Annotated in this window: 55 protein-coding genes and 2 tRNA genes (2 of these 57 running past the window's edge); 34 read left to right on the top strand and 23 right to left on the bottom strand. The window is 64.1% G+C overall.

All coding sequences use genetic code 11. From position 1 onward, the window contains the following. The 5 genes from CH276_RS02310 to CH276_RS02290 all read right to left on the bottom strand — a co-directional run. Positions 1-289 carry the 5' end (the start) of a flippase gene (locus CH276_RS02310; protein ID WP_094631037.1) on the bottom strand. It extends 1,238 nt beyond the left edge of the window, so the window shows 289 of its 1,527 coding nt (coding positions 1-289); it begins with the start codon at positions 287-289; the stop codon falls past the left edge of the window. Further along, positions 289-1,341, bottom strand: a complete 1,053-nt coding sequence (locus tag CH276_RS02305) for a glycosyltransferase family 4 protein (protein WP_032394629.1) — start codon at positions 1,339-1,341, stop codon at positions 289-291. Before CH276_RS02305 ends, CH276_RS02310 begins: the two co-directional genes overlap by 1 nt. Further along, on the bottom strand, positions 1,251-2,624 hold the full coding sequence (locus CH276_RS02300; RefSeq protein ID WP_032394628.1) for an O-antigen ligase family protein: 1,374 nt from the start codon (positions 2,622-2,624) through the stop codon (positions 1,251-1,253). Before CH276_RS02300 ends, CH276_RS02305 begins: the two co-directional genes overlap by 91 nt. A 40-nt stretch (positions 2,625-2,664) precedes the next feature. Then, a complete protein-coding gene (locus CH276_RS02295; protein WP_254924264.1) occupies positions 2,665-4,065 on the bottom strand; it encodes a sugar transferase in 1,401 nt (466 codons plus the stop codon). Positions 4,066-4,294: 229 nt separating this feature from the next. After that, positions 4,295-5,002: a GAF domain-containing protein gene (locus CH276_RS02290; RefSeq protein ID WP_094631038.1), complete on the bottom strand. Its 708-nt coding sequence runs from the start codon at positions 5,000-5,002 to the stop codon at positions 4,295-4,297. A gap of 168 nt (positions 5,003-5,170) precedes the next feature. Between CH276_RS02290 and CH276_RS02285 the strand changes: the two genes are divergently transcribed. Together CH276_RS02285 and CH276_RS02280 are read left to right on the top strand one after the other, a co-directional pair. Beyond that, positions 5,171-6,289 (top strand): endo-1,4-beta-xylanase, encoded by a 1,119-nt coding sequence (locus tag CH276_RS02285; RefSeq protein ID WP_094631039.1) that lies wholly within the window; start codon positions 5,171-5,173, stop codon positions 6,287-6,289. 49 nt (positions 6,290-6,338) lie between these two features. Further along, entirely contained in the window at positions 6,339-7,259 is a 921-nt protein-coding gene (locus CH276_RS02280; protein ID WP_094631040.1) for an alpha/beta hydrolase, read from the top strand. On the opposite strand, the gene CH276_RS02275 is transcribed toward CH276_RS02280, so the two are convergent. Beyond that, positions 7,253-11,386 carry a bifunctional nitrate reductase/sulfite reductase flavoprotein subunit alpha gene (locus CH276_RS02275; protein ID WP_094631041.1) on the bottom strand — a complete coding sequence of 1,378 codons (4,134 nt, stop codon included), beginning with the start codon at positions 11,384-11,386 and terminating at the stop codon, positions 7,253-7,255. The two genes, CH276_RS02280 and CH276_RS02275, sit on opposite strands and share 7 nt — an antisense overlap. Before the next feature lie 258 nt (positions 11,387-11,644). Here CH276_RS02275 and CH276_RS02270 point away from each other — a divergent pair, with 258 nt between their 5' ends. After that, entirely contained in the window at positions 11,645-12,838 is a 1,194-nt protein-coding gene (locus tag CH276_RS02270; RefSeq protein WP_094631112.1) for a L,D-transpeptidase, read from the top strand. A gap of 22 nt (positions 12,839-12,860) precedes the next feature. Here the strand turns inward: CH276_RS02270 and CH276_RS02265 are convergent, their stop codons facing one another. From CH276_RS02265 to orn, 3 genes are all read right to left on the bottom strand, one after another. Continuing rightward, a complete protein-coding gene (locus CH276_RS02265) occupies positions 12,861-13,622 on the bottom strand; it encodes a M23 family metallopeptidase (RefSeq protein ID WP_032394623.1) in 762 nt (253 codons plus the stop codon). 314 nt (positions 13,623-13,936) lie between these two features. Continuing rightward, a tRNA-His gene (locus tag CH276_RS02260) sits at positions 13,937-14,012 on the bottom strand. 77 nt (positions 14,013-14,089) lie between these two features. After that, positions 14,090-14,701, bottom strand: coding sequence for an oligoribonuclease (orn, locus tag CH276_RS02255; protein ID WP_082073953.1), 612 nt, complete (start codon positions 14,699-14,701; stop codon positions 14,090-14,092). Positions 14,702-14,795: 94 nt separating this feature from the next. Between orn and CH276_RS02250 the strand changes: the two genes are divergently transcribed. Further along, positions 14,796-16,520, top strand: coding sequence for a helicase HerA-like domain-containing protein (locus CH276_RS02250; protein WP_032394792.1), 1,725 nt, complete (start codon positions 14,796-14,798; stop codon positions 16,518-16,520). Between the two features lie 2 nt (positions 16,521-16,522). Here CH276_RS02250 and cmrA read toward each other — a convergent pair whose 3' ends face one another. The 3 genes from cmrA to CH276_RS02235 are packed head-to-tail and all read right to left on the bottom strand — an operon-like array spanning position 16,523 to position 19,920. Next, positions 16,523-17,326 (bottom strand): mycolate reductase, encoded by an 804-nt coding sequence (gene cmrA, locus CH276_RS02245; protein WP_094631042.1) that lies wholly within the window; start codon positions 17,324-17,326, stop codon positions 16,523-16,525. Between the two features lie 24 nt (positions 17,327-17,350). Beyond that, on the bottom strand, positions 17,351-19,396 hold the full coding sequence (locus CH276_RS02240) for an NADPH-dependent 2,4-dienoyl-CoA reductase (RefSeq protein WP_176459076.1): 2,046 nt from the start codon (positions 19,394-19,396) through the stop codon (positions 17,351-17,353). Continuing rightward, positions 19,393-19,920, bottom strand: a complete 528-nt coding sequence (locus CH276_RS02235) for a PadR family transcriptional regulator (RefSeq protein WP_094631043.1) — start codon at positions 19,918-19,920, stop codon at positions 19,393-19,395. The genes CH276_RS02240 and CH276_RS02235 overlap by 4 nt, the downstream gene beginning before the upstream one ends. Before the next feature lie 83 nt (positions 19,921-20,003). On the opposite strand from CH276_RS02235, the gene CH276_RS02230 reads away from it, so the two are divergent. Beyond that, on the top strand, positions 20,004-21,326 hold the full coding sequence (locus CH276_RS02230) for an MFS transporter (RefSeq protein ID WP_094631044.1): 1,323 nt from the start codon (positions 20,004-20,006) through the stop codon (positions 21,324-21,326). On the opposite strand, the gene CH276_RS02225 is transcribed toward CH276_RS02230, so the two are convergent. Further along, on the bottom strand, positions 21,317-22,147 hold the full coding sequence (locus CH276_RS02225; protein WP_094631045.1) for an alpha/beta fold hydrolase: 831 nt from the start codon (positions 22,145-22,147) through the stop codon (positions 21,317-21,319). The two genes, CH276_RS02230 and CH276_RS02225, sit on opposite strands and share 10 nt — an antisense overlap. Before the next feature lie 29 nt (positions 22,148-22,176). Continuing rightward, positions 22,177-22,827 carry a TetR family transcriptional regulator gene (locus CH276_RS02220; protein ID WP_254924267.1) on the bottom strand — a complete coding sequence of 217 codons (651 nt, stop codon included), beginning with the start codon at positions 22,825-22,827 and terminating at the stop codon, positions 22,177-22,179. A 171-nt stretch (positions 22,828-22,998) separates the two neighbouring features. Here CH276_RS02220 and CH276_RS02215 point away from each other — a divergent pair, with 171 nt between their 5' ends. The 3 genes from CH276_RS02215 to CH276_RS02205 all read left to right on the top strand — a co-directional run bounded on the left by CH276_RS02215 (position 22,999) and on the right by CH276_RS02205 (position 25,614). After that, on the top strand, positions 22,999-24,111 hold the full coding sequence (locus tag CH276_RS02215) for a ferredoxin reductase (RefSeq protein ID WP_094631046.1): 1,113 nt from the start codon (positions 22,999-23,001) through the stop codon (positions 24,109-24,111). A gap of 61 nt (positions 24,112-24,172) precedes the next feature. Continuing rightward, positions 24,173-25,357: a fatty acid desaturase family protein gene (locus CH276_RS02210; RefSeq protein WP_032394619.1), complete on the top strand. Its 1,185-nt coding sequence runs from the start codon at positions 24,173-24,175 to the stop codon at positions 25,355-25,357. A 23-nt stretch (positions 25,358-25,380) separates the two neighbouring features. Beyond that, positions 25,381-25,614: a hypothetical protein gene (locus tag CH276_RS02205; protein ID WP_094631116.1), complete on the top strand. Its 234-nt coding sequence runs from the start codon at positions 25,381-25,383 to the stop codon at positions 25,612-25,614. A 65-nt stretch (positions 25,615-25,679) separates the two neighbouring features. Here the strand turns inward: CH276_RS02205 and CH276_RS02200 are convergent, their stop codons facing one another. Continuing rightward, the gene (locus tag CH276_RS02200; protein WP_052049350.1) at positions 25,680-26,807 is read right to left on the bottom strand and encodes a methyltransferase; all 1,128 of its coding nucleotides are present in this window, start codon (positions 26,805-26,807) and stop codon (positions 25,680-25,682) included. Further along, positions 26,804-27,946 carry a N(5)-(carboxyethyl)ornithine synthase gene (locus CH276_RS02195; RefSeq protein ID WP_094631047.1) on the bottom strand — a complete coding sequence of 381 codons (1,143 nt, stop codon included), beginning with the start codon at positions 27,944-27,946 and terminating at the stop codon, positions 26,804-26,806. The genes CH276_RS02200 and CH276_RS02195 overlap by 4 nt, the downstream gene beginning before the upstream one ends. 239 nt (positions 27,947-28,185) lie before the next feature. On the opposite strand from CH276_RS02195, the gene CH276_RS02190 reads away from it, so the two are divergent. The 14 genes from CH276_RS02190 (at position 28,186) to CH276_RS02125 (ending at position 35,870) form a co-directional block, all read left to right on the top strand. Beyond that, the gene (locus CH276_RS02190; RefSeq protein ID WP_141214640.1) at positions 28,186-29,301 is read left to right on the top strand and encodes a tyrosine-type recombinase/integrase; all 1,116 of its coding nucleotides are present in this window, start codon (positions 28,186-28,188) and stop codon (positions 29,299-29,301) included. A gap of 338 nt (positions 29,302-29,639) precedes the next feature. Next, a complete protein-coding gene (locus tag CH276_RS02185) occupies positions 29,640-29,804 on the top strand; it encodes a helix-turn-helix domain-containing protein (protein ID WP_080733333.1) in 165 nt (54 codons plus the stop codon). After that, positions 29,804-29,992: a helix-turn-helix domain-containing protein gene (locus CH276_RS02180; RefSeq protein ID WP_094631049.1), complete on the top strand. Its 189-nt coding sequence runs from the start codon at positions 29,804-29,806 to the stop codon at positions 29,990-29,992. The genes CH276_RS02185 and CH276_RS02180 overlap by 1 nt, the downstream gene beginning before the upstream one ends. After that, a complete protein-coding gene (locus CH276_RS02175; RefSeq protein WP_094631050.1) occupies positions 29,989-30,201 on the top strand; it encodes a hypothetical protein in 213 nt (70 codons plus the stop codon). Before CH276_RS02180 ends, CH276_RS02175 begins: the two co-directional genes overlap by 4 nt. Next, positions 30,198-30,485 carry a hypothetical protein gene (locus tag CH276_RS02170; protein ID WP_094631051.1) on the top strand — a complete coding sequence of 96 codons (288 nt, stop codon included), beginning with the start codon at positions 30,198-30,200 and terminating at the stop codon, positions 30,483-30,485. Before CH276_RS02175 ends, CH276_RS02170 begins: the two co-directional genes overlap by 4 nt. Next, positions 30,467-31,195 (top strand): hypothetical protein, encoded by a 729-nt coding sequence (locus CH276_RS28120; protein ID WP_141214639.1) that lies wholly within the window; start codon positions 30,467-30,469, stop codon positions 31,193-31,195. The genes CH276_RS02170 and CH276_RS28120 overlap by 19 nt, the downstream gene beginning before the upstream one ends. A gap of 2 nt (positions 31,196-31,197) precedes the next feature. Beyond that, the gene (locus CH276_RS28115) at positions 31,198-31,524 is read left to right on the top strand and encodes a hypothetical protein (protein ID WP_141214638.1); all 327 of its coding nucleotides are present in this window, start codon (positions 31,198-31,200) and stop codon (positions 31,522-31,524) included. Between the two features lie 335 nt (positions 31,525-31,859). Then, the gene (locus CH276_RS28850) at positions 31,860-31,994 is read left to right on the top strand and encodes a hypothetical protein (RefSeq protein ID WP_254924269.1); all 135 of its coding nucleotides are present in this window, start codon (positions 31,860-31,862) and stop codon (positions 31,992-31,994) included. A gap of 187 nt (positions 31,995-32,181) precedes the next feature. Further along, positions 32,182-32,430, top strand: coding sequence for a hypothetical protein (locus tag CH276_RS02150; RefSeq protein ID WP_094631055.1), 249 nt, complete (start codon positions 32,182-32,184; stop codon positions 32,428-32,430). Further along, a complete protein-coding gene (locus CH276_RS02145) occupies positions 32,427-32,651 on the top strand; it encodes a hypothetical protein (RefSeq protein WP_094631056.1) in 225 nt (74 codons plus the stop codon). Before CH276_RS02150 ends, CH276_RS02145 begins: the two co-directional genes overlap by 4 nt. Before the next feature lie 238 nt (positions 32,652-32,889). Further along, positions 32,890-33,447, top strand: a complete 558-nt coding sequence (locus CH276_RS02140) for an HK97 family phage prohead protease (protein ID WP_094631057.1) — start codon at positions 32,890-32,892, stop codon at positions 33,445-33,447. A 15-nt stretch (positions 33,448-33,462) separates the two neighbouring features. Further along, complete coding sequence (locus CH276_RS02135; protein ID WP_094631058.1) at positions 33,463-34,731, top strand: phage major capsid protein; 1,269 nt, start codon at positions 33,463-33,465, stop codon at positions 34,729-34,731. Then, complete coding sequence (locus CH276_RS02130; RefSeq protein ID WP_094631059.1) at positions 34,731-34,919, top strand: hypothetical protein; 189 nt, start codon at positions 34,731-34,733, stop codon at positions 34,917-34,919. Before CH276_RS02135 ends, CH276_RS02130 begins: the two co-directional genes overlap by 1 nt. Positions 34,920-35,357: 438 nt before the next feature. Then, complete coding sequence (locus CH276_RS02125) at positions 35,358-35,870, top strand: AAA family ATPase (protein ID WP_094631060.1); 513 nt, start codon at positions 35,358-35,360, stop codon at positions 35,868-35,870. On the opposite strand, the gene CH276_RS02120 is transcribed toward CH276_RS02125, so the two are convergent. The 3 genes from CH276_RS02120 to CH276_RS02105 all read right to left on the bottom strand — a co-directional run bounded on the left by CH276_RS02120 (position 35,867) and on the right by CH276_RS02105 (position 37,732). Beyond that, positions 35,867-36,109, bottom strand: coding sequence for a hypothetical protein (locus CH276_RS02120; RefSeq protein ID WP_094631061.1), 243 nt, complete (start codon positions 36,107-36,109; stop codon positions 35,867-35,869). The genes CH276_RS02125 and CH276_RS02120 overlap by 4 nt on opposite strands. A gap of 745 nt (positions 36,110-36,854) precedes the next feature. Next, positions 36,855-37,106, bottom strand: a complete 252-nt coding sequence (locus tag CH276_RS02115; protein WP_094631062.1) for a hypothetical protein — start codon at positions 37,104-37,106, stop codon at positions 36,855-36,857. Between the two features lie 553 nt (positions 37,107-37,659). Then, a tRNA-Arg gene (locus tag CH276_RS02105) sits at positions 37,660-37,732 on the bottom strand. 145 nt (positions 37,733-37,877) lie between these two features. Here CH276_RS02105 and CH276_RS02100 point away from each other — a divergent pair. Both CH276_RS02100 and CH276_RS02095 read left to right on the top strand, forming a co-directional pair. Continuing rightward, entirely contained in the window at positions 37,878-39,035 is a 1,158-nt protein-coding gene (locus CH276_RS02100; protein WP_094631117.1) for an XdhC family protein, read from the top strand. A gap of 44 nt (positions 39,036-39,079) precedes the next feature. Further along, positions 39,080-41,143 carry a cytochrome c oxidase assembly protein gene (locus CH276_RS02095; protein WP_045194568.1) on the top strand — a complete coding sequence of 688 codons (2,064 nt, stop codon included), beginning with the start codon at positions 39,080-39,082 and terminating at the stop codon, positions 41,141-41,143. Positions 41,144-41,155: 12 nt separating this feature from the next. On the opposite strand, the gene CH276_RS02090 is transcribed toward CH276_RS02095, so the two are convergent. Then, on the bottom strand, positions 41,156-41,581 hold the full coding sequence (locus CH276_RS02090; protein ID WP_254924271.1) for a MarR family winged helix-turn-helix transcriptional regulator: 426 nt from the start codon (positions 41,579-41,581) through the stop codon (positions 41,156-41,158). 146 nt (positions 41,582-41,727) lie between these two features. Here CH276_RS02090 and CH276_RS02085 point away from each other — a divergent pair, with 146 nt between their 5' ends. The 8 genes from CH276_RS02085 to CH276_RS02050 all read left to right on the top strand — a co-directional run bounded on the left by CH276_RS02085 (position 41,728) and on the right by CH276_RS02050 (position 53,223). Further along, entirely contained in the window at positions 41,728-43,476 is a 1,749-nt protein-coding gene (locus CH276_RS02085; protein WP_094631064.1) for an ABC transporter ATP-binding protein, read from the top strand. A gap of 10 nt (positions 43,477-43,486) precedes the next feature. Further along, a complete protein-coding gene (locus tag CH276_RS02080) occupies positions 43,487-44,146 on the top strand; it encodes an IMPACT family protein (protein ID WP_254924272.1) in 660 nt (219 codons plus the stop codon). Between the two features lie 165 nt (positions 44,147-44,311). Next, entirely contained in the window at positions 44,312-44,791 is a 480-nt protein-coding gene (locus CH276_RS02075) for a single-stranded DNA-binding protein (protein WP_094631065.1), read from the top strand. 116 nt (positions 44,792-44,907) lie between these two features. Then, positions 44,908-46,587 (top strand): energy-dependent translational throttle protein EttA, encoded by a 1,680-nt coding sequence (ettA, locus tag CH276_RS02070; RefSeq protein ID WP_032394612.1) that lies wholly within the window; start codon positions 44,908-44,910, stop codon positions 46,585-46,587. Position 46,588: 1 nt separating this feature from the next. Continuing rightward, positions 46,589-46,999 carry an acyl-CoA thioesterase gene (locus tag CH276_RS02065; protein WP_045194574.1) on the top strand — a complete coding sequence of 137 codons (411 nt, stop codon included), beginning with the start codon at positions 46,589-46,591 and terminating at the stop codon, positions 46,997-46,999. Between the two features lie 140 nt (positions 47,000-47,139). Continuing rightward, entirely contained in the window at positions 47,140-51,978 is a 4,839-nt protein-coding gene (locus CH276_RS02060) for an NAD-glutamate dehydrogenase (RefSeq protein ID WP_094631066.1), read from the top strand. Positions 51,979-52,076: 98 nt separating this feature from the next. Continuing rightward, positions 52,077-52,541 carry an acyl-CoA thioesterase gene (locus tag CH276_RS02055; protein WP_052049348.1) on the top strand — a complete coding sequence of 155 codons (465 nt, stop codon included), beginning with the start codon at positions 52,077-52,079 and terminating at the stop codon, positions 52,539-52,541. After that, a complete protein-coding gene (locus CH276_RS02050) occupies positions 52,534-53,223 on the top strand; it encodes a hypothetical protein (protein ID WP_045194580.1) in 690 nt (229 codons plus the stop codon). Before CH276_RS02055 ends, CH276_RS02050 begins: the two co-directional genes overlap by 8 nt. Here CH276_RS02050 and CH276_RS02045 read toward each other — a convergent pair. Then, entirely contained in the window at positions 53,220-54,803 is a 1,584-nt protein-coding gene (locus CH276_RS02045) for a glycoside hydrolase family 13 protein (RefSeq protein WP_094631067.1), read from the bottom strand. The genes CH276_RS02050 and CH276_RS02045 overlap by 4 nt on opposite strands. A 212-nt stretch (positions 54,804-55,015) precedes the next feature. Here CH276_RS02045 and CH276_RS02040 point away from each other — a divergent pair, with 212 nt between their 5' ends. Further along, positions 55,016-55,483 (top strand): cupin domain-containing protein, encoded by a 468-nt coding sequence (locus CH276_RS02040; protein WP_032394784.1) that lies wholly within the window; start codon positions 55,016-55,018, stop codon positions 55,481-55,483. An 18-nt stretch (positions 55,484-55,501) separates the two neighbouring features. Here CH276_RS02040 and CH276_RS02035 read toward each other — a convergent pair whose 3' ends face one another. Further along, entirely contained in the window at positions 55,502-55,897 is a 396-nt protein-coding gene (locus tag CH276_RS02035; protein WP_032394607.1) for a globin, read from the bottom strand. Between the two features lie 51 nt (positions 55,898-55,948). Then, positions 55,949-56,908, bottom strand: coding sequence for a mechanosensitive ion channel family protein (locus CH276_RS02030; RefSeq protein WP_045199538.1), 960 nt, complete (start codon positions 56,906-56,908; stop codon positions 55,949-55,951). Between the two features lie 231 nt (positions 56,909-57,139). On the opposite strand from CH276_RS02030, the gene CH276_RS02025 reads away from it, so the two are divergent. After that, a protein-coding gene (locus CH276_RS02025; RefSeq protein ID WP_176459074.1) for an HNH endonuclease crosses the window boundary here: on the top strand, positions 57,140-57,671 show its 5' portion. It continues 131 nt past the right edge of the window; 532 of the gene's 663 nt are visible here — the first part of the coding sequence; it begins with the start codon at positions 57,140-57,142; its stop codon lies beyond the right edge, outside the window.

The raw sequence follows: 57,671 nt of genomic DNA, 5'->3' as shown, positions 1-57,671 counted from the left end.
TTTCCTCGGGATCGTCGTCCATCAACTTCGCCAGCACGACGCGTCCGACACCCAGATCGGTGACGACGGACATCAAGCCGAGCAGCGCGAAGACGAAGCTGAACTGACCCCAATCGTCCGGTCCGAGGGACCGCGCGACCACGACGCTGCCTGCCCATCCCAGGGCTGCGATGATCACTCGGCTGATCAGGACGGCAATCGTGGCCTTGGCAGCGGCCTTCGGATCCGCGGCCACTGCACGGTAGTCGGGAGGTTGCTCGGTGCCGTCGAGTGCGAGGTCCTCGGCCATCAGACCACGCCTGCGGCTCGATATGCGCCGGCGGTGAGCTCTGCCGTTCGACGCCAGCTGATCTCGCGGGTTGCCACGGCTGCCGCGTCGACGAGGGCTGCGCGGGTATCTCCGTCGAAAGCGATGGGTTTCATCGCCTGTACCCAGTCGTCCACGTTCTCCGATTCGACGAGAACGGCACCGTCGCCGACGACATCGGGGAGGGCACCGACGGCACTGGCGACGACCGCGCCGCCCGAGGCCATCGCCTCGACGGGCGGGAGTCCGTAGCCCTCGTACCGAGAGGCGTACGCAGTGATGGTCGCGGCAGCGTAGAGGCCGGGCAGATCCTCGACGTCCACGTACCCGAGCCCCTGTGAATTGCGGGGGGCGTGGGGGCCGGTGGAGCCGGCCCCGGCCAACAGGCACGGTAGTCCGAGACTCTCCGCTGCGTCCGCCACCAGCTGAACGTTCTTGCGAGGCTCCACCGTTCCGACCTGCATGACGAAACGGTCCGGCAAGTCGTACTTGCGTCGAACGGCGTCCACCCGGCCCTCGCTGGGGACGCGAGCCCACGCTGCGGGTGCCAGGCCGACCACCGTGGCGTCGCGCCCGCTGACCGCCTTGATTCGATCGGCGGTGAACTGCGAGACCGCGATGAGCAGATCTGCGCGACGCAGTGCGCGCCGTACCAGTCTCTGCTCACCCAGTGCGCGAAATCGACTGGAAGCCGACGGCATGTCGATGACTGAGAGGTCGTGCACCGTCGCAACGGTGAAGGCCTTGGTGAGGAACGGCAGGTCGACGTCGAGGCCGTGCACCACATCGCAACGACCGACGGGGAGGGCACCGAGCACAGCGCGAGCCGCACCGCTGGTGACCGGCCTCTCCATCGCCGCGACCGAGGGTGGCAGATCGCCGACGGCGTCGCGCTGCACGCACGCGGCGAGATCGGTACCCGGTAGGCAATGTGGGAGCTCGTTCAGGAGTTCGCGAATGTAGGTCTGTACGCCGCTTCCGCCCGGTCGGAGGGCGAGCGCCCCGAAAACGATTCGTGTTGCGCTGCTGCGCATCCCACCACTCCTAACAAGAGCCAGAAATAGACATCGATCGGAAAGATCTCGAAATACGTGGAGACGAGACTGGCGAACATCGCGGCGACGATCGACGCACCGACTCCGAGGGCGAGCGCACCGTCGCTACCCGGTAGTGCCCGGGACAGGCGGGTGCACCACAGCAACGACGTCACCAACAGCGCCACGACGGCCCAGAGGCCGATCGGCCCCAGTTCGAGCAGCGCCTTGACGTAGTAGTTGTCCGGTTGATAGTTGGTCGACAGTCCGGATCGAGTGAACGCCTGACCCTCTGCGGTGGAAATGCGGTCTGCTGCAGACCCACTCGATCCCAGCCCCGTCCCGACTGGATGAACCAGAATGCTGGCGATGATGTTGGCCCAGCCGTCGCCGCGTTGACCCAGGCTGCTCGACGAGAAGAAGACCGACGTGATCTTGGGTACGAAGGGGACCGTGACGGCGACGGCCACTGCCGCCAGCGCGAACGGCGCGGCGAGGTAGCGGAAACGCACGGCGATCAAGTAGACGGCCCCGACGGCGAGTCCGAGGATCGCGCCTCGCACGATCGAGCTGGACATCGCGATCACCATCATCGGAGTCGCGCAGAGGAACAACAGGTTTCGCCGCCGACGCGGATCGGCCAGCGCTACCGCACCTCCGACCAGCAACGCCAACATCACGTACAGGCCGAAGGGGAACGGCAGATTGAACGTGCTGAACGTACGCAGCAGTCCGCCCGATGTTCGGACCTGCGTGCCGTATTCGTACCCCAGCGACACCAGTGCGGCGGGACCGGCCACCAGTTGCGCTATGCCGACCGCCGACGTGAACACGCCCATGCCCATGAGAACGGAGACGAGGTGGTCCCGATCGGTGGCGTCGAACGGTGCGAGCCACATGACGACCACCAGCAGGATGTAGAAGAAGGTGACTTTGATGCCGAACACGCCCACGACTCCGTACGTGGCGAACGCCGACACGCTGCCGAACACGACGAAGACCGCAGCGGCCGGCCACCACGGCACGAACACTCGAGGCGACGAGCCGCGGACGTGCCGTGGTCGACGCAACCACGCGCACAGGACCGTGAAGACGACGAGACCCTCCTTCCAGCCCGATACGATCCCGGGGAGGGGAACGAGAACCAGAAGTCCGTGCAGTGGAACAAGTCCGGCCAGCAGGAGAACCCCGCGCTGTGGCCGACGGTAGATCGCCGAGGCCACCGCACAGCCCAGCGCGAGCACCAGCGCTGCGCCGACACCGAGCGCGACGTACGTGATCACGCGGTGCCCCGAACGCGGTCGTGTTCGGCGTAGACCACGATCAGTCCTCGGCGCGCTTCAGAACGGCGAGAACCGTGAGAAACAGGATCTTGACATCGAGCCACACCGACCAGTTCTCGATGTAGTAGTTGTCCCACTCGGCGCGGTCGGCGATGGACGTCTGTCCGCGAAGGCCGTGCACCTGTGCCCATCCCGTAACACCTGCCTTCACGCGATGCCTCTCTCCGTACCGACGGATCTGCATCTCGAACAGGTCGACGTACTCGGGGCGCTCCGGCCGCGGACCGACCAAACTCATGTCGCCGCGAAGGACGTTGAGCAGCTGCGGAAGTTCGTCCATCGAGGTCTGTCGCATGATCTTTCCCACGCGCGTTCGTCGATCGACACCTTCGACGCCGCCGGGCGCGTCACCGGCCTTCCGCTCGAACTCGGCGTCGGAGGCACGGGGAGGCCGCATGGAACGGAACTTCAGGCAATCGAACGGCAATCCGTCGCGCCCGATTCGCTCCTGCTTGAAGAAGATCGGTCCAGGGGAACTCAGGCGCACGAGCAGCATCAGCGTCAGGAAGACGGGGGAGAGCAGCAGTAGGCCGAACGCGGTCAGAACCCGATCGAGAACTCCCTTGAGTGCGAACTGCCACCCCTTGGGGTTCACGTGCGGTAGCACCATCAACGGCAGACCGCCGATGTGCTCGACGCGGGCGTTGACACCTACTGCGTCGTACAGCCTCGGCACCACCCACACTCGCATGCCGAGTCGATGCGCTGTCCTTATGGCACCGAGGAGCTCCCGATCCTCCGTCGGTGCGAACGCGACGATCAGTTCTTCTGCTGCCGTTCTGCGAGCGATGGTCTCGAAGTTGCTCGGAACTCCGAGGTGAGGCAGATCGGCCGGGTCGCCCGCCGAGGACAGGTCGGCGACCGGTGCCTCGCCCACGTAACCGACCGGAAGCAGACCGTACTCCGGGAATTGCCGTGTCCGTGAAACGAGTTGGTGGGCAATCGGATCGTTGCCCAACACGATGGTCGGTGCGGCGGAGCCGTACCTGGTTCGAATCAACCGCTGCACGACGACACGGATCAAGCGAGCAACGGCGATCGTCGCGGCACTCGCCACCCAGATTCGCAGTACGACGGCACTCGGCCGATAGTCGGTGTCGGCCACGAACATCGAGACCATCAACGCCAGTGATGCGAATGCGACGGCGGTTTCGGCCGGCCCGATCTCGTCGAGGAAGTTGCGCCGGAGTCCGCGGCGATACATCGACTTGGCGGCGAGGATGCCGACGAGGAGCGGCAGGAAAAGCCATGGCAGCCAGCCGGTCTCGGTGAGACTCCCCGAATACCACAGCAGTGCTGCAACCACGGCCACGACAGCAGCGAGGACGTCGACGGCCACGGTGATCGCCGAGTGCCACGGATCGACTCGGAGTCGATCCACGAGTGTTCGAGAGTCTACGACTGTGTCCGCCTCGGCAGCCCGAGAGCTGGTGCGCAATGAATCCAGGGTTTTGGGCACATCTACTTCCGGTGGCTAGTTCGGATCGGTGGTCCCGAATATCCCTTTTAATGTATACCGGGACGAAAGAGGCAACCCGGTCGACTTGTCAAAAAAACTCGAAGTCGGTTGTGGGCCGAAAAATGCTAATACCCGATGGGTATTTCGCCGGTTATTCGAAAATTCGCTCGCGAATGATCCACGCCAAATCCTGCAGTATCTGTACGTGGCCGGTAGTCCATTGACGGGGCTGCTGATCCCATACACAGAGGGTTCCGACTGAATGGCCCTCGTCGTCGGTGAGCGGGACTCCGAGGTAGGACACGAGCAGGTTGCCCTGCACCGACGGGTGATCCTTGAGCATGTCGTTGAGCCGTGCGTCCTCGACGACGAGTGGTTGTCCGAGGTCGATCGCGTAGCGGCAGATCGATCCGTCGAGAGGAACCTCCTGCGCGCCACCGAGTTCCGCAGGCAGCCCGAGAGCGCTCTTGAAGTACTGACGTTTGTCGTCGAGCAGCGAGAACGCAGCCGACGGAACGCTGAGGGCATCGGCCACCATGGCGACGACCCGGTCGTACCCGGCGTCGGAGTCGGTGTCCATCAAGCCCGTTCGGGTCACTGCGGCAAGCCTGTCCGGGTCGTCGATCGGGGTGCCGAACACTCGGGTGGCCTCGATCGGGTCGACACCGTTGTCCACGCCCTCCTGTAGAACTCGAAGCAGCGCACCGACCTCGGAATCGGGATCCTCGGACAGCTCTCGCACGATCTGATCGACCACAGCGCGTCGAATGTATGCCTCGGGGGACAGACCCGACTTCTCCGCTTGTGTGGCCAGCAACTCGTTCAGGCGGTCGTCGAAACCGGGAAATCCTGTTGTCATTGTCCAGATGGTAGTACAGGCCGTGACGTCTCACCGACGCCCGAGTCACTGCATTCCATAATTCGGTTTTCGGCGTGGTTCTGCGGCCGAGGACCGAGACAAACCCAGCTGCGAAGCAATATTGCCGGTATTCGATTTCGAATTCACCGAGGTTGCTAACATCTGCCGATGAAACCGAGTTCACCGCGGCGAGCGGCAACCGCGCTTGTAGTCGTGTTGTTGTCCCTGGCTGCCGGGTCGATGCCGGCGGCCGCATCCGTCCTGCGGGAGCAACAGGTACCGGGGGACAATCCGCCGTGTTCGCGGCAGTCGGATGCCGTTCGGATCGGAGTGTCACCGGGCGCTTCGATAGGTGCGCTGTCTCCGACGGATCTGGATCGAGAACTGACGCTCGCCCGCGACGCGGGGTCCTTCGCGGTTCGTCTCGACATCGATTGGTCTGCCATCGAGTCGACGCGGGGCAGGTTCGACTGGAGCCGAACGGATCGGGTGATCGATGCCGTTGTGGCCCACGGGATGTGCGTGCACGGCATCGTCGCGTACACACCGCGATGGGCACGTGTAGCCGGTGCCGTCAACGATTCGCACTCCCGTCCTGCGAACCCTGCGACCTTCGCTGCGTTCGCCAAGACCGTGGTTCAGCGGTACCAGAGCCGAATCAAGATATGGGAAGTGTGGAACGAGCCGAACATCGTGACGTTCTTCAAGCCCGTTCCCGATGTGGCGGCCTATTCGGCGCTGCTTCGAGCGACCTACACGGCGATCAAGCAAGTACAACCCGATTCCACCGTGCTCGCAGGCGGGATGGCACCCTCCGAGGACAAGGACGGCAACATCGCGGGTACGACGTTCCTGTCGAAGATGTACGCGCAAGGATCCAACAAGTACTTCGACGCCTTCAACGTTCACCCGTACACGTGGCCGTACCTACCCAACGACCCGGACACAGCGTCGTGGAACACCGCCATGAAGATGTGGTCCATGCGAGACACCATGATCGCAGGCGGCGACAGCGGCAAGCAGATCTGGATCACCGAGTTCGGTGCGCCAACCGGGACCGCACCCAACAGTGTCAGCGAGCAGGTGCAAGCGGACAGCATAGGGATCGTTCTCGATGCCGTCCTCGGCAACGACTGGCTCGGACCGGCCTACGTGTACAGCCTGCGCGACGCCGGCACCGACACAGCAGACACCGAGCAGAACTTCGGCTTGGTGCAGCGCGACTGGACGCCCAAGATCGCCTACGGACGCGTCGACGCCTACGCCGCCGAGCACTCCGGACGCTGATCGACCGACTCTCGGCCATTGCTTCGACCTGGTGAGCTATTGTCTGCGCATGAATTCGCAGCCGGGGGGCTCGATCCCAGATCGCATCGATGTCACGTTCGATTCTCACGGTGACGCCTGCGCGGCGTGGCTCTATCTTCCGAGGGACACCGGCCCGGCTCCGGTGATCGTGATGGGGCACGGCCTCGGCGGAACTCGGGAGATGCGGCTCGACGCCTATGCCGAGCGCTTCCGCGCCGCGGGATACGCCTGCCTGGTATTCGACTATCGCTACTTCGGGGCCAGCGGCGGCGAGCCACGACAGCTGCTCGACATCGACGCGCAATTGCAGGACTGGGCCTCGGCTATTGCTCATGCCCGCTCACGTGCAGATGTGGACAACTCCCGAATCGTGTTGTGGGGCTCATCGTTCGGCGGTGGTCACGTCATCGTCGCCGCCGCCCGAGACCAGCAGGTCGCGGCAGTGATCTCGCAGTGTCCGTTCACCGACGGAATTGCCTCGGGACTCGCGTCGAACACCTGGACATCGATGAAGCTGTCCGGCCGGGCACTGGGTGACCTGGCAGGTTCGGTGATCGGTCGACCGCCGCTGATGGTGAACACAGCCGGACGACCCGGGACGACCGCGCTGATGACCTCACCCGACAGCTACGACGGTTACCTGGCACTCGCGCCGGACGCCGACGAGACCTTTCACAATCGAGTCGCAGCGAGAGTTGCGCTGCGTATCGTGCGGCACCGGCCCGGGCGTCGGGCCAAGGACGTTCGGTGCCCCATCCTGTTCGTCGTCTGCGAAACGGACTCGGTTGCGCCGGCGAAGGCCACTCTGCGCTACGCGCGTACGGCACCGCAGGGCGAGATCAAGACCTACGACGCCGGTCACTTCGAGATCTACCTGGGTGAGGCGTTCGAGCGAGTGGTGGCTGATCAGATCGAGTTCCTCACCCGCACGGTTCCATCGACTCAGTAGACGTCGCGTACGTATCGCTTCTCTGCGGCAAGGGCTTTGACGTAGGCCTCGGCACTGCTGGGAGCGAGTTTGCCGTGTTGTGCCACCACGCCCTTCAACGCGGCTTCGACGTCTTTCGCCATTCTGGACGCATCGCCGCACACGTAGAAGTGGGCACCGCGGTGAATCCAGTTCCACAGCTCGGCCCCGTGCTCGCGCATCCGATCCTGGACGTAGACCTTGTCCTTCTGATCGCGCGAGAAGGCGACGTCCAGGCGGTTCAGCGACCCGTCGCTCAGCATCGCAGTCAGTTCGTCGCGATAGTAGAAGTCCGTGTCGGCGTGCTGTTCACCGAAGAACAGCCAGTTGTGGCCGGTGTGCCCGAGTGCGCGACGCTCGTGCAGGAAGGCGCGGAACGGGGCGACGCCGGTACCCGGGCCCACCATGATCATCGGGGTGGTGGGGTCGTCCGGCGGCTTGAAGTGCGAGGTCTTCTGCACGAAGATTCCCACATCGTGGTTCGACGCATGGTCGGCCAGGTAGGTCGAGCACACGCCACGTCGCGGAACTCCGTGCACGTTGTACCGCACCGCCGAGACCGTCACCTGTACCTCGTTGGGGTTCTCCTTCGGACTCGACGAGATCGAGTACAGCCGTGGCTGCAACGGTTTCAGAACTCCCAGCCAGTCGTCCACCGAGGCTCGAACCGGGTGTGCAGCAAGCACGTCGATCGATTGACGACCCCACATCCAGTCGGACAGTGCATGCTTGTTGTCGGGATGCAGCATCGCCTCGAGATCGTCGTCCGCAGTCCGTCGATGGACGAACTTCAGCAGATCCGGTGTTGCACGGGCGATCTCGAGGTGGCGGCTCAGCGCCGTGCGCAGCGACATCGAGCCGTGTCCGGCGAGGTCGACGGCTGCATCGCTGTCCAGGCCGGTGGCGTCGAGCCACTCGTCGACATAGGCATCGCTGTTTCGCGGCCACACTCCGAGCGCGTCGCCTACCTCGTACTCGAGCGTGCCGTCGGGCAGATGGAATCCGAACTGACGGACATCCTTGACCGATCCGCGTGCGGTCAGTACCCGATTTCGTACGAGAGTCGTCACCAGCGGTGACTTCTTGCTGTACCGCTCCGGCTCCGCGCGGGTCTGCGGAACGGTGCGGGCAGACTCCACCCGTGCTTCCTCGATGGTGGTGTCGTCATCGCGCCGAAGCAGATCGACCACCGCATCGAGCCACGCCGCCGCCTCGCTCTCGTAGTCGGGCTCGCAGTCGACGCGCTCGAGCAGTCGCCGGCCACCCAGCTCGGCGAGACGCTCGTCGATCCTGCGTCCGTGGCCGCAGAAGTCCGCATAGCTCGAGTCCCCGAAAGCGAGTACGGCATAACGGATTCCCGGAAGCGTCGCCGCGGACTCGGCGGCGAGGCTGTCCCAGAACGTCGCACCGTTGTCGGGCGCTTCGCCGTCACCGGTGGTACTGCTGACGATCAGCACATCGGCCTCGGCGGGCACACGATCGACGGTGAACGTATCCATCGAGTGTTCGGCTATCGTCAGACCGGCTCCCCGCAGGTGGGCCAGGCAGGACTGGGCGTACTCCTCGGCGGTGCCGGTCTGCGAGGCCCAGAGCAGCAGCACCGGGCGACCGCCTGGATCAGCAGTATCGGCCGATACGCCGGAGACAGCACCGTCGGTGTCGGGCCTACGCGAGAACAGTCCTGCGAGAACGCCGTCGAGCCATGCGTGGGTCTCGGGGGACAGGGGAGTCTGCGACGGCAGGGTGGGCGTTCCGGCGGCGCTGCGGCCCGCCTCACTGCCCAGACCGTCGAGAAGTCCTGCGATGTAACGCTGCTCGATTGTGGTCAGGGGTTCCGAAGGGCGCGCAGGGCGGCCGACGATCGTGGCGAGTGCATCGACCGGATCGTGGGAATGCTCGTCGTCCGCGGGTGAGGGTGATCGGGCTGCAACAACTCTCGTGAGCGTGACAGCGCACGCCTTGAACTCGGGTTGTTGAGAATACGGATCGATGGCGTCGTTGGTGACGGCATTGATGGCGAGATACTCACCGAATTCGTCGTTCCAGTGGAAGGGTGCGAAGCAGCTGCCCGGGAGCACTCGATCGGTGACGACGGCAGGGAGGACGGCTCGGCCTCGGCGGGACGCGACCTCGACGCTGTCGCCGTCGATCAGACCGAGCCGATCGGCGTCGTGTGGGTGCACCTCGACGAAGGGCCCGGAATCGAGTTTGTTCAGTTTTGCGACCTTGCCGGTCTTGGTCATGGTGTGCCATTGGTGCGGCAGGCGCCCGGTGTTGAGCAGAAACGGGTAGTCGTCGTCGGGCATCTCCGCAGGCATCATGCTGGGCCTGGCGAAGAACTGAGCGCGACCGCTCGGGGTGGGGAAGGACAACGCGGGGATCGAACCGTCCTCGGCCACCCGTCGTCGTTGGCTGACCCCGTCGTTGAGGTAACGGATCGGGTGCCGGGTGGTCGACGCGTCGGGCGGACACGGCCACTGGATGGGACTTTCGCGTAGGCGATCGTAGGTGACTCCGCGAATGTCGTAGCCGGTGTTCGGATTCCAGAACTGCTTGATCTCCTCGAACACCTCCTCGGCGCTCGAATACGTGAAGGCATCGGAGTACCCCAGCGCGCACGCCATGTCGGCGATGATCTTCCAGTCCGGCAGCGCACCGCCCGGTGCCTCGAGCGCCGGTTGGAACAGCGTGAGGTTGCGTTCGGAGTTGACCATCACTCCGTGCGCTTCCGTCCACAACGCAGCGGGCAGCATCACATCGGCGTACTCGTTGGTTTCGGTATCGGCGAAGGCATCCTGAGTGATGACCAACTCGGCGCGCTCGAGACCGTCGATCACCGTCGTTCTGTTGGCCACCGAGGCAACCGGATTGGTGCAGATGATCCAGCAGGCCTTGATCTCACCGGCAGCGAGCTTGGCGAACATCTCGATGGTTCCGCCGCCGACATCGGTGCGCAGAGTTCCACGCGGAACGCCCCATCGATCCTCGACGAATTCGCGGTCGCCGTCGTTGACCACCGCTCGCTGTCCCGGCAGCCCCGGGCCCATGTATCCCATTTCCCGTCCGCCCATGGCGTTCGGTTGACCGGTCAGTGAGAACGGGCCGCTACCGGTCCTGCAGATGGCACCGGTCGCCAGATGGAGGTTGCACAGCGCATTGGTGTTCCAGGTTCCGTGCGTCGACTGGTTCAGGCCCATAGTCCAGCAGCTCATCCAGTTCTCTGCGCCGCCGATCATCGCGGCGGCGGCCCGCAGGTCTTGCTCGGCGAGACCGGTTGCGGCGCAAACCTTCTCCGGGGTGTAGTCGCTGAGGAACTCCGGCATGGCGTCCCACCCGTCGGTGAACTCCGCGATGAACTCGGGGTCGATGTCGCCGTTCTCGACGATGAGCGCGAGCAGACCGTTGAGCAGCGCGAGGTCCGAACCCGGTTCGAGTTGCAGGTGCAGGTGGGCCTTGTCCGCGGTGGCGGTGCGACGGGGGTCGACGACGATCAGCTTCGCGCCTGCCTTGACTCGGTCCATCATCCGCAGAAAGAGAATGGGGTGACAGTCGGCCATGTTGGAGCCGATGACGAAGAAGACGTCGGCGTGGTCGAAGTCCTCGTAGGATCCAGGCGGGCCGTCGGCACCGAGCGACTGTTTGTATCCGGTTCCCGCGCTCGCCATGCAGAGTCGGGAATTGGACTCGATCTGGTTGGTGCCGATGAAACCCTTGGCCAATTTGTTCGACAGGTACTGGGCCTCGATCGACATCTGCCCCGAGACGTACAGCGCGAGCGCATCGGGACCGTGTTCGTCGATGATCGCTCGCAGCCGCCGGGCGGTGTCGTTGATCGCCACCGACGTGTCCGTGCTCTCCGGGCGCTCGCCGCGGCTGTGCCGGATCCGAGCCTTCTCGAGCCGTCCGGGTCCGGCGAGCATGTCCGCGGTGGTGGTTCCCTTGGTGCACAGTCGGCCGAAGTTGGCCGGGTGAGACTTGTCGCCGACGGATTTGGTGACGACAGGCCTGGTCGTGGTGGTATCGGAGGTCAGGGATGGGCCGCCGACCTCGAGCACCATGCCGCATCCCACGCCGCAGTACGCGCAGAGTGTCTTCACCGTGGTGACCATGCATTCCACAGTGCCCGGCCCAGGGTGCGCCGTCATTACACCTCAGTTAGCCGGATATGACGTTGTCCTCACCGTGCTCCGCCGAAGGCGGTGATGCGCGCCCGAGGAACGCAGGAAGCGGACGTGAGGTAACACGAACTTCCCGGTCTGCGATTGGTACTCGAACGTTACTCATCGAACGGGCTGTCGAGTGGAGTGTCCGATTCTTCGCTGGCACAATCGTCCCGGTCGGGCACGAAGTGGGAAGTGGTGTGGTTCATGAGGGTGTATTGCGGATTCGTCATCGCCGCGGTGGGAGTGGTTGCTTCGGTGGCAGTCCTGTCGGGATGTAGTTCTGCTTCGGACATCTCCGAACCGTCGGTGCCGATCGATTCCAACCCGATGACCGAGCTGATGAAGCCGAAGCTGACCTCCAGCGTTCTCGACGGTGCCGTCGGATTCTCGCCGGCGGACCCGGTGACCGTCTCGGTCGCCGACGGCAAATTGTCCTCGGTGACCATGCTCAACCCGGAGGGCGAGCCGGTCTCGGGTGCGATCTCGCCCGACGGATTGTCGTGGACCAACACCGAACCGCTCGGCTACGACCGCGAATACCGAGTTCAGGCCGACGCATACGGACTCGGGGGAGCGTCGAGCACCGTATCGAGCTTCACCACCAGCCAACCCGGCAACTTCACCAAGCCCTACGTATTGCCGAACCCCGGCGACGTCGTGGGTATCGGGCAGCCCGTCGCGGTTCAGTTCGACGAACCGATCACCGACAAGATCGCTGCGCAGAACGCGATCACCGTCACCACCACGCCCGCCGTCGAGGGCGCGTTCTACTGGGTCAACAACAAAGAAGTTCGCTGGCGTCCGCAGAACTACTGGGCACCGGGCACCAAGGTCGACGTGGCGGTGAACGTGTACGGGCGCGATCTCGGTGACGACATCTTCGGCCAGGAGAACGCCACGACGTCGTTCACGATCGGTGACGCCGTCATCGCCACCGCCGACGACAACACCAAGCAGGTGACGTTCAACGTCAACGGCCAGGACGTCATCACCATGCCGACGTCGATGGGCAAGGACAGCACCCCCACCGACAACGGGGTCTACATTATCGGCGACCGCTTCGAGCATCTCGTGATGGATTCGTCGACCTACGGCGTGCCGGTGAATTCGTCCAGCGGATACCGCACTCCGGTCGACTGGGCGACGCGAATGTCCTACAGCGGCATCTTCTTCCACTCCGCACCGTGGTCGGTGGGACAGCAGGGTTATTCCAACGCCTCGCACGGGTGCCTGAACCTGAGTCCCACCAACGCGAAGTGGGTCTACGACAACACCAAGCGCGGCGACATCGTCGTCGTGAAGAACACCGTCGGCGGAACGTTGTCGGGTACCGATGGCCTCGGTGACTGGAATATCCCGTGGGACGAGTGGAAAGCCGGGAACGCCACCACCGTCTGATCTCGGACCCGGCCCGGCCGCATCAGCTACGGTCGCGAGTCTGGTACAACGACGGGTCGATACCCAGGGTCTTCAGGTACGCCACCGGTTCGATGCTCGAACCGTTGTTGCGTACCTCGAAGTGCAGATGCGGTCCGGTCGAATTTCCGGTACTGCCGACTGCGCCGAGTACGTCGCCCGGTGCCACTTCGTCTCCGACGGCGACGGCGATGCTGGATTGGTGGCCATAGTAGGTCTCGGTGTTGCCGCTCTTGACTCGGACGAGCTTGCCGTAGCCGTCGCCTGCGTCTCCGGCTTGAACGACGGTTCCACCGGTCACCGCGTGGATGGGCGTTCCGCTGTCTGCGGCGAAGTCCACGCCCTGGTGGTACTGCGCTCCGTTACCGGTCGGGTTGTTACGTCCGCCGTAGCCCGAACTGATGCGGTACTTGCCCGCGTCGATGGGGAGCACCGCCCCGCCGAGCCCCACGGTCGGGGGCGCGGTCGGGAGTTCGATCTCGGGCAGGTCTGCCGTGGACGGTGCGTCGGCGACGTCGGGTGCAGAGAGAACGTCGCTGTCCAGAACGATGGCTGCGACCTGATTGATGAGCACGCCTGTGGCGTCGAGAACGGCAGCGAGAATGGCGGCCCGTTGCTGCGCATCGGGCTGCGGTATGGGGATCTGAGGTAGTTCGATCGTGGGTTGAGCGGTGGCCACCGCCGGGCTGAGCACGCCGGTTGTGCCGATGCACAGTGCTGCCGACAAGATCGAACCCGCTATGACTCTGTGCATTCTGCGACCCACGAAAAGCCTCCTCGTCTGCGTCCTCCGCGCACCGTCGGATGGGTGCGCGCAGGACGTAAGAACATGTTCGGTGACGCTTCGGGGCACGCTGAACTCACGTAGCAAAAAACACATGAATCACATTGGTACTTTTCTTCCCCAAAAGTGCCATTGGTAACCGTACGTCACATTAACCCCACAGGAAACCTGAAAGTTGAATTACAACAACGTAATTCGAGGTCAGGGTGGATGTGGGGGTGACGGGGCGGCCCTCTGGGCTGGGTGATGGACGCACGAAAAAGGCCGGTCTCGCGAGGAGACCGGCCTTGTTCGTATGGGGTGAGTGACGGGACTCGAACCCGCGACACCCAGGATCACAACCTGGTGCTCTACCAGCTGAACTACACCCACCATATGCGCATCAGCAGAACCGTTTCGGGCTCTCCATCAGCAGCGTCGACAATACTAGCGGGTTGAATCCCGGGTTGCTAATCCGCCCCTGCTTGCGTGTCGAGATCGTGAACGACCGCGGCGATATCGCTGGTAGAGGGCCCTGGCTGCGCCACGAATGCCGTGCGGCGGTAGTACTGCAGCTCTTTGATCGACTCCTTGATGTCTGCCAGAGCCCGGTGGGCAAGGCCCTTGGGAGGCTGTCCGTAGTAGATCCGCGGGTACCACCGGCGGGAGAGTTCCTTGATGGAGCTCACGTCGATCATGCGGTAGTGGAGGTAGGTGTCGAGCGCGGTCATGTCGCGGGAGATGAACCCGCGATCGGTCGCGATCGAGTTTCCGGCGAGTGGAACGGTCCCGGCCACCGGGACATGCTCCTTGATATACGCCAGAACGCGCTGCTCGGCTTCCTCCAGCGTCACCGTCGACGCCCGCACCTCGTCGGTCAAGCCCGACTTGGCGTGCATGTCGGTGACGACGGCAGGCATGTTCGCCAACGCGTCGTCGTCGGCGTGGATGACGATGTCGACACCCTCCCCGAGGATGTTGAGCTCACTGTCGGTCACCAGCGCCGCAATTTCGATCAGCTTGTCCTTGCTCAGGTCCAAGCCGGTCATTTCACAATCGATCCACACGAGTTTGTCCTGCACTCGCACCACACTAGTGCGAGCTGCGATGCCACTAGGGTTTGCGGTGGCGATCGAGCCAGATCAGCATCAGCACACGTTCATGGAGGACGCGGACATGACAGTCGACCCGACGCAGCCGGAACCTACGCTCAGCCCGGCAGAGAAGGCGAAGGCAGCCAAAGCCGCAGCCGTCGAAGCAGCACGGGTCGCAGCCGAAGCGCTGGCCGCCGCCGACGCCGCCGAAGCCGAAGCGCTGGCTGCGGAAAAGGGGCAGCCGCAGGCATCGACCGGCAGAGCCGCCGAGATCGCCGCCGGATACGCCTCGGAGGGCGCCGCGTTGGAATTGGGAACCGTGGTGCTGGACGGCGTCACCGATCCGTCTGCCCGCATCCGAATCCCGTTGGCCACGTTGAACAGACACGGCCTCGTGGCCGGAGCCACCGGAACCGGAAAGACCAAGACGTTGCAGGGTATTGCCGAACAGCTGTGCGCCGCAGGCGTCCCCGTGGTCATGGCCGACGTCAAAGGTGACCTGTCGGGCCTGTCGAAGCCAGGAGCGGACAACGAGAAGATTCGCAGCCGAGCAGCGGACACCGGTATTGCGGACTGGGCTCCCACCGGCCATCCGGTGGAGTTTCTCTCGCTCGGCACCGAGGGAATCGGGGTACCGGTCCGCGCCACCATCACCGCCTTCGGGCCGATTCTGCTCAGTAAAGTGTTGGGGCTGAACACCACTCAGGAATCCACCCTGGGCTTGATCTTCCACTGGGCCGATTCTCAGGGGCTCGCCCTGCTCGATCTCAAGGACCTGCGATCGGTGATCATGCACCTGACCAGCGACGAGGGCAAGGCCGACCTGAAAGGCATCGGCGGCGTCTCCTCGGCAACCGCAGGCGTCATTCTGCGCGCGCTGGTCAACCTCGAAGCAGACGGCGGCGACACCTTCTTCGGCGAGCCCGAGCTCGAGACCGAGGACCTGCTGCGAGTCGGGCCGGACGGACGGGGCGTCATCACGCTGTTCGAGCTCGGAGCGCAGGCAGCACGGCCGGTGATGTTCTCCACCTTCCTGATGTGGGTGCTGGCCGACCTGTTCCAGACTCTGCCCGAGGTGGGCGATGTCGACAAACCCAAGCTGGTCTTCATCTTCGACGAGGCGCACCTGCTGTTCGCCGACGCGTCGAAAGCATTTCTGCAGCAGGTGGAGCAGACCGTCAAGCTCATCCGCTCGAAGGGGGTCGGCGTCTTCTTCTGCACGCAGCTACCCACCGACGTCCCCAACGACGTTCTCTCCCAGTTGGGAGCGCGAATTCAGCACGCACTGCGCGCCTTCACACCCGATGATCAGAAGGCGTTGAACAAGACGGTGCGCACGTACCCCAAGACCGACGCCTACGACCTCGAGAAGGCACTGACGTCCTTGGGTACCGGCGAGGCCATCGTGACGGTGCTTTCGGAGAAAGGTGCCCCGACGCCCGTGGCCTGGACCAAGATTCGCCCGCCGCGCTCGTTGATGGACACCATCGGCAACGACGCCATCGCGGCGGCCGCGTCGTCGAGCACACTGTCCGCGAAGTACCGGGAAACGGTCGATCGTGAGTCGGCCTACGAGCGGATGAACGCTCGCGTGGCCAACGCGCCCGCTCCGGCCGAGAAGTTCGACATCCCGCCGCTGCCGGCCGATCTGCCGGATCTACCGCCGAGCGAGCCGGACGGCCCGTCGGCTGCCGAGCGCATCATGGGCAACCCTGCCGTCAAGAGCTTTCTCCGCTCGGCCGCCTCGGCTGCCGGGCGGGAAATTTCGCGCAGCATCTTCGGGACCGGACGTCGCCGCAGGCGCTGAGATCAGTTGCCCAGCTTCTTGTAGAAGCTGCCGATGATCGGAGCGGAGATGCTACGCGGGCTGTACTGCCCGGCCGCCGACATGCCCTTGCTGAGCAGGCCCGGTACGACGCGCATCTTGTTCTTCGCCAGGCCGTCGAGGGACAGCTTCGCGGTGTAGGCGCTGTCGATCCACAGAAAGTCGGGAACCATCTTGTCCACGATCGAGGCCTCGGCCGGATCGGGTGTCTCGGTGCGGACCGGTCCCGGAGCCAGCAGGGTGACGTTGACGCCGGTGCCCGCGAGCTCACCGCGGAGCGATTCGGAGAACGTGTTGACGAAGGCCTTGGTCGCGGCGTACGTCGCATTGTTGGGGATGGCCATGTTGCCTGCCGCCGAACCGGTGATGAGGATTCCACCTGCTCCGCGGCCGATCATGCCGGGCATGACGGCCAACGTGAGGTCGTGTACCGCAACGGCATTGAGCTCGACCTGATCACGCTCGTGCGCTGGATCGAGACCGGCCACCGGTCCGAACGTCGCGATACCCGCGTTGTTGCACAGGATCGAGATCTCGCGCTCGGCCAGCTCGGTGACCAGTTCCTGTCGCTGCTGACGATTCGACAGATCCGACTGACGCACCTCGACGGTCACGCCGTGCTCGGCTGTGAGCTTGGCAGCCAATGCCTCGAGCAGCTCGCCGCGTCGGGCCACCACGATCAGGGAATGTCCACGGGCGGCGAGTTCGGTGGCCAGGGCTTCACCGATTCCGGAGGAGGCTCCGGTGACGACGGCGCGGGCATCTGGACTGGGCTTGGGCAGGCTCACGGTGAGACAGGCTAGCGGAAAAGATCAGATCGTGGCCGCGAGCCGGGTGCCTTGCTCGATGGCCCTCTTGGCGTCGAGCTCCGCTGCGACGTCCGCACCGCCGATGACGTGTGTGGTGGTCCCCGCGGCCTTCAGTTCGTCGACCAGGTCGCGTACCGACTCCTGGCCCGCGCAGATCACGATGGTGTCGACCTCGAGAACGCGCGACCGTTCGTGCTTGTCACCGAAGGAGATGTGCAGCCCCGCGTCGTCGATCTTCTCGTAGTTGACGCCCGAGAGCTGATGCACACCTTTGGCTTTCAGCGCAGCGCGATGGACCCAACCGGTCGTCTTCGCCAGCCCGGCCCCGATGCGTCCCGACTTGCGTTGCAGTAGGTACACCTCACGCGGAGACGGTGCGGGCACCGGAGTCGTCAACGCCCCCGGCGCGGCCTCGGGCTCGGTGACGCCCCATTCCTGCTTCCATTCCTTCAGATCCAACGTGGGGGAGGCGTCGGTGGTGAGGAACTCGGAGATGTCGATACCGATACCGCCGGCACCGATGACCGCGACCCGATCGCCGACGGGCCTGCCGTCGCGCACCAGTTCTGCGTACGACAGCACCGACGGATGCTCGATGCCGGGGATGTTCGGAATCCGGGGAGTGACGCCGGTGGCGAGTACCACCTCGTCGAACTCGCCCGCGACCAGTTCTGCGGCGGTGACCCTGGTGTCGAGGTGCATTGCGACGTCGGCGGAGCGCAGTGCGCTCGAGAAATACCGGATGGTCTCGGCGAATTCCTCCTTGCCGGGAATGAGCCGCGCGATACCGAACTGTCCACCGATCTCGCTTCTGGCCTCGAACAGGCTGACGGCATGTCCGCGTTGCGCGAGATTGAGTGCGGCAGCCAGGCCTGCGGGTCCGGCTCCGACGACCGCGACCTTCTTGGTCTTCTTCGTCGGCAGCAGCTGCAGGTCGATCTCACGTCCGGCACGAGGATTGACCAGGCAGGAGACCTTCTTGTGGACGAACGCGTGGTCGAGGCAGGCCTGATTGCAGGCAATGCAGGTGTTGATCCGGTCCGCCGAGTCGGTCGCGGCCTTCTCGACCCAGAACGGATCTGCGAGCATCGGCCTGGCCATCGCGATCAACTGTGCGTCGCCGCGGGCGAGGATGTTCTCGGCGATCTCGGGCATGTTGATGCGATTGGACGCGGCGACGGGGATGGCCACGTGCTTCTCGAGCTTGCCGGTGATGTCCGCGAATGCAGCCCGCGGTACCGAGGTGACGATGGTCGGCACTCGCGACTCGTGCCAGCCGATGTCGGTGTTGATGATGTTCGCACCCGCGGCTTCGACGTCCTGCGCCAGTGCGACGATGTCGTTCCAACTCTGGCCCTGCTCCACCAGATCGGCCATCGACAGCCGGAACACGATGAGGAAGTCCGGGCCCACGGCCGCCCTCGTCTGCCGCACGATCTCCACGGCCATTCGCCGGCGGTTCTCCGCCGAACCGCCCCACTCGTCTCGTCGCTTGTTGGTGCGCTCGGAGAGGAACTGGTTGATGAAGTAGCCTTCACCGCCCATGATCTCGACACCGTCGTATCCGGCGCTCTGGGCGAGCCGAGCGCAGCGCACGAAGTTGCGGATTTGCCAGCGGACGCCCCGCGAGGTCAGTCGCCTGGGCCGAAAAGGGTTGATGGGGGCCTTGATCGACGACGCCGAGACGCTCAGCGGCTGATAGGAATAGCGCCCGGCATGAAGGATCTGCAGTGCGATCTTGCCGCCCTCGCGGTGCACGGCAGCGGTGATCCGTCGATGTCGGCGGGCTTCGATGCGATTGGTCAGCTTGGCCCCGAACGGCAACAGCCAGCCGGTGCGATTGGGGGCATAACCCCCGGTGATGATGAGTGCGACTCCGCCGCGGGCACGCTCGGCGAAGTAGGCCGCCAATCGGCCGGTGTCGCGGGCGCGATCTTCGAGGCCGGTGTGAATCGATCCCATGATCACGCGGTTCTTCAGCGTGGTTGCGCCGACATCCAACGGCGACAACAGAATCGGATACGGGCCAGCGGTCTGCTCGATCGTCACAGCTTCTCCAATACCTCGGTGCACCACTCGGTGAATCCTTCTTCGACGCGAATTCCGCCGCGCAGCACCAGATATTGATGCAGCGCGGTGCCGGTGAGGGCAGCGGGAGCCGGAAAATCCTGTTTCTCGATCAGTCGATAGACGTCGAGGCGGGTGGCATGTACATCGCGATGGCGGGCGACCTCGACCTTGAGAGCCTCGATGTCGCCGTTGGCCGCACCGCGGATCTTGACGGCCAGCTCCTCGCGTAATTGCGAAGGGTCGGTCGGCGCGGCGATCCAGCGGTCGAGTTCGGCCCGGCCCGCAGCGCTGACGGAGTACACCTTCTTGTCCGGCCTGCCGTCCTGCGCGACCGCCTCGCCGGTGATCCACCCGGCCCCGCCCATTCTCGTCAGAGTCCGATAGATCTGCTGATGCGTTGCGCTCCAGAAGAACCCGATGGACTTGTCGAAGCGACGGGCGAGCTCGTATCCCGAGCCGCTGAGCTCGGTCAGGGAAACCAGGATCGCGTGTTCCAAAGCCACACCCGAGAGTATGTATGCAACGCGGTGCTTATGCAACTAGGTGCACCTGGGCGCGAGTCCGACGCGGACTAGTGTTGCCAAACATGGGAACCCAGCCGGAGGCCGCTGTCGTCGGAGTCGCCACAACGCGCAAGCAGGTCACCGCCTGGGGGTTCTGGGACTGGGGCTCGGCGGCGTTCAACGCCGTTGTTCTCACGTTCGTGTTCTCGGTGTATCTCACCGATGCAGTCGGCGACGACCTACCCGGTTCGATCTCGGCCACCACCTGGTTCAGTTGGACAATTGCCGTGTCCAGCGTTGTGATCGCGCTCCTCGCACCGGTCTGCGGGCAATACTTCGACGCGCGTGGCAAACGCAAGTGGCTGCTCGGAGTGTTGACCACGCTGACGGTCGTCGCCATGGCAGGCCTGTTCTTCGTCCGAGACGACTACCACTATCTCTGGCTGGGCCTGCTGCTGCTCGGTCTCGGGTCCATCATGTTCGAGCTGGCCAGCATCCCCTACAACTCGATGCTGCGGCAGGTCTCCACGCCGGAGAACATCGGCCGGGTATCCGGGTTCGGTTGGTCCATGGGCTATTTCGGCGGAATCGTACTGCTGCTTCTGTGCTACGTCGGCTTCATCGCCGGCGACGGCGACACCCGCGGGGTTCTGGGTCTGAGTACCGACGGTGGACTCAACATCCGACTCGTCGCGCTGCTCGCTGCCGTGTGGTTCGCCGTCTCGGCCGTCCCGGTGATGTTCTCCGTTCCCGAAGTGCCGCGAGCCGTCGCCGATCCGAAGGCCGCCGAAGCCGGGTTCGCGGCCTCGTACCGTGTTCTGTTTCGCGATGTCCGTGAGCTGTGGAGCGCAGACCGGCGCGCCGTGTACTACCTGATCGCCAGTGCACTGTTCCGAGACGGACTTGCAGGTGTCTTCACCTTCGGGGCCGTTCTCGCCGTCAGTGTCTACGGCATCGGTGCGGGTGACGTTCTGCTGTTCGGCGTCGCCGCCAACGTCATCGCAGGCCTCGGTGCCATCGTCGCCGGGCGGTTCGACGACAGAATCGGACCCAAGAAGGTCATCGTCTTCTCGCTCACGTCCATGATCGCGGCCGGAACCGTTCTGCTGTTCGTCTCGGGACCGACGATGTTCTGGATCTTCGGGCTGATCCTGTGCCTGTTCGTCGGACCAGCGCAGTCGTCCGCTCGCACCTTCCTGGCCCGGTTGGCTCCGCCGGGACGAGAAGGTCAGTTCTTCGGACTGTTCGCGACGACGGGTCGTGCCGCGTCGTTCCTCGCACCGTCTCTGTTCGGCCTGTTCGTGTGGATGTTCGACGCCGACCGCGCGGGTATCGCCGGGTTGATCATCGTTCTCGCTGCCGGTCTGCTGGCGTTGCTGAAGGTGCGGGCTCCGGATCAGGTCTGAACGGAGTCGATACGGGCCAGGATCTCGGCCGTGAGTTCCCGTGGGGCTTCCTCCGGGATCCAGTGCGAGATGCCGTCCAGTTCGACGAATCGGTATGGTGCATCGACGAATTCGCCGCAGCGCTCCGCTCCCGCTCGACCGATGGCGGTGTCGCCGTTGCTCCAGACGTATGTGGTGGGCACGGTCACCGGCAGCAGGTTCGCGAACTCTCTGGTCATCGCGGCATACCAACTCGATGCGGCCGTCAGCGCCCCGGGGACGGTGAGATGACGAACGTACTCGTCGTCGAGGCTCTCGGCACCGAACATCGCGCGCAGACGCTGCGCGTCGTTCTCCACCAGAACTCGCTCGGCCTTCTCCGGCTCCCGAAGCAGGCCGAAGTACTTCGACCGCTCCTGCTGATCCGGATCCTCACGGATGGCCCAGTTGAATGCAGCCGAATGCGGGACCGACGCCGTGGTGAGCGTGCGCACGCGGTCCGGATGCTCGGCCGCCACGTGCCAGGCGACCACCGCACCCCAGTCGTGTCCGACCAGATGCGCCGAGGGCACCTCGAGTGCGTCGAGCAGGCCGAGAACGTCGCCGGTGAGACGTTCGATGCGATAGTGCTCGACACCGATCGGGCGGGCACCGGGGGAGTAGCCCCGCTGGTTCGGGGCGATCACACGACAGCCTGCGTCCACCAAGCCTGGCGTCACCGCGGTCCACGACGCGTTGGTCTGCGGAAAGCCGTGCAGTGCAACCACCGGAACACCGTCCGACGGACCCGATATCGCAACGTCGAACACGTACTCGCCGACTCGTACCTCGGTCATGAACATCCCTTCGCGGCCGTCTCGTTCTCGAACGGTCAAGCCCGTCGTGGTTCCCATCGGCTCATTCCGAGCATGATCATGCGGATCTGCTTCTCGGTCCGCTGAATCAGGTCCTTCTCGTTCTGACTACCCGGCCTGTCGATTTCCAACAGTCCGACCACCGCGGTGAGCATCGTCGAGACGAGTAGGTCGGCCGTCATCTCGAGGTCGGCGACGTCCCACTGCTCGAGGCCGGGCATGCGGGAGAGGTCGATGGTCAGCTCGCTGACGAACAGGCGTAGCTCGGTGGCGAAGGCGCGCCGCACCTCGGTGACGCCGCCGTACCGTTCACGACTGAGAAATCGGAACTGATCCTCGTGGGTACGAACCTGGCGGACCAGGATGCCGAAGGATTCGGTGGCGGTCGTGGCGCTCGGGTTGCGTCGAGCGTCGCGCAGCATCTGCCGCAGCATGCGCATGCTGTCCTCGACGAGCGCGACGCCGAGGTCCTCCATGGACGCGAAGTGTCGGTAGAACGCGGTGGGGACGATGCCGGCGGATCGGGCGACCTCACGCAGGCTGACGCTGGCGAAAGAGCGCTCGCGTAGCAGGTCGAGGGTGCCCTCGATCAATGCCTGACGCGTGCGTTCCTTGCGCTCGGCACGGGTCCCCGGTTCTGTCACAACGTCCAGTTTATGGGCGCGCATTCTGTGATCTCCCTTCCGGTTCCTTCCCGACACCCACGGAACGGTCGATTCGCTCTGTAACGGCTGTCACATAAACGTTGACAGGTACCGGTGTCGCTCTGCCACACTCATGTTAGTGCACAATCGTTCACTGAATGGGTCGTAGGTTTCGATCCGGTTAGGGAGGATGGAATGACGCTTCAAGAACGTCCGCCGCGAACCTCGGGTTTGCGCAAGTTCTCGCTTCTTTCCCTGTTCGAGGCCATGGCCACACCCCACGCGCTCGACCGGTACCTCGAACTGGTCGATCCCATGACGACCGTTCGAGACCTGCGCGGTGAGGTCACTGCGATACACCGGTCCACCGAAGAATCGTTGACTCTCACCATCCGCCCCACGCGTCAGTGGAAGGGATTCAAGGCCGGCCAGTTCGTTCAAGTCGGCGTCGTGATCGACGGTGTTCGTCACACCCGCTGCTATTCGCCTGCCTGCTCGCAGTACCGCAAGGACGGCCGGATCGAACTGACGATCAAGGCGCATCCCGAGGGGCTGGTCTCGCAGTACCTGCACAAGAACGCGCACGTCGGTCTGGTGGTCAGCCTGTCTCAGGCGGACGGCACGTTCGAGCTTCCCGAACCACGCCCGGCGAAGACGTTGCTGATCAGCGGTGGCAGCGGCATCACGCCGGTGCTGTCGATGCTCAGGTCGCTGCTGGACGAGGGGTACAGCAGCGACCTGACCTTCCTGCACTACGCGTTCACCGAGAACGACGTGGCGTACAAGAAGGACCTGGAGAAGATCGCCGCAGAGCACGAGAACGTGAACATCGTCTTCGCGTACACCGAGCAGAAGACGGGCGGCGACCTGTACGGGTTCTTCGGCCAGGAACATCTCGACGCAGTGGCCCCGTGGTTCGCCGAGGCCGACACCTTCCTGTGCGGACCTCCTGGGCTCATGAAGGGCGTGACGTCGTTCTTCGACGACGCAGGATTGAGCGAGCGGCTGCACCTCGAGGAATTCACGCCCTCGTTCGCCACCGTCAGTGACGACGTCACCGGAACCACGACGTTCTCCGGCAGCGATGTGACCTCGGAGAACGACGGCGAGACGCTGCTCGAACAGGCCGAGGCGGCGGGCCTCTCACCGGCGAACGGATGCCGGATGGGAATTTGCTTCACCTGCACCTCGGTGAAGAAGTCCGGCTGCACCAAGAACATCAAGACCGGTGAGACCGACACCGAATCCGACAAGAAGATCCAGCTGTGCGTGTCCGTTGCCGTGGGCGACGTCGACATCGACATCTAGATCCACCCCTGAGACCGACAGTCCAGACCCATCTCGACCCGATCGAATTGGAGACCAGCAGATGCTCGGAACGATTCTCTCGATCCTGCCCACCACAGTCCTTCCCTTCCGCCGCAACGAGACGTTGCCGGACGAGCCGACCGTGCTGACCTACGAACAGGTCCAGGAACTCGGCCGCGAGCTCGACGATCTGCGCGCCCGCACCGTCGCCAAGCTCGGCGACGAGGACCGCGAATACATCTACAAGATCATCAAGGCCCAGCGCGGACTCGAGATCACCGGACGCGCACTGATGTACCTGCCCTTCCTGCCGCCTGCGTGGCTGGCCGGAGTCGGTGCCCTCGGTGTTGCGAAGATCCTGGACAACATGGAGATCGGCCACAACGTCATGCACGGCCAGTACGACTGGATGCGTGAGCCCGGCCTGAACTCCGAGGTGTTCGAGTGGGACACCGTCTGCCCGGCGGATCAGTGGAAGCATTCGCACAACTACATGCACCACACCTTCACCAACATCGTGGGCATGGACCGCGACATCGGTTACGGCGTGCTGCGGATGGACCAGGAGCAGAAGTGGAACCCGTACTACCTCGGTAACCCGGTCTACGCGTTCCTGCTGATGACGTTCTTCGAGTGGGGCGTGATGCTGCACGACCTCGAAACCGAGAACATCGTGGCGGGCAAGCGCAAGTGGCACGACGTGAAGCCGCTGCTGCAGGGCATGTGGCGCAAGGCGGGCAAGCAGGCGCTCAAGGACTACGTGATCTTCCCGGCGCTGACCGGGCCGTTCTTCGTCTCGACCGTGGTCGGTAACGTGGCCGCGAACCTCATCCGCAACGTGTGGACCTACTCGATCATCTTCTGTGGACACTTCCCGACCGGAGTTCAGACGTTCAGCCAGGAAGAGACCGCAGAGGAGACCCGCGGCGAGTGGTACGTGCGCCAGATGCTGGGTTCGGCCAACATCGAGGGCACCCCGCTGTTCCACATCATGTCGGGCAACCTCTCGCACCAGATCGAGCACCATCTGTTCCCCGACCTGCCTGCGCATCGGTACCCGCAGATCGCGCCCGAGGTCAAGGCCCTGTGCGAGAAGTACGATCTGCCGTACAACACCGGCGGCTTCTTCCACCAGATCGGCACCGTGTGGGGCAAGATCTTCAAGCTCGCGCTGCCCAATTCGCTCACGGGATCGGCGGCTCCGGCCGGTGTTATCGTCGAGCGTAAGAAGACCAGCGCAGCGTGACGACTTCGAAGGGGGCGGTCCTGTTGGTAGGAAAGTTCGAGCGCAACAAGGACACCGTGCAGGAATTCACCGAATCTGCCGCGACTCACGTCGGCCGGATCGTGGTGATCATCGCCGGAGCCGTCCGCGACGTCACTCGTGAAATCGGTGACCTGATCACCGACGGAATCGAGATGCGCGAGGCCGCGAAGAAGGCGGAGCGTGACGCCCCGCTGGGCACCGTGATCAACGGTGAGTTCGAGGCCCGCGAACGGTAGAGCGGTACAAGATCGACGCAGCGCCGCCCGAGCATCACTCGGGCGGCGCTGTCGTGTGTCCACGCTCAGCGTGCGCGCAGCCGCCACAACGACGTGGTCTCGCGCGAGCGCGCCTCGTGCAGCACATCGGAGCTGTCGGTGACGCGTGAGTGCGTCGGGGTGGTGTCGGTGCGGCCGACGACGGCCAGACCCGCAGCGTCGATGGCGGTGAGAAGGTCTGCGCGAGTGACCAGTTCGAGCAGTTCGGCGAGGTCGGAAACCACCAGCCATGCTTCACCGTCAGGCGTCAGGTGCCCGCGGAGCCGGCTCAGGAAGGATTTGAGCATTCGAGACCCGGGGTCGTACACCGCATGTTCGATGCCCGATGTCGGTTTCGTGGGGATCCAGGGCGGATTGCACACGATCAGTCCCGCGCGGCCGGACGGGAAGATGTCGGCCTGCACCACCTCGACTCGATCGGCGTACCCGAGAGCATCGATGTTGGCTCGTGCGCACGCGACCGACCGCGGATCCTTGTCGGTCGCGACCACCGAGGTCACCCCGCGCCGGGCGAGTACCGCAGCCAGCACGCCCGAGCCGGTGCCGATGTCGAACGCTCGGTCCGTGTCCGGCAGCGGGGCGTCGGCGACGAGCCGAACGTACTCGCCGCGGACAGGGGAGAAGACTCCGTAGTGCGGATGGATCGAGGCGTCGAGCGCCGGAACGAAGACGCCCTTGCGTCGCCACTCGTGTGCGCCGACCATCCCGAGCAGTTCGCGCAACGACAGCACGCACGGCGCGGCGTCCGGGCCGAGAGCGTCCGTCACGGCCGCCCGCACGTCCGGTGCCCGGCCGAGATCGAGACGGACATCCGAATCGAGTTCCACCAGAAGCATTCCCAGCACTCGCGCACGTCGCGCTTGATACTGGCGGTGCAGATGGAACCGCTCCGCACCCGACGCGGCCGGCAGGTGTTTCGCTGCCGGTACCCGCCGGGCCATCGCCGTCAACAGCTGTCGTGCGTTGTTGTAATCGCCGCGCCACAACAACGCCTCACCGATCGTGGCCATCTTGTACGCCACGTCGGCGGTGGTCGAATCGTTCACGATCCGCACCACGCGCGGTGGGGGAGCGCCGTTCTCGGACTGCCAGCGAGACGTCCGCTCGCTACCGTCCTCGGTCCAGCCGATGATCGACGCTGCGTCCTCGTTCATGCGGCGGTGTGCGGGTACTCCGCACTGCGGTGTTGGAACGCAAGGATATTGGGGTTGACGATGACGCCGCTCCTGATCTCGATCGATCGCTCGATGGTGGCATCACGGCTCCAGGCCGAGGGGCCGTCGAGGACGGTTCGCAGGTACGGCAGCAACGATTCGCTGATCTCCCAGGTGGCCGAGTTCCACAGATAGGACGGGCTGTGGTCGACGGCGTAGTACTTGACGTTGTCGCCGACGGTGAACATGGGATCGGTGAACGAGGTGGGTCTGGCCCATTCGAAGCCCATTCCCTCGTCGCAGGAGACGTCGACCACGAGAGTTCCCGGTGCGAGAGTGGGTAGATCGTCGTTCGTCAGGAACGTCAACGGTGCATTGGTGTCCTGCAGAACACAATTGACGATCACGTCGTGGTCGGCGAGGAACCGGGACAGCGGCACCCGTCCCTCGGGCGTGAGAGCTCGGCTTCGTCGGGGATCGGCGTCGTCGAGATCGAAGTTCACGATGTTGGCCGAATGAATGGGCGAACCGACGGCCGTGACACCGCGTTGTGTCAGGACGTCGACGTCGTGGATGCCGTGCGCGTTCAGAGCGGTGACGGCACCGCGGGCCGTGGCCCCGAAACCGATGACCGCGGCACGCAACCGTCGGCCGTAATCGCCCGTGGAACCGATCAGCTGCAGTGCGTGCAGCACCGAGCAGTAGCCGGCCAATTCGTTGTTCTTGTGGAACACATGGAGATTGAACCAGCCGTCCTGCGTCCAGTGGTTCATGGCCTCGAACGCGATCAGTGTCAGTTTGCGTTCGACGGCGATCTGGGTGAGGGCTCGATCCTGGACGCAGTGCGGCCAACCCCACAGGGTCTGCCCGGGGCGAAGCGCGGCGAGATCCTCGGCCTGCGGCTTCGGCAGCAGGATCACATCGCAGCGAGCGATGAGTTCGTCGCGCGTGTGAATGCCCGCTACCTGGGTGGCCAGATGTTCGTCGGAGATTCCGAACGGTTCGCCGTAGCCCGATTCGAGAAACATGCGGGCTCGGATGTCGGCATCGATGCGATCGAGATGAAGTGGATGAATCGGCAGTCGCCGCTCATTCGGCTTGCGTGAACGTGAGAGGACTCCGAGAGTGAGCTGATGCACGTGTGACCCTTCGTTACCGTCGAGTCAACCACAGTGGGCCGAGGCGTCACGTGTTCGTGCTGGTCAGAGTGTGCCCCCGGCAGGATTCGAATAAGCCGTGCTCTCTTTATGTTGTGGCTGGTCAGATGACCGATTGTGCTGCTGACCTGGTGTCGGTATGGTCCAGTCCAGTAGAACGGGTCGGATCGAGTACGTAAGAATCTGAGTCGTTGTTCAACGCAGATGCAACGGAGATCGACGTGAGCAGACCTGACAAGCCGCGAGCGCGCCGAGGGTGGGGGAGAGTGGCCAAGCTGCCGAGCGGGCGCTACCGAGCGAGCTACCTGCACCAGATGGCCCTGTTCACCCCGAGCCCTGCCGGTACGACGTTCGCCTCGAAGATCGACGCCGAGGGCTGGCTGGCCGACGAGCGCCGCAAGATCGACCGAGGGACGTGGACGCCGCCCGGTACCGAGGATCAACGCTCGATCACCCTGGCCGAGTATGCCGAGCGCCGGATCTCTCAGCGCACCCTCACTCCGCGCACCCGCAAGGGCTATGAGGAGACGCTGGCGAATCACATCGTGCCGGTGCTCGGTAGTGTGGCGCTCTCACAGTTGTCGGTGACGATGGTTCGCGCGTGGTACTCGAATCTGTTGCTGGACAAGCCGACTGCGCGCGCTCATGCGTACGGTTTGCTGCACTCGATCTGCCGAGATGCATTGCGGGAGAACCTGATCACCGCGAACCCGTGTGTCGAGCAGCGAGCTATGGTGGCCAAGCGGACCCGTAAGATTCGAGCCCTGACCGTTGCGCAACTGACCGCGGTTGCCGAGAACACACCGGACGAGCTGCGAGCTGCAGTGCTGATCGGTGGTTGGTGCGGACTGCGCCCTGGCGAACTCAAAGGCCTGCGCCGCCGAGATATCGCCGAGGACGCCTCTGTCGTGTCGATCAAACGAGCTGTCACGTACCGGTCCGGTGTCTACTATCTCGGACCGCCGAAGACCGAGGCCGGTATCCGTGATGTGCAAGTGCCCAAACGCATCCGACCGGTGATCCTGGCGCACCTGCAGCAGTACACCGCGACGGGCGCTGACTCGCTCGTGTTCGTCGGCGCAGGTGGCCCCGAGGGATATCTGACCGATTGGACGTTGCGGCGCGCGGTAGGGGCAGCAGGAGACGCTGCTGGTATCGAGGATCTGCGACCGCACGAACTGCGCCACACTGCAGCAACGCTGGCCGCTCAGACCGGCGCGACGACCAAACAGCTCATGAGCCGGATCGGTCACGCCACGGTCGACGCTGCGCTGATCTATCAGCACGCCGCCGCCGAGTTGGACGCCGAGATCGCTCGCAAGCTCGACGAGATGTGAGTCAGAAGACTCAGCGACCGAACGGCAGCGCCGGCACCGACGCGCACCGATGCCGAGATCGTGGCTCAGCGTGGATCTGAGGGCCATTCGTAGCCGCCTGAGCTGCGTCGATGCCCGGTAAAAAAGCCGTTGAGCAAAGCGTCGATCGAATAGGTATTGTTCTCCGTAGAGCCGAACGAACCCGAGCCAACCGGGTAATCGGTGAGTAGGACGAGCGGCGCATTCGAGGGCCGAACCAGGACTGCCAGCGGCACTCACTGGCGCATCGCGAGCATGGATGGGTTGGCGTCCACTTGTTCGGAGCCGCGCTGACACTCGAAACCCAGTGAGGCACAACCATGTCCGAATACCTATCCCTGCAGGATGCTGCCGCAATCGTCGGTGTCCACGTCGACACACTCCGCAAGGCAATCGCCAGTCGCAAGCTCAAGGCCCTGCGCGCCGGTCGCCAGATCCGCATTCGCAGAACAGATCTCGATGCCTGGCTCGAGCCGGTGAACTGATGAGCGCCTATCTCACTGTCGACCAAGTGGCCGACGATCTGCAGCTCTCACCCAACACCATTCGCAACTGGGTCCGCAGCGGCAAGCTACCGGCATACAAGCTCGGTACGGGAGTCACTGCGCCGCTGCGCATTCGGCAGTCCGACGTGGATACATTGCTCGACGCGGGGAAGGTGACCCCGCGGTGAAGTCGATCGGACAGTGTCAGGGCAGGCGCTATTCCAACGAATTCATCTACGCCGCAGCCGAGCCGGTCGAGCTGGCAGCAATCGAGCAGTATTCCGAAAACGGTAAACCATTGTGCGTCCACCTCGATTGCGAGAAAGAAGCGCGCACCCGCAATAGGTGCCAGAACCACTACCAGCAATTGCGCCGCCGCGAAGGAAAAGGAAAATGAACCGCGACGAATTCATGATTGCCATTGACTCGATCCACACAGTTCCAATTAGCAGGCAAATGGTTTATCTACTGCTCGACGGACCATTGCACGCGGTTGATATATATCGCTCTGTTCTAGGAAGTGCGAACGACATAAAGAATGTCCGCGAAAAGCTGGTAAATCGAGGGGTGCTGATCGAGGATGCCTACGTCACCGAGAAGGGAATGGCGCGCAAAAGATACACACTGGCCGAAGGACTCGATATCAGGTGGGGTGATGACGAATGGACGATATCCACGTGACCGCCCACACCGACCGAGACCCGTACACCAAAGCGTTTCGGCGCGTGATTCGCACGATTCAGGAGTCCTGCACGGTGGCCGATCTCGGCTACTACTTCTCTCTGATCGAGTATGCACGTGAGAAGAATAGTTCAGGTTTTCTCACCAAAAAAGAAGTGAGGATCGTCGCCGTTCAGGTCGGATATTCGTCGTTTCGGGCGTCCCTGGTGCGCCTGAGTGGTGCTGGTGTCATCGCCCGACAAGACGATGATTACCAGATCGACTGGACGGGTCAAACCACAGCCGAGAAGCGTATCGAGCGTAGGGATCAGAACCGGCTCAACCAGCAGAAAGCTCGGGAACGAGGGGCCGAGCGCCAGGGCCTGCACAACGCCGGAGATCACTCGAAGTGCCAGCTTCCCTACTGCCCGTTGGCTACTCGGTGGGCCCGAGGAAAGAAGCCCAAGGGCACGGATAGTAATCCGCTGACGTCATCCGATGACGCTTTAGGAAGTAAAGAAGGTAAGAAGTTCCCTTACAGGGAACCTTCATCCTTCGGATATGGAGAGGACGGACCGGCGCAAGCGCCTCCCGGACAAAGATCGGATGCTGGCGCACCGACTTTGCCGGGCCCGTCCTCCGACACCGACCCGAGCGCACCAACGAAAAGCGCACCCAAACGAAAGCGCAAGCGCGCACCGGTAGACCTCGGAAACGGAGAAGTGATCTAGCAATGAGTGAACCGATTTCGTTGAGCATTGATCCGACAACTCCAGAAACAATTTCGCTCGGTTGGGATTGCCATTGCGATTCACCGGAATGGACCGAAGAAGAATGGACTTATAATCTTGCGATCATCGCAATGGCGCAATTCACGTTACTGAAAGCACTTCAGGAAAATTCGATCCGTGTGGCCAATTTCGATTTGATGTGGAACGACGGGAGCGCAATTGCATTCGTAGACCTCGCGAACCTCGAAGATGCCGAGAGAGCGCTCGATCTGGCACGACAGACGCTACGACAGACCGCAGACGACTACGACAAGATCACCGGGTCATGATTTCGACCGGCTGAGCGCCACACTGACGGACCATACCCGCCGGGCCTACCCCGGAGGTGCCCCAGACACGAAAAAGCCCGTAGCGTTCGATTCAGGCGTAAGAACCGAAGCTACGGGCTGGGGTATTTCGACTTACCGATTTCGCCACACTCGGGCATAAATGCGATTGCCTCGAGTGTCGAATTCCGGTGTATCGACGATCTCGAAACGAATTCGGTCGTCGGTGGAGATTGTCGTGGGGTTCATATTTTCCTCCTGGTATGCCTGCGCGGGGACACGAGGCCAAGTCTACCGGGCAGGCGTTATCAAATTCAATCAAACGAAAGCGAATTACGATGAAAGACAACGACATTGAGAAGCCCTACCCAATTCAGCGCATCGACGGAGATCTCTACCTGATCGCGCCCTCTGGCCGACGCGTCTATCTGCGCCCGGTGCCCGAGCAGACCGAGGAAGAGACCAAGTCATGACCACCGAAGCGCAACTACTGGCGCACGTTCGCGCCCACGTCCACGGATGCAGCGCTCAATCGCTCGTGTCGGCAGGGTTTCCGATCCGGCTGATAGTCGAGCTGATCGAGTCTGGCCGACTCGCAGAGGCAAGCTCGGGGCGAATTCGATACGTGTGGACTGACACCGACAATCTGGAAACCCGGTAGTGGCATGGAATGCGAAGTACAACGGCCAGCGCCCCTGCTCGATCTGCGGGCTCGACGTGATCGCCGGGCAGAGGGTCGAGTGGGTCTGGGTCGATGGCAAGCGCTCGGTGGTTCACGTTCACGAGCAGGGCGCATCCAAGCAAGCTCGCAAATGGAACTCGGGCCACTGGGAGCCGGCCAAGGTTGCCGGCCGCATGAAACGCGCTCAGAAGCGCCAGACACCACCGACCCAGACAGGAACGCCATGACCGCCAGCCGCAAGCTCTACGGCCATCTCAGGGCCGCGCTCGATGCCCTGCCGCCCGAGCAACGCGAGCGGATCCGGCTCGATCCCGGCACCAGCGCGCACCAGGACGGAGATCGGATCGACTTCCGAGCGGCAGGGATCACGTACGCGAGCGTCGACCGCCAGTTCTTCGGTTCCGAGGTCGAGTGGATCGAGTTCGTGGCCGCGCACACCGAGAGGTAGTTCGACCCGAGGGGTACCTGCCGAGCAGCACTATCGGTAGGTACCCCGAGGGGGTATCCTCGCACCCAGCAGGTCGCCCCGACCGCTCGCACAGAGCCCAGGGAATCGCCAGCGCCGCAGCAACGCTCACCAGCGAAAAAGCACCAGCCGCAACGGATTGCACTGGTCGCAGCGCACTACAGGGCCGTTCTCGAAGGATTACGTGTGTCTACGCCGCGCCACCTCGAACGGATATCCCATGCCTTCCAGCCTGATTCATCGCACCACCCCTCTGCAGCTCGAACTCAGGTCCGACGCTGTCGATGAGCGCATCATCGCCGGTATCGCCGCCCCGTTCGACTCGCCAGCCGAGATCAACAGTTGGGAAGGCGCTTTCACCGAAGTAATTCGCAAGGGTGCTTTCGCGAAAACGATTCGTGAGCGCGGTGATCGGGTCAAGTTGCTCGGACTCCACGATCGCTCTCGTTTCCCACTAGGCCGCGCCGTGCTGCTCGAAGAGCGCACCGAGGGGCTCTATGCCGAGTTCAGGGTGTCGAACACTCAGGCAGGCACCGAGGCGCTGGAACTGGTACGGGATGGCAGCCTCGATCACCTCTCGATCGGTTTCCGAGCAATCACCGAGGTATGGGATCGCAAGAGCACTCAGCGCACGCTCACCGAGGTAGCCCTGATGGAGGTCTCACTGGTCCTCGAAGGTGCCTACGGAGACGCCGCAGCCGTCACAGGATCTCGCAGTGCGACACACACACTTTCACCCGAAGCGGCACAGCGCCGTTTACGGCTATTGGATCTCTAGAACCGAAGGAACACAATGAATATCAAGGAAATGAACCGCGAGGCGGTCACCAAGTTTCTGGCCGACGCTCGCGCCGAACTCACTACACTCGCTACCCGCGGTGACGAACTCGCCGGCGACGATGCCGAGCGCTTCGACACGCTCGAGGCCCAGTACAAAGAGGCAAAGGCCCGGCTCGAGTCGATCGACCAGCGCTCCGAGCTGATCAAGTCGCTCGGGTCCGATCCCAGCTTCACCGACGACGCTCCGGTCCAGACCCGAGATGCCAAGCCGACGAGCACTCTCCGCGGCAAGCTCACACTGAGCAAGGACGAAAGCCTCCGGTCGTGGGAAGCTCAGAACGGCCATATCGACGGCAGCGCAACAGGTCTGAGTCTCGATCGACTGTTGCGGGGCATGGCATCTGGGGACTGGACTGGGGCCGACAACGAGCGCGCCCTTATCACCACCAACTCGACGGCCATCGTGCCAACCCCGTTGGGTAGCGACCTGATCGACCTCGCACGGCCCAAGTCGGTTGTCCTGCAGGCCGGCGCGACCATTGTCCCGATGACCAGCAAGACCCTTCGAGTCCCGAACCTGACCGGTGAAGGCGCTCCCGCGTTCTATGCCGAGGGCGCTCAGCGAACGGCTCAGGATCTCTCGTTCGATTCGGTGACACTCGATGCCAAGACGTTCGACCGGCTCATTCTGATCTCGAAGGAGCTTTTCGAGGACTCCGACCCGAATATCGGTGACGTGATCTCGAATGCGTTCGCGGCTCAGTACGCGCTCGGTATCGACCAGTTCGCACTGTTCGGAGACGGCGCTGGCGCAAACCCGCTCGGACTGGCGAACGTGCCTGCAGTGCCCAGGGTCTCGCACGGTGCGAACGGTACCGCGGTGACCAACTACGATTGGTTCATTCAGGCCTACGGAAACGTGCTGGGACGGAACTTCCTGCCGACTGCCCAGATCGGTTCTCCGCGAACGGCAACGAGCCTGGCGCTACTGAAGAACACTCAGGGCGACTACCTCGCACCTCCCGCCAACCTGCCTCCCGGTCTGGTCAGTTCGGTTGTCCCCAACAACGTGCTGCAGGGTACTTCGACCGATACGAGTTACCTGATCACGGGCCAGTTCGACCAGCTCTACATCGGACTGCGCAGCTCGTTCTCGATCAAGGTGCTGGCTGAAAGGTTCAGTGACACAGGCCAGATCGGTTTCCTGGCATCGAGTCGCTGGGACGTTGCCGTAGCTCAGCCGAACGCCTTCCAGGTCGATACCGGGTTGCGCAGCGCGTAATGGTCTCGTTTCTCGGTAGCGGGGGCGGCGGGGTCAACTGGGTCGCTGCAGAGTGGTCGTCCGAACGGCGCTTGATGGCGATCGACGATCTCGACGAGGAACCGACCCGAGAGGGTATCCCGTTGTCGCAGTGGCGATCGCTCCCGAATTCACCGACCGCCGAGCCTGACAAGCTCAAGCAGCAGTAGAACTACCTGTGCAGGATCGAGAGAATGGCGCACTCCGCGCGGTCGTGGAGCCGTCTGAGTCCGTGCGAGTGGCGGGCATCATGTCTCTCGATCCTGCACAGGCCCAATAGGTTTCCGATCTCGGCATTGCACCGGGGTCGGGTCGAGTGTCCGCGTGGCGCTCGATGGCTCGAACAGTCCGATGTGCGCACAGGGGCTTGTGACTTCATTCACCCGACCGCGCAAGCGAAACGTCTGTGGTGGGCGTGAATTCGCCTGTCGAGCTACATACTTCCCAATCGGGTTTCAAACCGTCGCGGGTCTCGCCCGAGTGGGAACGACCGAACACCCCTGCGTAGAGCGCACGGCCTCCCACCCGGTCGTGCAGCTCCGCAGGGGTGTTCGTGTATCACCAGGGCCTCGAAAGCCTGTCAGAAACGATCTGAGAGCCGAGAAACCATGATCCACGTCGTCACAGGACCGCCAGCGTCGGGGAAAACCACCTGGGTTGCCGAGCACGCGCGTCCCGGTATTGATCTGGTGATCGACTTCGACGCCATGGCCGGATCGTTCAACGCAGGGGCAGGATCACGCGAGTATGACCAGACGTTCGCTCGCATGGTGCAGGCCTCGCGCCGCGCTGCAGTCGACTATGTGCTCAAGTCGAAGTACTGGACCGGGCCGACGGTCGATGCGTTCATCATCCATACGAATCCCAATGCCGAACAGCGCAAGCGGTATTCAGATGTCCATGCCGAGTTTCATATCATCGATCCCGGTGAAGAGATCGTGCTCGCGCGCATCGAACAGCAACGTCCTGCTCACCTGAGAGAGGTTGCCCTCGACTGGTATCACCCCGAGCGGGTCGAACAACGGCGGGCGATCAAACAAGCGGCACAGCCACAGTACGTCTACACCTCGGAGGGTGTTCGGTTGCCGGTCAGGCCGCGGTCGACCCGGCGCTGGTGCTAGGCAGGTAGTGCCCACCGAGCGAGCCGGTAGCTGGCACCGACCACTGCGTCCGATGCTGCACCAGTGCCACGCCACACTGCACCAGCGTTGCTGTAGCCGTTCATGATCCACGTGAAGTTCATGTGCACTCTGATGTAGCTGCTGCTGAACACACCAACATGCACGTTGAACACCACACTCACCACCTGCAGTGAGACCCACAGTGCCAGTGCCAGAGTCGCTGCCGTAGTGACAGCCATGCACAGACCAACCACTGCAACGAATCCTGTTGTGATCCTTGAACTTGTCTTCACAACCTTTTCACTTGTGTTTGACAACAACACTTTACGAACTTTGCTCAGTGTCGTTGGTTCGACGGTGTCGGTCGGGTCGGTGGTGGTGTCGGTACCGAGTGTCGGTCCCCCGACTGGCTCAGATGCGTACATGGATGCCTCGATCTCTGGTCGGTGACGAGGACTGCCTAGGTCCTCCGAGATCCACTGTGACACAGCATCTTCCGCATTGCCAGTGCGAGAGCAGTTTGCACAGTCACCGCCGACTGAGGTTTACCTCGTAAGCGCTGGTCAGAGGCGTGCCGCCAGGGTAGGGGGGGCTTACTTCGCCTGGTCAGGAGCCTAGGCTGACCCCGCCGCCAGGCAGCCGGATATCCCTCTCTGAGCAAAAAATGCCCTCTGACCAGGGCCTAAGCAGCGCTGACCAGGTACGATTTGAAAAAATCGAAAAAGTTCGTATTTGGACCCCGAATTCGAGGTCAAAACTGCCTCGAATTCTACTCCGATTTCGCCAAACCGTATAGCCGTATTGTTGATTTTTTGTTGCCGTTCAGCGCGTCGGCGAGCGCGTGGATACACTTCACCTCGCGGGAGAATCGGAAGCTCACCCCGCAGTCTCGATCTCTATTGACGCGAGCCGCCTTACTCGCACACCAAAGCCCCAGACCCGCGTGCATCCGTGGATCTGGGGCTTTCGTGCGTCGTGGATAGGTCAGTCCTGCCTGAGTTCCTCGATTTGTTGCTGCAGCGTTCGGTCGGCCTGCACCAGTCTCGATTGCATCGCGGCCAGAGCGCCCGTAGGTAGCGACGACATGAGTTCGGCGATCCGTTCACGCGACTGCTCAGCGCTCGCTATGAATCCCGCACGGTCACCCGCTGCGCTCAGGCGGGAACGCTCAGCAGTCGACGCCTCCAACTCGCCGAGCAGTTCGCCGATCCGTTGTTCGTTGTCGTCCTCTGGCATCTTCAGACCTCCGGTAGCTCGATGCCGAGCGCCTTACGCGCCCTCGATCTGTGCAATTCGCTTTTCGAGTTCGATTGTTCGTTCTTCCAGGGCAGCGCAAACGTTGATCACGACGCCAGCACGATTCAGCGCGGCAATTGCATAGACGCCACGGTCGACACCAGTGCTCGGGAGGGCCTCGAGTGCGTTCTTGACGGCGTTCGTAATCGGTAGCAGTGGAAGTTTGGCCTCGAGTGCCCCGACATCGATGGTGGGTGAGTCATGAGGCGGAACGCGAACGAGGGTCTCGAGAGCCGCAATCGCTGACACTATCGCCGTGTCGCGGTCGTTTGCGCCCAGCGCGCTCAACTGTTGGTGCAGTGCATTGGCTGTTTGAAGGTACTCAGCGTTCGGGTTAGTCAAGAGCTTCGCCTCTCGTGGTACCGACCGAGTGGTCGGAATAGGCCAAGTCTAGTCGAACACACTGTCGAGTATGGGAAGGCCCTCGTGAGTCAACTATTCGATGCGTGTTCAACGGACCAGGAGTATATCGACATATCCGCTGGTCAGAGTGTGCCCCCGGCAGGATTCGAACCTGCGACCAAGGGATTAGAAGGCCCTTGCTCTATCCCCTGAGCTACGGAGGCTGGCGCGTGCGGGGTGGACCCGCTCGAGCACGGTTGACGAGTGTACCTTTCCGCCCGTGCCGTCGAAGCAGGCACGGGGCGAGCTGGCATCCTGAGGGAAGCCGGTGTTCTCGGAATCCTTCCGACCTGTGCCGAAGGAGGTTCGATGCACGACATCTTGGACGACGTGCTGCACAGCTGGCAGTCCGGCGGCGTGGCAGCGGTCGCGACGGTGGTTCGCACCTTCGACTCGGCTCCGCGTCCGGTCGGTGCGTCGATGGTCGTCGGTTCGGACGGTGCCGTTGCCGGATCGGTCTCGGGCGGTTGTGTCGAGGGTGCAGTGTACGAGCTCGCACAGGACGTGATGGATTCCGGCGCGCCCGTTCTCACGCGATACGGGATATCCGACGACGACGCTTTTGCCGTCGGACTCACCTGTGGCGGAACTCTCGACGTCTTCGTGCAGCGGATCTCACGGCACACGTTTCCCGAATTCGAGGCTCTCGTTGCGGACGTTCGCGGCAACGTGCCCGTGGCAGTGGCCACCGTCGTCGCACACTCCGATCCGGAACGGCTCGGCCGAAGGATCGTCGTCGGAGAATCGGGCACCCGTGGCTCGCTGGGCAGCGCGCGGGCCGACGCCGCCGTGGCCGACGATGCGAAAGGGCTTCTCGCCGCGGGTCGTTCGGCTGTTCTGACCTACGGCCCCGACGGTCAGCGACGAGGGGAGGGGATGGAGGTGTTCGTCTCGAGCCACGCTCCGCCGCCGCGGATGCTGGTGTTCGGAGCCATCGACTTCGCCGCCGCGGTGGCGCAGCAGGGCGCATTTCTCGGCTACCGCGTCACCGTCTGCGACGCACGGGCAGTCTTCGCGACCCCGCAGCGGTTCCCCGCCGCCGAGCAGGTCGTGGTCGCGTGGCCGCACGACTATCTGTCCGAGCAGTTCGCGGCGGGAGAGGTGGACGAACGCACTGTCGTCTGTGTGTTGACGCACGACCCCAAGTTCGACGTGCCGCTGCTCGAAGTGGCGTTGCGCATCCCCTCTCTGGCGTTCGTCGGCGCGATGGGATCACGCCGTACCCACGACGACCGCACGGCTCGGTTGCGTGCGGCGGGTCTGACAGAGACCGAACTCACTCGTCTGGCCAGTCCGATCGGGCTCGACCTCGGGGCGCGGACGCCGCAGGAGACAGCGGTATCGATCGCCGCGGAGATCATCGCCCACCGTTGGGGCGGTACCGGTGAACCGCTGCGCGCCCGACGCGGACGCATCCACCACGACGCGACCGAGGCCGTGAGCACTGACAAGTACGACGCTGTGTAGGACTCGCGTTTCGGCTACCGCCGATCACCTCTTACTCTGGTGGTATGGCAACACCGGATCTCGAGAAGACCGAACCCTCGACCGCCGAACTGCAGGCGGACGATGTCCGGGCGGATGTGGATCCGCGTTCGGCCACGACCACGGTGTTCGTCACCGCGGGCGTCATCGCCGGTGTGGTTGCCGCACTCATCGTGATGCTCTCCGCGTCCGACGCCCTGGTGTTGCTCGGAATACCGGACCCGGGCCCGGCCACGACCTACGGTCTACCTGCCCTACGGGCGATAGGCGAGATCGCCGCCGTCATCGCCATCGGATCGTTCCTGCTGGCCGCGTTCCTCGTACCGCCGCAGAAGAACGGCGTGCTCGACGTCGACGGGTACCGCGCCGTGCGGACCGGTTCGGTCGCCTCGATCGTCTGGGCCGTCTGCGCGTTGCTCCTCGTGCCGCTGACACTCTCCGACACCTCGGGGCAGCCCTTCACCGAAGCCATCAAGCCGGCGAACCTGTGGGTCGCACTCGACCAGGTGGAGATCGCCAGCGCCTGGCGTTGGACCGCCATCATGGCCGTTGTGCTCGCCATCGCGTCGCGCACGGTGTTGCGGTGGGCCTGGACTCCCGCACTGCTCGGGTTCTCCCTGGCGACGCTGCTGCCGATCGCGCTGAGCGGCCACTCCTCGGCGGGCGGATCGCACGACATCGCCACCAACAGCTTGATCCTGCACCTCGGAGCCGCGTCGCTGTGGGCGGGCGGACTGTTCGCGCTGCTGGCGCACGTTCGCAGGCACGGTGCGCATGCCGATGTCGCGGCTCGCCGATTCTCCACGATCGCCGGAGTCTGTTTCGTGGTGATGGGCATCAGTGGCGTCATCAACGCGCTGGTTCGCGTATCGATCTCCGACCTGTTCACCACCACCTACGGCCTGCTGATCGTGGGCAAGATCGTGGCCCTGATCGTGCTGGGCGGTTTCGGCTGGATGCAGCGTCGCCGCGCACTACCGGCCCTGGTCGCCGATCCCTCGGCCCGCGGGCCGCTGCTTCGTTTCGCCGGAGCCGAGGTGCTGGTCCTCGCGGCGACCATCGGACTGGCCGTCGGGCTCGGCCGCACACCGCCTCCCGCCGAGATCGACCCCGATCTCACGCCGACAGAGGCTGCACTCGGATACGACCTCAGCGGCCCGCCGACGTTCGCGCGAATGGCGCTGGACTGGCGCTTCGATCTGATCTTCGGTACCGCTGCCATTGTCATGGCCGTGGTGTACCTGATCGGCGTTCGTCGACTGCGGCTGCGCGGCGACGCGTGGCCCGTCGGCCGTACCGTGGCGTGGGTCCTGGGCTGCCTGACGCTTCTGATCAGCACGTCCTCGGGAATCGGTCGCTACTCCACGGCCGTGTTCAGCGTGCACATGACCGGTCACATGATGCTCTCGATGCTGGCACCGGTCCTGCTCGCGCTCGGTGGTGCGTTGACGCTGGCATTGCGGGTGCTGCCCGCGGCGGGCAAGGACGGCGTTCCCGGGATTCGTGAATGGCTGTTGCTCGGACTGCACAGTCGAATCTCGCAGTTCCTGACCCATCCGCTCGTCGCCTCGCTGATCTTCGTCGGCGGCTTCTACGTGCTCTATCTCGGTGGCATCTTCGGAGCGGTACTGGACAGTCACGGCGCGCACCTGCTGATGAACCTGCACTTCGTGCTCAGCGGTTACCTGTTCTACTGGACCGTCATCGGCGTCGATCCGTCCCCGCGCAAGATCGCTCCGGTCACCAAACTCGCAGTCGTGTTCGGTTCGCTGCCGTTCCATGCCTTCTTCGGCGTGGCGCTGATGAGTATGAACACCGTGATGGGTGCCTGGTTCTACCGGACGCTCGGGCTGGATTGGAACTCCGATCTGCTCGGGGATCAGAAACTCGGCGGCGGTATCGCCTGGGCCACCGGCGAGGTTCCGCTGGTGCTCGTCATGCTGGCGCTGCTGATCCAGTGGTCCCGCAGCGACGATCGGGATGCCAGGCGTGGTGACCGCGCCGCCGAGCGCGATCACGATGCCGATCTGGCCGCGCACAATGCGATGTTCGCCGAGCTCGCTCGACGCGATCGAACCGGCGAGCACTGATCGGCCTTCGGGTCAGTCCGTCTCGGCGATCTTGCTCAACAGTCGGTTCAGCTCGACGCGTTCCGCAGGCTCCAGGCCGTCGAACATGTCCGAGGACACCTGACGGCGTGCGTCGTCGATCCGGTCCAGCAGCGCACGGCCGGTGTCGGTCAGCTCGACCAGGACGGCTCGCCGATCGCTCGGATCCTGTTGCCGCGTCACCAGATGCGCCGCCTCGAGGGAGTCGACGATGTCGGTGGCCGACCGCGCCACGATCCGCAGGTGTTCGGCCAAATCGCGTAGTCGCACGGACTCGGGCTCGCGCGCCAACACGTGCAGGGCTCGGCTCTGCGAAGGATTGAGGCCGAACGGTTCCAATGCAGCCATGTGGCTGCGTCGGATGCGCCGCGCAACGGCCATGAACGAATCGCTCAGGTTGGGCGAGTGTCCGGTTTCCATGCAACGGATCATAGCGACGGTTGTTGGTTACCTCATAGTGAGGTAGCCTCTGCATATCACTTCGGTGACCCCGCACTTCAGCTACCACGGAGGTCTACTTGGAAAGCCGACCCGAACGTTCTCTCCTCGCGTCCGATCCAGCACCCGTGCGCCGAGTCCTGGCTCTGTTCACGCCCTACCGCCGCAAGATCGCCGCCGTCAGCGCGATCATCGTCGTCAGCGCGATCATCGCGCTCGCGTCCCCCTTGCTTCTTCGCGAACTCCTCGATCATGCGATACCCGACCGCGACGTCACGCTCGTCAGCTTCATCGCACTCGGCATGATCGCAGTTGCAGTCGCCACCAACACTCTCGGCGTCGTACAGACCTGGATGTCCAACGGCGTCGGTCAACGACTCATGCACGATCTTCGCGTCCAGGTCTACTCGCACCTGCAACGCCAATCCCTCGGGTTCTTCGCGCGCACCCGCACCGGCGAGGTCCAATCACGTATCGCCAACGACATCGGCGGCATGCAATCGGTGGTCACCAACACCGCCACGTCCATCGCGCAGAACGCCACGACCGTTGCCGCTACGGTGGTCGCACTCTTCCTGCTGGACTGGAAGCTCGCCACGTTCTCGTTGATCATCCTGCCGGTCTTCGTCCGTGTCGCCCGCCGCATCGGCGACGAGCGGCGCAAGATCTCCACGAAACGACAGAAGTTGCTCGGCGACCTGTCGGTGCAGATCGAGGAATCACTGTCGGTCAGCGGCATTCTGCTGGGCAAGACCACCGGTTCCGCCCAGGCTCTGACCGACAAGTTCGCCGCCCGGTCCCACGAGGTCGCGGGCGTCGAACTCGCGGCGATGATGGCCGGAAAATGGCGAATGGCCACCATCCAGATCAGCTTCGCCGTCATGCCTGCACTGGTGTACTGGTTCGCCGGCATCACCATCGGGCAGGGGAGCGCGCTGACGATCGGCACCCTCGTCGCGTTCACCGCTCTGCAGACCCAGTTGTTCCGGCCCACCATGCAGTTGCTCAACACCGGTGTCGAGGTGCAGGCCTCGCTCGCCCTGTTCGGTCGCGTGTTCGAGTACCTCGATCTACCGATCGACGTGGCCGAGCCCGCCCACCCGGTGGCACTGCCCCGGGAGACCGTCCGCGGCGACGTCGCATTCCGCGGTGTCGACTTCACCTACGCCGCGGCGACGGTTCCGACCTTGAGCGACATCGACCTCGAGGTCCCGGCCGGAAGCACTCTCGCCCTGGTCGGTGCCACCGGATCCGGTAAGACGACCCTGGGCTATCTCGTTGCGCGGCTGCACGATCCGACGGCCGGAACGGTGACCATCGACGGCATCGATCTGCGGGAGCTCGCGTCGGAGACGATCGCGGACCTGGTCGGCGTCGTCTCCCAGGAGACGTACCTGTTCCACGCCACCATTCGAGAGAACCTGCGATTCGCCAAACCCGACGCCACCGACGAGGAGATCGTCGCGGCGGCTCGCACGGCGCAGATCCACGACTTCATCGACGGCCTCGACGACGGCTACGACACCATGGTCGGCGAGCGCGGGTACCGCTTCTCGGGCGGTGAGAAGCAGCGCATCGCGATCGCCAGAACGGTGCTGCGCAACCCTCCGATCCTGGTGCTCGACGAAGCGACCAGTGCTCTGGACAATCGCACCGAACGCGCAGTGCAAACCGCGCTCGACGGCCTGATGGAGGGGCGAACGACCATCCTCATCGCGCATCGACTGTCCACGGTGCGCTCCGCGGACCGCATCGCAGTACTCGACCACGGCGTCGTTCGCGAGGTCGGAACCCACGAGTCCCTGCTCGAGAACGACGGCATGTACGCCCAATTGGTCCGTGCCGCAGACGATGTCGTGGACAGTGTGGCTGCATGAGAGTGACCGGGTGACCCCACTGCGCACCATCGCGAGCCGAGTCGAGTGCGAGACCGACGTCAAGAAGTCCAGGTTCGTCGCCGTCGTCGATCGCGCGAGCACCGAAGCGGAGGCGCGGGCGGTGATCGCCGCAGCTCGCAAGGCCGATCCTGCTGCCGGACATCACTGTTCGGCGTTCATCGTCGACGCGTCGTCCACCGACCTGCGCGTCGACACCGCGGGTGAGGCACAACGAGTCGAGCGGTCCAACGACGACGGTGAACCCGGTGGCACGGCAGGTACACCGATGCTCGACGTGCTCCGCGGCCATCACCTGACCAACGTCGTCGCGGTCGTCAGCAGATACTTCGGCGGAACCAAGCTGGGCACCGGCGGACTGGCGCGTGCCTACGGCGGCGCGGTGACCGAGGCCCTGTCCGGAGCGACGTTCCTGACCCGGGAGCGACGCGAGATCATGACGCTCGAACTCGATCACGCCGAGGTCGGCCGGGTGGAATCGGAACTGCGGGGGCACGGAGTCCTGGTGGTCGGCACCTCCTACGGCGCGTGCGCGGTACTGACCGTCGCGGTGCCGGACGCCGATTCGACTGCGGCGCTTGTTGCTTCGCTCACTGCGGGCCGCGTGGTTCCCGTGCTCGACGGCCACACGTACGCCGAAATTCCCGACTAGCACACCTCCCCGACATTCTCGGCTCTCACGGACCCCGATTCCGGCCGTTCATCCACAGACCGGGCAGTTGTCCACATTTCGCCGACTCGTTCACCGCGGACGTTCTCCGCGTAGCAGTCTCGAACTCGATCGCAATCACGCGACATCGATCGAGGGGAAGACAGCATGTACGAAGCACAATGCGCCGTGGTCGGCACGGTCATCACCAATCCCGTCAAGCGCTCCACGCCCACCGGCGACGAGGTCCTCAGCTTCCGGATGGCCAGCAACGCCCGACGGCAGGACCGCAACACCGGCGAATGGACCGACGGTGGAACCCTCTACCTGACGGTCACGTGCTGGCGTCGCCTGGTGCGCGGCGTCGGGGCGTCGCTGATGAAGGGCGACCCGATCATCGCCTACGGACAGCTACGCACCAACGAGTACACCAATCGTGACGGAGTCGAACGCGCAGATCTCGAGATGCGGGCCAGTGCCGTCGGACCGGATCTCGCGCGCTGCAACGTCTCGATCCACCGGACGCGAGCGGTGGCATCCGACGCTGCGACGGACGGCGATCCGGGAGCGACCGAACCCGTGGACGCGGATGAGGATCGCGATCACGACCGCATCGACGACGACGTGCGCGAGTCCGTTCCGGCCTGACGCAGACCCGGGACCCGCCGTCCGCGCTGCATCGGAACCTACGATCGGGTGTGGACGGCGGCTGCGCCCTCGGGCGGTGGTGCCGGAGACTCGCTCGCACCGATAAGCTGGGCGTCATGGCTGAATTCATTTACACCATGAAGAAGGTGCGCAAGGCGCACGGCGACAAAGTCATCCTCGACGACGTGACGATGAGCTTCTATCCGGGAGCGAAGATCGGCGTCGTCGGCCCCAACGGCGCCGGTAAGTCCAGCATCCTCAAGATCATGGCGGGAATCGATCAGCCCGGAAACGGTGAGGCGTTCCTCGCTCCCGGTGCCTCGGTCGGCATCCTCATGCAGGAACCGGTCCTCGACGACACCAAGACCGTTCGTGAGAACGTCGAGGACGGCCTCGGCGAGACGATGGTCCAGCTCAAGCGGTACAACGAGATCGCCGAGCTGATGGCCACCGACTACTCCGACGAGCTGATGGAAGAGATGGGCGAGCTGCAGGAAAAGCTCGACCACGCCGATGCCTGGGAGATCGACTCCCAGCTCGAACAGGCGATGGACGCGCTGCGCTGCCCGCCGCCCGAGTCGCCTGTCACCAACCTCTCCGGTGGTGAGAAGCGTCGCGTGGCGCTGTGCAAGCTGCTGCTGAGCAAGCCGGACCTGCTGCTGCTCGACGAGCCGACCAACCACCTCGACGCCGAGAGCGTGCTCTGGCTCGAGCAGCACCTGGCCGCGTACTCGGGTGCAATTCTCGCCGTCACACACGACCGGTACTTCCTCGACCACGTGGCGCAGTGGATCGCCGAGGTCGACCGCGGACACCTGTACCCGTACGAGGGCAACTACTCCACGTACCTGGAGAAGAAGGCCGAACGCCTCGAGGTATCGGGCAAGAAGGACCAGAAGCTGCAGAAGCGCCTCAAGGATGAGCTCGCCTGGGTTCGCTCCGGTGCCAAGGCGCGTCAGGCCAAGAGCAAGTCTCGTCTGGCTCGTTACGACGAGATGGTGGCCGAGGCCGAGAAGACCAGGAAGCTCGACTTCGACGAGATCCAGATCCCCAACCCGCCGCGCCTCGGCGACGTCGTGGTGGAGGTCAAGAGCCTGGACAAGGGCTTCGACGGCCGCGTGCTGATCAAGGATCTCTCGTTCACGTTGCCCCGCAACGGCATCGTCGGCGTCATCGGCCCCAACGGTGTCGGTAAGACGACGCTGTTCAAGACGATCGTCGGGCTCGAGGAGCCGGACGGCGGTGAGGTCAAGATCGGACAGACGGTCAAACTCAGCTACGTCGACCAGAACCGGTCGGGTATCGACTCGAAGAAGACGGTGTGGGAGACGGTCTCCGACGGCCTCGACTTCATCACCGTCGGCAACTCCGAGTTCCCGTCCCGCGCGTACATCAGTTCGTTCGGGTTCAAGGGTCACGATCAGCAGAAGCCTGCAGGAGTTCTGTCCGGCGGTGAGCGCAACCGTCTGAACCTGGCGATGACACTCAAGCAGGGCGGCAACCTGATCCTGCTCGACGAACCGACCAACGACCTCGACGTCGAAACACTCGGATCGCTCGAGAACGCTCTCGAGGAATTCCCCGGTTGCGCCGTGGTCATCTCGCACGACCGGTGGTTCCTGGACCGCACCTGCACGCACATCCTGGCCTGGGAAGGTGGCTTCGGCGACAACGAAGCCGCGTGGTACTGGTACGAGGGCAACTTCGAGGGCTACGAGGCCAACAAGGTCGAACGCCTCGGACCCGACGCGGCCCGTCCGCATCGCGTCACACACCGGAAGCTGACCAGGGACTGACGTGGCAGGAAAGACCTTCACCTGCACGCTCCAGGTGCGGTGGGGAGATTCCGATCGCCTCGGCCACGTCAACAACACCCGCTTCGTCGAATACCTCCAGGAAGGCCGCGTTCAGTTTCTGAACGCGGTCCTGGGAGGCTCGAAGCAACGGGGTGCGGCCGTGGTCCGAAAGCTCGTCACCGATTTTCTGCACCCGATTCTCGACGACTCCGGACCGTTGACGATCGAGCTGTGGGTCACGCGTATCGGGACCACCTCCTACGGCGTCCGGCACGTTGTGACCGACCGCGACGGAAAAGTGTGCGCGGATGCCGAGGCGACGATGGTCGCGTTCGATCTCGCCACCTCGTCGTCGCGTCCTCTGGACGAGCACGAGCGGGGACTGCTCACCGAGTACCTGCACGTCGAATAGAGCCGTCGCGCAGTTCGCCACGCGCTGGGTCTGCGAGGTCACTGCGGTATCGGGGTGTTCGACACTAAGGTCGAGTAGTCATCGACGACCGGCGATCGGCGGGCGTCGGGAAAATCCTCACGAGGGAGTACTCGAACACCATGCCACGCTCGCTGGACCTGCCCGACAACGATTGGGCCGACGGGCTCGACGACCGACTCCTGGCCGAGCTGGCGACCCTGCGTGCCGAGTACTTCGAGCACGTGGACACGACGGCCGTCGGAGCGTCCGCGCACAGCCCCGACACCACCTCCTTTCATCGGCACGTCCGGTTGGCCGCGCAGCGGCGTCCCGAGACCGCGAACGTGGCGGTTCACCGACCGAGTGAGTCGAGTTCTGCCGCACATCGGGCCGCGGGCAGCTACCTGCAGATTGTCACCGACGACATGCCGCTCCTCGTCGAATCGGTCATCTCGCTGCTCTCCCGACTCGGCATCGAGTACACCGACGTGGTTCATCCCATCCTCTCGGTGGCCCGCGACGGCGACGGCAAGCTGACGGGCCTGACCGCCGACGGTCGACGCGAATCCTGGATTCACGTTCAGCTGCATCCCGCCACGTCCGAGGACGCGCTCGCCCGCGTCGAGTCGGAGGCGCGCCGGGTGTTGGCCGACGTGCGTCAGGTGGTCGGCGACACCGATCGAATGCGTCGGGTGCAGGCCGAAGTCGCCGATCTGCTCGACGGAGCGGCCCAGCGGGCCGGTGATCCGGAGTCCGACATCGCCGTCGATCATTGCGACGCCGCCGCGTTGCTGCGTTGGCTGGGCGACGGCCATTACACGCTCCTCGGCTACCGCCGCTACCGGATCGACGGAGTCGACGGCGCACGGACGGCCACCGGCGACGAGTCGAGCAGTCTCGGTGTCCTGCGCGACGCGGCGCACGAGGTGGACGGCTCGGAACCCCTCGGTCAGCGCGATCTGGTGACCCTGACGCAGGGTGCGAGTCCGGCCACGGTGCACCGCGCGGTCTACCCCTACTTCGTGAGTGTTCTCGACAACGAGAACTCCGCCGAGCACCGCTTCGTCGGCGTCTTCACCGTCACGGCGCTGCACGAGAACGTGCTCGACATTCCGGTGATCGAGCGTCGGGTTCGATCGGTGATCGCCCGCGCAGGCCACGATCTCGGGTCGTTCTCCGGTCAGGCGATGCTCGAGGTGCTGCAGTCGATGCCGCGCTCGGAACTGTTCGCCACCTCTGCGGCCTGGCTGTTCGAGACCGCGAGTGCTGTTCTGGCACTTGGTCGTCGGCGCAAGGTCAAACTGTTCGTCCGGCCCGACGCCAGCGGCTCCTTCGTCTCCGCCCTGGTGTACCTGCCGCGCGATCGTTACACCACCCGTGTGCGTCTCGCCATCCAGGATCGGTTGCTCCGCGAACTCGGTGGTACCTCTCTCGACTACACAGCGCGCGTGACGGAATCGGACCTGGCGCTGTTGCACGTGACCGTTCGTCGCGCACCGGGAACGGCGTCGACGGAGCTCGGTGCCGAGGACATCACCCGGATCGAGGCGGCGCTGACCGAGACCACCAGAACCTGGGAGGATTCCCTCGGCGACGCAGTCTCGCTCGACCGTACGGTCGACCCGCTGCGGATTCAGCGGTACACCGAGGCGTTCCCCGAGGCCTACAAGCAGGATTTCAGTCCGGCTCGGGCGGTCACCGACATCGCGCGCCTCGAAGGGCTCGGTGCCGAGTCGATCGACATGCAGCTCTACCGCAACGAGCAGTCCGCCGTTGGCAGTTGGCGGTTCTCGTTGTACATCGGCGGCGCGGGCGTCTCGCTGTCGCAGGTGCTGCCCATTCTGCAGAGCCTCGGCGTCGAGGTCGACGATGAACGACCGTACCCCGTGGTTCGGCCGGACGGAATGTCTTGCTGGATATACGATTTCGGACTCTCCGCCTCGCGCGAGATGCTGCGCTCGGCAATCGACGGTGACATCGATGCGGAATTGTCCGAGGCAGGCACCGCCGATCGTGAGAGCCGAGTGCAGCACCGGTTCACCGACGCGTTCGCGGCGGTGTGGAGCGGCGCGGCCGAGGCAGACCGGTTCAACGAGCTGGTCATGCGCGCGGGCCTGCACTGGCGGCAGGCCGTGGTGTTGCGCGCCTACGCGAAGTATCTGCGCCAGGCCGGTTTTCCCTACAGTCAGTTCAACATCGAAGGTGTGCTGCTGACGCATCCGCGCACCGCTCGGCTGTTGGTCGGGTTGTTCGAGGCGCAGTTCGATCCCGAGGCGAGCTCGGAGGAGAACGCGCAGTCGATCGGCACCCAGCTGGGGGAACTGATCGACGAAGTCGTCAGCCTCGATGCCGACCGAATCCTGCGCAGCATGTTCGAGCTGATTCGCGCGACCTTGCGAACCAACTACTTCGTGGTGGGAGTCGACGGCGAACATCGCGAGTACCTCTCGCTCAAGTTCGACCCGCAGTCGATCGCCGAATTGCCCAAGCCGAAGCCGAAGTTCGAGATCTTCGTGTACTCACCCCGCGTCGAAGGTGTGCACCTGCGGTTCGGGGCCGTGGCCCGCGGCGGACTGCGCTGGTCGGATCGACGTGAGGACTTTCGGACCGAGATCCTCGGACTCGCCAAAGCCCAGATGGTCAAGAACGCCGTCATCGTGCCGGTCGGAGCCAAAGGCGGATTCGTCGTCAAGCGGCCCCCCATCGTGACCGGTGACGCCGATCGAGATCGTCAGGCCCATGCCGAGGAAGGCAAGGCCTGCTATCGGCTGTTCATCGCCGGGTTGCTCGACATCACCGACAATCTCGACCGTGCCACCGGAACGGTGACGGTTCCCACCGGCGTCGTACGCCGCGACGGAGACGACACCTACCTCGTCGTTGCCGCGGACAAGGGCACCGCGACGTTCTCCGACATGGCCAACGACGTGGCCGCGAAGTACGGCTTCTGGCTCGGCGACGCCTTCGCCTCCGGTGGTTCGGCCGGCTACGACCACAAAGCCATGGGCATCACCGCCAAGGGTGCGTGGGAGAGCGTCAAACGCCACTTCCGTGAGCTCGGAATCGACACGCAGAGACAGGATTTCACCGTCGTCGGTGTCGGCGACATGAGCGGGGACGTGTTCGGCAACGGCATGTTGCTCAGCCGGCACATTCGCCTGCTCGCCGCGTTCGATCACCGGCACATCTTCCTCGATCCCGACCCCGAGCGTGAGTCCTCGTTCGCCGAGCGGGAGCGGTTGTTCGCACTGCCGCGGTCGTCGTGGGCGGACTACGACACCTCGCTCATCAGTGCGGGCGGTGGAGTGTGGGAACGGACCCGCAAGTCCGTCCCGATCAGTGCGGCCGCACGTGCCGCCTTGGGGCTGGGCGATTCCGTCGACGCGCTGTCTCCGCCGGAGCTGGTGAACGCAATCCTTCGGGCCCCGGCCGATCTGCTGTGGAACGGCGGAATCGGCACGTACATCAAGGCATCGACCGAGACCAATGCCGAGGTCGGCGACAAGGCCAACGACATGGTCAGGGTCGACGGAATCGACGTCCGCGCCGCAGTGGTGGGGGAGGGCGGCAACCTCGGAGCCACCGCCCTGGGCCGCATCGAATACGCCGCTGCCGGAGGCAAGATCAACACCGACGCCGTGGACAACTCGGCGGGTGTCGACTGCTCCGATCACGAGGTCAACATCAAGATCCTGTTGGAAACGGCCATCACCAACGGCAACCTGGCGCGCGAGGATCGAGACGAGCTGCTCGCGTCCATGACCGACGAGGTGGGCAGATTGGTGTTGTGGGACAACATCATGCAGAACGAGCTGCTCGGCACATCGAGGTTCGACGCACCGAGCCTGGTCACGGTGCACAGTCGGGTGATCGAGGATCTGGAAGTGCGCCGCGGACTCGACCGAGAGCTCGAGGCGCTACCGACCGAGGCGGACCTGCGTCGACGCAAGCAGGACGGCCGAGGATTGACCTCGCCGGAACTGGCGACGTTGATGGCTCACGTGAAGTTGGCGTTGGAAGCGGAGTTGCTCGACAGCGAACTCCCCGACAGCGACGTTTTCGCTCCGCGGCTACCCAAGTACTTCCCCGAGCCGCTGCGCGAGCCGTATGCCGACGCGATCACCGCACATCCGCTCCGGCGGCAGCTGGTGGCCACGACGCTGGCCAACGAGGCCATCGACTGCGGCGGCATCACGTTCCCCTACAGATTGACCGAGGATTCGGGTGCGGCAGGCACCGATGCCATTCGCGCGTTCGCGGCCGCCACCGAGATATTCGGACTCGACGAGGTGTGGAACTCGATCAGGGCCGCGGACGTGCCGACAGCGGTCTCGGCCGAACTGTTGCTCGAGTCGCGCCGCATGCTCGACCGCGTCTCGCGGTGGCTGCTCGCCAACCGTCCCCAGCCGCTGGCCGTCGGAGCCGAGATCAGCCGGTACGCCGGCCAGGTGCGGGCACTGCAACCGTCGGTGTCGACGTGGATCTCCGGGCATCAAGCCAGCGACCTGGACTCGCGATCGGCTGCGGCGATCGAACGCGGCGCGCCGGCCGACCTGGCTCGTCGGATCTACGGGTTGCTCGACGTGTACTGCCTGCTCGACATCATCGACATCGCCGACATCGTGGATCGGGACGGAGCCGAGGTCGCCGAGCTCTATTTCGCCCTGGACGCGCACATCGGTATCGACTGGTTGCTCACTGCCGTCTCCAAGCTGGCTCGTGGAGATCGCTGGCACTCGTTGGCGCGCTTGGCCCTTCGCGACGACCTGTACTCCTCTCTCCGGGGAATCACGCAGGCCGTACTGGCAGGCGGCGAGCCGGAGGAGTCGGTAGCGGAGAAGATCGCGGAATGGGAGTCGACCAACTCGTCCCGGCTCGCGAGGTCTCGCGCGGCATTGACCGAGATCGCCGAGTCGGGAACCCTCGACCTGGCCACCCTGTCGGTCGCTGCCCGACAGGTGCGCAACATGGTGCCGTGACCGACATGGTGCCGTGATCGACACGGTGTCATGACCTTCCGCACCACGTCGCAACTGCCGAAAACGACGACACTCGACCGAGAAGAGGGATTGACCACGTGAGTGTGCCCGACGCCCATCTGTCCGACCAGCGACCTGCAACCGCGCGAGTGGGCTTCCATGCCACCGTGGACGTGCGGTGGTCGGACATGGATGTGTACCAACACATCAACCATGCCCGGATGGTCACTCTCCTCGAAGAGGCCCGCATTCCGTGGCTGTTGGTGGACGGGAGGCCCACGGCGAACCTGCGTCACGGAGCGGTGATCGCGGATCTGCACGTGAAGTATCGAGGCCAGCTCCGGCACGAGGACGGCCCCCTCGATGTCTTCATGTGGATCGATGCGGTGCGGGCGGTGGACTTCGTCGTCGGCTACGAGGTGCGGGCCAGGGGTGCCTCGCTGGACACCCCTGCCGCCGTCGTGGCCTCGACGCAGATCGCGGCGTTCGACATCGATGCGCAGCGGTTGCGTCGACTCACCCCGACCGAGCGCGAGTTCTTGATGAGCTGGCAGCGTGTATGAGCGCGTACTGACCGTTCCCGACGCGGTCGAGCGGGAGAACCTCGCGACGTTCTGCAGCAGGGCGCTGCGTCTGGACGAAGCTGCGGTGATCCGTATGCGGACCCGAGCGGGTGGCGGTGTTTCGTGTTGGGCAGCAACGGGTTTCGATGCGCTGGCAGCGCGGGTGATCACCGGAACCGTGGTGCCCGACGACACCAGTGCCGGTGCCGACGTGTTGGTTGCGGCGGCGGCGCAGGCGGTCGACGGTGTGATCGACCCGGGGTTCTCGATGGATTCCGCGTGGCGCGGTGCCCTGCCGCCGGACGGCGGATTCGACCATCTCGACGATGTGCCCGCCAGGGTGCTCGTGGGGCTCGCGCAACGCGGCGTCGCACTGGCCAAGGAGCACGGCAGCAGCCACGGCCCGCCGAGTTCGTTGCTCGAACAGGAAGTTCTCCACGTCGCCGGTGACGCCGACGACGTGTCGATCTCCATGCGGACGGTGTTCGCCCTCACCGCAATGGGTTTCGTTCCGCACAGTGGCAGCGATCCGTTGACCGTCGACATCGACCCGGATCGAATCGCACCCGACGAGGTCGTTCGGGTGCGCGTGTCGAAGGTGTGGCTACGCCTCGATGCCCGCTACGGGTCGATCTTCGCTCGTCGGGCGGGACAGCAGTTGTCGCTCACCGTCGAGCGTTAGACGAGCCACGCAGCAGCGTTCGCCGGAAGTTTGCCGTCCACCAGCGGGGCACTGGCCAGCAGCAACTCGCCGGGAGGCAGCGGGATCGACTCCTCCGACGCGTTCAGGGCACAGATCAGACCCCCGCTTCGGCGAAACGCCAGGCAGCCGGGAGGTGATCCGTACCAATCGATTCCGGTGCCGGTGAATTCCGGACGCAGCGCCCGCAGTTCGAAGGCCGTCCGGTAGAGGCTCAGCATCGAATCGACGTCCTCGAGTTGCGCCTCGGCGGTGTACCCGTCCCACTCCGGCGGGATCGGCAACCAGGTTCGATCCGTGGAGGAGAATCCGAAGGGCGGTGAGTGTCCCTCCCAGGGCATCGGCACCCGACAGCCGTCTCGGCCACGTTCGGCATGCCCGGATCGCTCCCACACCGGATCCTGCAACGCGCTGTCGGGCAATTGCACGTTGGGCAACCCGAGCTCGGCACCGTTGTACACGAAAATTGTTCCGGGAAGGGCCAATTCGACGAGAATCATGGCGCGGGAGCGCGCCCGACCCCGGTCCCCACCGCCGTACCGGGTGACTTCGCGCTCGACGTCGTGGTTCGACAATGTCCACGTGGGAGTTCCGGCGACCAGTTCGACAGCGGCGAGGGAATTGGAGATGGCGTCGCGGATGGTCGACGCATCGAAATCGACACTGGCCAGCCGGAAGTTGAAGCCCAGGTGCAGCTCGTCGGGCCGGATGTATTCGGAGAACCGCACGTTGTCCTGCACCCAGATCTCGCCCACGGTCACCGCGTCGGGGAATTCGTCCATGACGGCTCTGATGCGTCGATGCAGCTCGTGGACCCTAGGGTTGTTGAATCGGGGATCGTCGTCGTCGTTCTTCATCAACGCGTTCAGTTCGAGACTCATGTCGGCCAGGTCCATCGGTTTGGCCATACCGTGCGCCACGTCGAGTCGGAAGCCGTCGACGCCGCGGGAGAGCCAGAATCGCAGGGTGCGCGCGAAGTCCTCGAACACCTCGGGATTGTCCCAGTTCAGATCCGGCTGCTCGGGCGCGAAGATGTGCAGGTACCACTGGCCGGGGGACCCGTCGGGCTCGGTGATGCGGGTCCAGGCCGGGCCACCGAAGATGCTCGGCCAGTTGTTCGGTGGCTGCGAACCGTCGTCACCCCGTCCGTCTCGAAAGATGTAGCGGGCTCGTTCGGCACTACCGCGCGTAGCTGTGAGGGCCGATCTGAACCACGGGTGCTCGCTGCTGGTGTGATTGGGCACCAGATCCATCGTGACCTTGATGTCGCGCGCATGAGCCTCGTCGACCAACGCGTCGAAGATCTCCAGGTTGCCGAACAAGGGGTCGATGTCGCGAGGATCGGACACGTCGTACCCGTGATCGGCCATGGGCGACCGCGTGATGGGTCCGATCCAGACGGCGTCGATACCAAGCAGTTCGAGGTAGCCGAGCTTGTCCCGAATTCCGTCGAGGTCACCGATGCCGTCACCGTTGGAGTCCGCGAACGACCGGGGATAGATCTGGTAGAAGACGGCGTCCTGCCACCACAGCAGCTCGGAGCTTTCGATCGGATCGGTCACAAGGGGCAATAGTGCCAAACGATCGGCCGCGGAACGATTCAGGGGCGTTGGGGCACAGCGGGAGGCAGGAAGTCAGGTCAACGAACAGTAAAGCTTTGTGCTCATTCACATGACCGACTCGTGCCGTTTCGTTGAGAAAGTGTTGTATGTTTCTGCTCTGGCAACCAGTAGCGGCGGAAGCCGCGCCCGACGGTGAGGACGCGACGGAAACCATGATCACTTCGACCATCGAAGCCGTACGACTCGGCGACATCGCGCTCGACGACAGCCCCATCGAACCCACCTGGATTCTCGAAGGAAACCCGCAGGCGCGCCTCGCCGAGTGGTCGAAGAGCATCGACGGCACTACCACCACCAACGTATGGGACTGCACTGCGGGACGTTTCCGTTGGTACTTCGCCGTCGACGAGATCGTGCACATCATGGACGGTTCGGTGACCGTGTCCAGTGACGACCACGCACCGCGCACCCTGCTCCCGGGTGATGCTGCACTGTTCCGTGCGGGCACCTGGTCGGAGTGGCACGTCGAGAACTACGTACGCAAGCACGCCATTCTGCGCCAGCATCTGCCGGCACCCGTGAGTTTCGCCCTCAAGGTGGCCGGTTCCGTTCGCGCCCGCATGGGCAACCTCAGGGCCGCCGCCGGCGGCAAGAGCCCGCAGCGGGTCGGATCGCTGTAACCCGCTGCGCTGCCGCCGTCAGATCGCCGAGTTCATCATCGAATTGGCGGCCATCTCCATGTAGTCGATCAACTGTGCTCGGTGCGCGGAGTCCATGACCTTCGGGTCGATCGACGCGATCGCGATGTGCATGCAGCGAAGCCACGCGTCCCGCTCCATCGGTCCGATCCGAAACGGGTTGTGTCGCATCCGCAATCGAGGATGGCCGCGCTCGTCGGAATACGTCCGCGGACCGCCCCAGTACTGTTCGAGGAACATCCGCATCCGCCGTTCGGCCGGTGCCAGATCCTCCTCCGGGTACAACGGGCGCACAATCTCGTCCTTGGCGACTTCCTCGTAGAACTTCGCCGTGAGTGACCGGAACGTCTCGGCACCGCCTACCGCGTCGTAGAACGTCTGCTGCGGTTCGGTCATCACACTCTCTCTGTTCGTTCCTGGTCGGCGTCGCTCACCATCATGGTCTGTTCAGTTGCCGCGCTCGGCCACGACCCCACCCGGGCGACCCAGTGCGTACGGTGCCTTGATGTCGGCATCGTCGAATGCCTGGAGTATCTCCTGGTGGAGTCGGCGCTGCACGGCCCACTGGCGGCCGGGGCGGGTCTTGATCGTGATGCGGATGGTGACCGTGTCGGCGCTGACCGCATTGACCCCGAGCATCTCGGGCGGTTCGAGAATGTCGTCGGCGAAGTCTTTGGACTCCACCACCTTCAGCGTGGTGCGTTCGGCGACTGCGCGGGCCTCGTCGATGTTGGCCGTGTGGGACACGGGCAGATCGAGAACGGCGACCGCGAAACCCTGACTCATGTTGCCCACGCGCAGCACCTCGCCGTTGCGGCAGTACCAGACCGTGCCGTTGACATCCCTGATCGTCGTGACGCGTAGCCCCACGCTCTCGACGGTGCCGGTCGCTTCACCGAGGTCGACGACGTCACCCACCCCGTACTGGTCCTCGAGGAGCATGAAGATGCCCGACAGGAAGTCTCGAACCAGGTTCTGGGCACCGAAGCCCAAGGCGACACCGACGATGCCCGCCGAGGCGATGAACGGAGCGACATTGACCCCCGCCACATCGAGCACCGAGAGCACGAACCACGTGAGAATCATGACCGAGACCGCCGACTTGAGCACCGAGCCGATCGTGTTGGCCCGTTGTTTGCGACGCTCGTTGAGAATCGCACCCTTGACGGTGCTCGACGACCGGTCGCGGAGCGGACGCAACAGCATCGGAGACTTCCCGACGTTGTTGCGGGTGAATCGGTCGATCAGTTTGTGCAGGACCAGTCGCAGCACGATGGCGAGGACCAGATAGCCCAGAGCCTGCAGCGGACGATCGACCAACCAGTCGCGTCCGGTCTCCGTCAACTCGAAAGCTCGGGTGTCGAGATCTCGCAACAGTGACGGGTCGGGAAGGGACGATGCGGACAGGAAGGTTGATACGGACACCCGAAAAGTCTACGGAGACGTCGAGATCTCGCCAGTCACGCTGCGCATGGAGCCGCCGATCGTCGATCGTGAACGCGAGGACGCGAGATGTTCACCGTTCGGCAACAGAAAATGCCGAGAAAAAGGCTGTGCGTGGACGGTGTATTCGTGTTCCACTGTCACTCGTGTTCCACGCAAGCCATGCGCGGGCGCCGACTGTCTCTGGAGCAACGCATGAAGAACTCGCAACACCGCCATCGACAACTCCCGCCCACTGAGGGCCGCACCACGCACGACCAGCGTGAGACGGCCTCGGGGGCTTCTCCGCTGCGTGTGGTGCCGACGGCTCACACCGCCACGGGCGACGACGCCGTTCCGGCGTGGGTCAAGCGCCGTGTGCTGCTCCTCAATGCCACATTCGAACCACTGACCGCGCTTCCGATGCGCCGGGCGGTGGTTCTTCTCGTTTGTGGGAAAGCCGACGTGGTGCACGACGATCCGGAGGGCCCGTTCATTCGGTCTGCGGACTTCTCGGTCCAGGTGCCGTCGGTGATCAGATTGCGGACGTTCGTCCGTGTTCCGTACCGAGCGCGAGTGCCGATGACCCGCGCCGCGCTGATGCACCGCGATCGGTTCCGGTGCGCGTACTGCGGAAGCAAAGCCGAAACCGTCGACCATGTGGTCCCGCGTAGTCGCGGAGGTGGCCACTCGTGGGAGAACTGCGTCGCTTGCTGCGCCTCGTGCAACCATCGCAAGGCGGACAAAT

Origin of the sequence: Rhodococcus sp. 06-470-2, assembly GCF_002258235.1 — a bacterium.
Classification (GTDB): domain Bacteria; phylum Actinomycetota; class Actinomycetes; order Mycobacteriales; family Mycobacteriaceae; genus Rhodococcoides.
Note: the sequence above shows the minus strand (reverse complement) of the source record. Positions and strands in the feature narration are given on the sequence as shown.

What these genes read in the sequence shown, in the direction of transcription:
- CH276_RS02305 (WP_032394629.1), bottom strand. Translation starts at nt 1,341, where the DNA reads ATGCGCAGCAGCGCAACACGAATCGTTTTCGGGGCGCTCGCCCTCCGA.
- CH276_RS02290 (WP_094631038.1), bottom strand. Translation starts at nt 5,002, where the DNA reads ATGACAACAGGATTTCCCGGTTTCGACGACCGCCTGAACGAGTTGCTG.
- CH276_RS02285 (WP_094631039.1), top strand. Translation starts at nt 5,171, where the DNA reads ATGAAACCGAGTTCACCGCGGCGAGCGGCAACCGCGCTTGTAGTCGTG.
- CH276_RS02280 (WP_094631040.1), top strand. Translation starts at nt 6,339, where the DNA reads ATGAATTCGCAGCCGGGGGGCTCGATCCCAGATCGCATCGATGTCACG.
- CH276_RS02275 (WP_094631041.1), bottom strand. Translation starts at nt 11,386, where the DNA reads ATGGTCACCACGGTGAAGACACTCTGCGCGTACTGCGGCGTGGGATGC.
- CH276_RS02270 (WP_094631112.1), top strand. Translation starts at nt 11,645, where the DNA reads ATGAGGGTGTATTGCGGATTCGTCATCGCCGCGGTGGGAGTGGTTGCT.
- CH276_RS02250 (WP_032394792.1), top strand. Translation starts at nt 14,796, where the DNA reads ATGACAGTCGACCCGACGCAGCCGGAACCTACGCTCAGCCCGGCAGAG.
- CH276_RS02230 (WP_094631044.1), top strand. Translation starts at nt 20,004, where the DNA reads ATGGGAACCCAGCCGGAGGCCGCTGTCGTCGGAGTCGCCACAACGCGC.
- CH276_RS02225 (WP_094631045.1), bottom strand. Translation starts at nt 22,147, where the DNA reads ATGTTCATGACCGAGGTACGAGTCGGCGAGTACGTGTTCGACGTTGCG.
- CH276_RS02220 (WP_254924267.1), bottom strand. Translation starts at nt 22,827, where the DNA reads ATGCGCGCCCATAAACTGGACGTTGTGACAGAACCGGGGACCCGTGCC.
- CH276_RS02215 (WP_094631046.1), top strand. Translation starts at nt 22,999, where the DNA reads ATGACGCTTCAAGAACGTCCGCCGCGAACCTCGGGTTTGCGCAAGTTC.
- CH276_RS02210 (WP_032394619.1), top strand. Translation starts at nt 24,173, where the DNA reads ATGCTCGGAACGATTCTCTCGATCCTGCCCACCACAGTCCTTCCCTTC.
- CH276_RS02200 (WP_052049350.1), bottom strand. Translation starts at nt 26,807, where the DNA reads ATGAACGAGGACGCAGCGTCGATCATCGGCTGGACCGAGGACGGTAGC.
- CH276_RS02185 (WP_080733333.1), top strand. Translation starts at nt 29,640, where the DNA reads ATGTCCGAATACCTATCCCTGCAGGATGCTGCCGCAATCGTCGGTGTC.
- CH276_RS02180 (WP_094631049.1), top strand. Translation starts at nt 29,804, where the DNA reads ATGAGCGCCTATCTCACTGTCGACCAAGTGGCCGACGATCTGCAGCTC.
- CH276_RS02170 (WP_094631051.1), top strand. Translation starts at nt 30,198, where the DNA reads ATGAACCGCGACGAATTCATGATTGCCATTGACTCGATCCACACAGTT.
- CH276_RS28120 (WP_141214639.1), top strand. Translation starts at nt 30,467, where the DNA reads ATGGACGATATCCACGTGACCGCCCACACCGACCGAGACCCGTACACC.
- CH276_RS28115 (WP_141214638.1), top strand. Translation starts at nt 31,198, where the DNA reads ATGAGTGAACCGATTTCGTTGAGCATTGATCCGACAACTCCAGAAACA.
- CH276_RS28850 (WP_254924269.1), top strand. Translation starts at nt 31,860, where the DNA reads ATGAAAGACAACGACATTGAGAAGCCCTACCCAATTCAGCGCATCGAC.
- CH276_RS02145 (WP_094631056.1), top strand. Translation starts at nt 32,427, where the DNA reads ATGACCGCCAGCCGCAAGCTCTACGGCCATCTCAGGGCCGCGCTCGAT.
- CH276_RS02140 (WP_094631057.1), top strand. Translation starts at nt 32,890, where the DNA reads ATGCCTTCCAGCCTGATTCATCGCACCACCCCTCTGCAGCTCGAACTC.
- CH276_RS02135 (WP_094631058.1), top strand. Translation starts at nt 33,463, where the DNA reads ATGAATATCAAGGAAATGAACCGCGAGGCGGTCACCAAGTTTCTGGCC.
- CH276_RS02130 (WP_094631059.1), top strand. Translation starts at nt 34,731, where the DNA reads ATGGTCTCGTTTCTCGGTAGCGGGGGCGGCGGGGTCAACTGGGTCGCT.
- CH276_RS02125 (WP_094631060.1), top strand. Translation starts at nt 35,358, where the DNA reads ATGATCCACGTCGTCACAGGACCGCCAGCGTCGGGGAAAACCACCTGG.
- CH276_RS02120 (WP_094631061.1), bottom strand. Translation starts at nt 36,109, where the DNA reads ATGGCTGTCACTACGGCAGCGACTCTGGCACTGGCACTGTGGGTCTCA.
- CH276_RS02115 (WP_094631062.1), bottom strand. Translation starts at nt 37,106, where the DNA reads ATGCCAGAGGACGACAACGAACAACGGATCGGCGAACTGCTCGGCGAG.
- CH276_RS02100 (WP_094631117.1), top strand. Translation starts at nt 37,878, where the DNA reads ATGCACGACATCTTGGACGACGTGCTGCACAGCTGGCAGTCCGGCGGC.
- CH276_RS02095 (WP_045194568.1), top strand. Translation starts at nt 39,080, where the DNA reads ATGGCAACACCGGATCTCGAGAAGACCGAACCCTCGACCGCCGAACTG.
- CH276_RS02090 (WP_254924271.1), bottom strand. Translation starts at nt 41,581, where the DNA reads ATGGAAACCGGACACTCGCCCAACCTGAGCGATTCGTTCATGGCCGTT.
- CH276_RS02075 (WP_094631065.1), top strand. Translation starts at nt 44,312, where the DNA reads ATGTACGAAGCACAATGCGCCGTGGTCGGCACGGTCATCACCAATCCC.
- ettA (WP_032394612.1), top strand. Translation starts at nt 44,908, where the DNA reads ATGGCTGAATTCATTTACACCATGAAGAAGGTGCGCAAGGCGCACGGC.
- CH276_RS02060 (WP_094631066.1), top strand. Translation starts at nt 47,140, where the DNA reads ATGCCACGCTCGCTGGACCTGCCCGACAACGATTGGGCCGACGGGCTC.
- CH276_RS02040 (WP_032394784.1), top strand. Translation starts at nt 55,016, where the DNA reads ATGATCACTTCGACCATCGAAGCCGTACGACTCGGCGACATCGCGCTC.
- CH276_RS02035 (WP_032394607.1), bottom strand. Translation starts at nt 55,897, where the DNA reads ATGACCGAACCGCAGCAGACGTTCTACGACGCGGTAGGCGGTGCCGAG.